The following is a 53,549-nucleotide window of genomic DNA, read 5'->3' on the forward strand; positions in this document are numbered from 1 at the left end:
GCAGGATCCCGTCCCGCATAGGCGCTGCGGCTTTTCAGGCAGATCCAAGCACAGCCAGCGTCGCCGCACCCAGCGTCGGCAGGCGGCCCATTTCGGCAGCAAGGCGACGGGCACGCGCCACCGTCTCGATGTTGTCCGCGGCGACGGTGCCGTCGGGCCGCCACAAAGAATTTTCGAACCCCACCCTGACATGGCCGCCAAGGGCCATGGCAGCCGCCGCACAGGCCGTTTCGCCGGCCCCGAAGGCACAGAGCATCCACGTCATGTCCGGAGCGCCCTTCGCCCCGTCGAGGACCTGCAGATAGGGGCGAAGCATGTGCGCATCGCTTTGCTGATCTGCGCTGTAGCGGCCGAGCACGAAGAGGACCGAGAGCCGGTCGCCCGGAATGACACCGCGCCTCGCGAGCGAGATCATGCGTTCCAGTTCGCCGGCGTCGTAAACAATATGCTGGACGCCGATGCTTTCACGCATGCACCATTCGTAGAAGGAGGCGGCCCGGGGAACCGCCCCCTCGTCCGGGACCAGTTCCTTGACCGCAATCGAAACGGCGCGTGGACGCACAGCCCTTACCACTGCCATCTGCTCGTCAGGCATATAGCGTCCGACCGCTTCGGTGGTGATCTGACAGACGAAATCCGCTGGCGCCTCGCGCGCGATCGCCCCGATCAACGTCGAATAGGCATCCGCGTCGAGCAGGTGCTGTCCCTCGCTGTTCCGCACGTGGACATGCGCCGCACTCGCGCCCGCTTCCGCACAGGCGGCCACGACCTTGGAGGTCTGCGAAATCGTGACGGGGATTGCGGGATGATCGGCCTTGGTGCGACGTGCACCGTTCGGCGCGACCATGATCGTCAAAGGCTCGGACACGGCAACCTCAACCGACAGGAAATATGTGGGCGGAACCTGAGCACGCCCACGCCGGCTCCCGCGAGCCGGCCGGTCTACTTAGTCGGATTCGGATACCGTATGGCAAGCTGGCGACGGTGCGGCCCTTATTCCGCAGCGCCGCGGCCTCCTTCGATCACTTCGAAGAGATGGGCATTCAGGCGGTTCGCCTCCGGCTTTGCTGTATAGAGCCCCTGACGCCACTGATCGATGATGAGGCGCAACGCAAGAGTATCGCGATTATGAGGCAATTGACTGAGAAAGCTCGCAAAATAACCGTTGAGAGCATCACGGTCGATGGCATTCTGGAGCACCAGGCCATTCACCAGTGCCATTGTTGCCGCTATATGCCCCTTGACGAACTCGTATTGGACGACCTCGCCTTGGTTCTGGTCATTTGTATCCATTATCCAAATGCGCCCTTCTAATCGCCTTCCGCTACGTCCATCCGACCCACCCTGCCGGTAAAGAACGCCGCTTCCAGCGCTGTCATTTATCTCAATTGCCCTTCTTGACTACAAATTGCGACATATAAGATTTGAAATTGCAACTCGTAGACTTGCCAAGGCCGCATCCGTTTCTGGCTGCCGATAAAAAACCAGTCGATATTCCGCGTGTCCGTAAAATGGGTTAGGCAATATTTCCCTCTTGCGTATGTCACGTTCGCCTAGCGAACTTTTCGATTTTTTCTCGTCCGAGCGATATAGGCTCGTCTATTCGCGTTAAGTCTTCACTATCGAATTAGGTATTTCTTCCAGTCTGAAAACATATCCGGAATTCTTCTAATCCTACCGCAGTTCGGATTGCCCGTACATCACACGATCATGTTCCGAAGCACTTTCGGCTGCACACCCGAGCACGCGTCCGAGCAACATCGAGCCATCTGCGTCACCTCGTCGCAGATACTTGGGCGGAGATGATGACGTTACGGTCGCAAACTCCCGGTCACGCGAACTGTGCGGACGCCTCTCTCGTGGGCCAACTCGGTCCATTAAAAGGCGGATTGCGGGGATTTTGCGCGCAGAAACGCATCATTCTGTCGCGAACGGGCCGTATGTGCCGCCATTTTCAGCGGGACAGGAGATAGGTGTGCGTGGTGTCAGACTTTCCTGGATACGGAGCAAAGCCACACCCTCGACAAAGCCGCTGTCCGGCTGGCCCCAATCAGAGAAACGGTCCCACCGACCGTATCCAACTCGCCGCAAAGCGCCATCAAGGCGAGGTGCGCTCGGAATGCCCGATGCGACGATCCAGCATTCTGCGATCCCGCATGCCAAGCATGCGGTTCAGGTATCGGCGCGGGAACTTTCGGAAAATCCTCAGGGGCAGTCGGAACGAGCCGGCGCTCGTTTGGAAACCCACCTAAGCCATTGAAGAGACTTGGTGAGCCCGCAGGGGCTCGAACCCTGGACCTACTGATTAAAAGTCAGTTGCTCTACCAGCTGAGCTACGGGCTCCCAGTGGCGAGGTGTGTAATCTAATCGTGGGGTTAGCGCAACCGGTCACGTCCCCGGAATTGAGCAGTTTACAGACAATTTACAGAAACTGTTCGCGATGGGTTCCAATCATTGATGCGTCACGCCTCCTCGCTGTAGATCTCTTTCCCATGCTCATCCGGTCGATGGCCGCACAAACTCGCCAGCAAGCCGAAAACGCCATCGCCGGATAAACCGACTGGTTAGTAACCCCATCTCAGGCGCCACTCTTCGCTCAGCGTCCTGAGCTCCATCGCCTTCGAGCCCAAAGCCCACCAAGTGCGCTAAGCGCTCTCCACCTAACCGGAGCAAGTCTTTCCTGAAGGCACTGGGTATTGCGCCGACGGCACTAGAATAGCCGATCGACACCTCGACCGCCTCAGGCAAGGCGTTTCTCATTATGCTCGGCACGTTTGCCAAACTCGACGCCAAACTGGGACAAGAACCGAAAACGGACAGCATCGCAAAGGCAAAGAGCACTCGGTGCCGTGAGGCCATTGACTGCGAACGCCATATCGACCCCGCCAATGTCTGTCGTCCGCTTTGCGCAAATTGATCGGGTGCCTTGCATAGGCATGAACGTCCCGCGCCTTCCTTAGGGGTAGGCACTCTTTTTTTTCACCGTACTGATATATCGACATTATCTATAGAGGTCCACCTCGCTCCACATGCCTCCTTTCGACTAAAAAATGCATTTAATATTGAAATATTTATGGACTTAGCCGGATAATACTGATCCTAATAATAACATTCAGCTTTCTCGATCCTAGAGGAACGGTTTGGAGCGCTCGCAAGGCAAAGTTATCTGGATCACAGGGCTCTCTGGGGCTGGCAAGTCGACGCTCGCCGGTCTCGTCGCCAAGCAGCTTGGGTCCTCGGGCGAGCCCACCGTCCTGCTCGACGGTGACCAGTTGCGGGATGTCTTTGGGGCAACTGCGGTCAATCACGGCAAGGAAGGCCGGATGGCGCTGGCTTTCTGCTATGCGCGTCTTTGCAAGGTTCTGGCGTCTCAGGGGCTAACCGTCATCATCGCGACAATATCGATGTTTTCCGACATCCACCGGTGGAACCGGGAAAACCTGCCGGGTTACGTCGAAGCTTACCTCAAGGTGCCCTTGGCAGAGCTGAAGCGGCGCGATCCCAAAGGCATATACCGCGACTTCGAGGCAGGGAGACTTGTCAACGTCGCAGGGCTCGATCTCGCGGTGGACGAGCCGGAAAACCCCGACTGGACCTTCGCGTTCGACGCGCCGAAGTCACCGCCTGCACTTGCCGACGAACTTCTCGCGATTGTGGAATCAAGGAACCGCCGATGAACAGGATGCTCCAAAAGGGCGACTTCACCGGTCTGGCCAGGGACTATTCGCAAAACCGGCCGGACTACTGTCCCTCTGTCCTAAATGGCCTGCTCGGCCTCCTGAACCGGCCGGCGGAGACTGTCGACTTCGTCGATGTCGGTGCGGGTACCGGCATCTGGACGCGGATGGTGAAGGCCTCGGGCGTGCGCTCGACGACCGCGATAGAGCCTAATGATGACATGCGCAAGAACGGCATCGCCGACAGCGCGGAAACCGGCATCCAATGGCTTGCCGGCAGTGCGGAGGAAACGGGTCTGCCGGACGCCAGCTGCGACTGGCTTTCCATGGCCTCAAGCTTCCATTGGGCGGATTTCGACACCGCCACCAGAGAATTTCACCGCGTTCTGCGCCCCGGCGGCCGCTTCACGGCCTTGTGGAACCCGCGCCTGATCGAAGTCAGTCCGATGCTGGTGGAAATCGAGGCGCATCTCGACACCCTGCGTCCGGACATCGAGCGCGTTTCCTCCGGGCGATCCGGGATCACCGCGACGCTCACCGAGCAGCTCTGGGCGTGTCCTTATTTCGAGGACGTGGTCTACATGGAAGGTCGGCATGTCATTCGCATGAGCCCGGAGCGCTACATTGGGGCCTGGCGCTCGGTCAACGATCTGCAGGTACAGCTCGGAGCGGAGAAGTTCGCAGCGTTCCTGACCTTCGTCGAAAACCGGATCGCCGGACTGGAGGAAATCGAGGCGACCTATCTCACCCGCGCCTGGTCGGCGAGACGAACGGGCTGATCCTCATGGGCCGTCCATTCTCCACAAAGGCCGGCACTCTGGCATCGCTGTCGAGCGTTTTGCGCTCGGCTCGCATTGCGCCTTTGCTGACGTTCACCGTCGGGGAATGGCAAGAGGCCGCGACCAGGATCCTTGCCGAAATTCCGGCAAGGCTTGGGTCGGGGCCCTGGATCGTGAGGTCGAGCTGCCGGCGCGAGGATGGGGCCGAAGCCTCCAATGCGGGCGCCTTCCTGTCCGTCGCCAACGTCAGGACCGATGGCCTTACTGACGCGATCGAGGCGGTCGTTGCCTCCTATGGCGCGGCAATTTCGATCGACGAGGTCCTCGTTCAGCCGATGCTGCAGGAGATATTGCGATCCGGCGTCGCCTTCACCCACGATCCCACCACCTGTGCGCCCTACCGGCTGGTGAGCTGGTCCGACGGCGCGGACACGGCGTCGGTGACCGGTGGCGCGGGCGGCAAGACCTGGCAGCAGGCAGCCCTCTCCCCCTTGCCGCCACCACCGCACCTGGCCGGCGTCTTCCGGCTGCTGGAAGAGCTCTTGCAGATCTTCGGCGGCGTGCCGGTCGATTGCGAGTTCGCGGTGACGCGTGACGGCGATCAGGAAGCGCTGTGGCTTCTTCAGGCGCGCCCGCTCCTGATGGCCGGAACCCCGGAAAGCGAAAAGCGTCAGGCCGAGCGCCTTCAACGCATCCATGCCAAGGTCGCCCGCGGGATGGAATCTCACCCGTTTCTGATGGGCAAGCGCACGGTCTACGGCGTGATGCCGGACTGGAACCCGGCGGAGATCATCGGCGTCAGGCCGAAACCGCTTGCCCTGGCGCTCTATCGCGAACTAGTGACGGATGCGATCTGGGCCTATCAGCGCCACAACTACGGCTACCGCAACCTGCGCAGCCATCCGCTGATGCCGCACTTCTTCGGCCTGCCCTATATCGACGTCAGGCTGTCGTTCAATTCGTTCATCCCGGCCGATCTCGAAGACCCGCTCGCAGGTCGCCTGGTCGACTATTACATCGACTGCCTGCTGAACGAGCCAACGCTGCACGACAAGGTCGAGTTCGAGATCGTCTTTTCCTGCTACACGCTCGACCTTCAACAGAGGATGTCACGGCTTGCCGATGCCGGCTTCTCGAAACGCGAGCAGGGCGAGATCGCCGACAGCCTGCGCCGCCTGACCAACCGGATCGTGGATCCGAAGAAGGGCCTGTGGCGGTCGGATGCGGGAAAGCTCGACGTCCTGAATGCCCGTCGCGAGGCCCTGTTCTCGTCCTCAACGGATCCGGTCGAGCGCGTCTACTGGCTGCTGGAAGACGCCAAGCGTTATGGCACGCTGCCCTTTGCGGGGCTCGCCCGTGCCGGCTTCATCGCCGTCCAGATGCTGCGCTCGCTCGTCGCTGTCGGCGTGTTTTCGCAGGCCGATCATGATGCCTTCCTTGCCAGCGTTTCGACAGTTGGCGGGCAACTCGCGCACGACCGTGCAGCGCTCGGAAGGGAGGCGTTCCTCTCCCGCTATGGTCACCTGCGTCCCGGGACCTACGATATCCTTTCCCCCCGCTACGACGAGGCGCCGGATCTCTATTTCGACTGGAACGAACGCCCGCCGGAGCCAAGGCACCAGCAACCCTTTTCGCTCACCCTGCCGCAGATGAGATCCATCGTTTCGCTTCTGGAAGATCACGCATTGCAGGCCGATCCCGTCGGCCTGTTCGATTTCATGCAGACCGGCATCGAGCAGCGCGAACTGGCGAAGTTCCATTTCACGCGCAATCTTTCCGATGCCCTCTCGCTGATTGCCGAGATCGGCGAGCAGCATGGCATTTCGCGCCAGGACATGGCCTACTGCGATATCGCCGCCATCAAGGAACTGCATGTGGCCGCCACGGATGCACGCGACGTCCTGAACCGCAGCATCGAGCTCGGCAAGACCCGATATGCCGAGACGCTTGCCGCATCCCTGCCGCCGGTGATCAGCCATCCCGATGACATCTGGGCCTTCGAGTGGCCGGAAACGACCCCCAATTACATCACCCAGAAGGAAGTGACGGCACCGGTCGTTCAGTGCGGCGACAGGCAGGTGCTCGCCGGAGCGGTCGTCTGCATCCCGAACGCGGATCCGGGCTTCGACTGGCTGTTTTCCTATCCGATCGCCGGGCTCATCACCGCCTGGGGCGGCGCAAATTCGCACATGGCGATCCGTGCCGGTGAAATCGGGCTTCCGGCCGTCATCGGGGCGGGCGAGGAACTTTTCCGGCGCTGGTCGAGCGCCCGTCGTCTCCACATCGATTGCGCCGGCCGCCGGGTCGAGGTTCTGCAGTGAGCATCATCGCCGTCAGTCAGCGCGTTGACGACTTTCCCGATCGCCGCGAACGCCGTGACGCCACAGACCAGCGCCTCATGGCATTTCTTGCCACCTCCGGTTTGCAACCGGTTGCAATTCCGAACGGCCTTGTTCCCGACATGGTCAGTGACGATGAAAGGCGCCGCGCGCTCGATCTCTGGATTGCAGCGATCCGGCCGAGCGCACTCGTCCTTTCCGGCGGAAACGACATCGGCAGCTGCCCGGACCGGGATCTGACGGAAAGCCATCTGCTGGATCTGGCGGCCAGGAACCCGCTCCCCGTGCTCGGCATCTGCCGCGGCATGCAGATGATGGCCGTGCATGCCGGAACTGCCCTCAAGACCGTCGACGGGCATGTGCGAACCCGGCACAGATTGAGAGAGGGCGCGGATGGCGAGGTCAACAGCTATCACACGCTTTCGCTTTCCGGCTGCCCGGACGGGTTCATGGTCACGGCGCGTGCCGGGGACGGGGAAATCGAGGCGATCCGACATCGAAACCAGCCGTGGGAGGGCTGGATGTGGCACCCGGAGCGGGAAGCGCCCTTCGCCGAAACAGACATTGCCAACCTGCGCACGCTTTTCGCCGGCTGCCATGCCTGAGCCTGTTTTGCCCTCTCTCCCTTGCCGAAAGGAGCTCTTGCGATGAAGGCCGTCATTCTCGCCGCCGGCCGCGGCAGCCGCATGGGCGGATTGACCGCAGAAAGCCCCAAGTGCCTCGTCGCGTATCGCGGCAAGTCCCTGCTCGACTGGCAGCTTGAGGCCCTTCGCGAAGCCGGCGTCGAGGAAATCGGCATCGCCACCGGCTACAGGCGCGAGATGCTGGCCGATCGCGGCCTTGCAGAATTCCACAATCCGCGCTGGGCTGAGACCAACATGGTGAGTTCGCTGGAAGCGGCGACAGACTGGTTGTCGTCGGGTCCCTGCATTGTCTCCTACTCCGACATCTTCTATGACGCCGAAGCCGTGCGCGCGTTGATCGAAACCGATGCGCCCTTGGCCATCACCTACGACACGAACTGGCTGGAGCTGTGGAAGAAGCGGTTCGGCGACCCGCTGCTCGATGCGGAAACCTTCCGGCTCAACGGAGACGGCACGCTGGCCGAAATCGGCAACAAGCCGAGCCGTGTCGAAGATATCGAGGGCCAGTACATGGGGCTCCTGCGCTTCACGCCGGAGAGCTGGACGGAAGTTCAGCGTCTTCGCCGCACGATGCCGGTCGGCGATCGCGACCGCATGCACATGACTGGAACGCTGCAGAAGATCATTCAGGCCGGCAGGATCGCAATTCACACCGTGCCCTATGACCGGGAATGGGGCGAGATCGATACCGCTGAAGATCTCGCCAGCTATTCGGACGCTCGCTAGGAGGAGACATGGAGACCGTATTGGACGCAGCATCGATCGAAGCTTGCGCCCGTCCCCTGTATCTGCAGGGAGCCTTGGACGAGGCCGTCGCCGAAGTCGACAAGATACTCTCCGACGGAAAGCTTCTTACCGCGGCAAGTCTCCTCAGTGCCGAAATCCTGCTCACGGCAGATCGCCCCGAGGAGGCGCTGTCCGCGCTGACATTCGCGTTGGCCAATACACCGGAAACACTCATTGACTATCGTCGAGCGGGGCGGGTCTATCTCGGGGCGCTTCGGCATGTGACCCCTGACGGGGCTGCCGAAATCATCCGAAGAGACCTGCTCAGGGCCAATTTCGGAGCGTCTGCCAAGCGGCACCGGCCGCTCCGCACTCCAGAAAATGGCCTAGTGAGCAAGCCCGGGCTCGCGCTGACTCTCTGGAGCCACTTTGTCAATTTCCGAACAGCCGCCAAGGCGAACGAACCTCTGCGCCCGGCAGCCGATTGTCTAGAAAGCAATCACCTCGGGCTCGCCGCGTCTCTGCTGAGACACTTCAACAATCCACGTATCCGCTACGATACGTATGGCCTCATGGCGGCGTGTTTTCCACGGCCCGGGGCCGGTAGCGCGTTCAAAAAGCGTAGTTCCATTCCCAGCCTTGAGATCGTTGCCGATTACATCGACGACACCTTGTGCCGCGAGACGATCGACGAAGATCGGTTGTCCGCCTTTGTCCGCGACAATGCAGATATGCCGGTCCTGATCCTGTTCCTGATGATGAGCGGCATCAACAGCGCGCGCCACCGGCAGCCTTCTGGTGGCGAGAAGAAAACACTGTGGCTGGAAAACACATGGCAATCGCGCTGGCTAATCGACATCGTGGCGGAACGGTTCGCGACCGCCGCAGATATCACCGTCTTCTCACGCTATCCCCTCGTTGCGGCGGCCAGTGAAGGCAAAGTCGCCTACCTCTCTGTCTGGTTCGGCGCAACGGTGCCCGGAAACGTCGATGTCGTCCTGTCCACCGACGATTTCCTCGAAGACCTCATTGAAAACACGTGCACGCAAAGAATTCTGGTACCCCACGGGCAGCTCTGGCACATCTATTCCTACGACTGGACACGTGCCGAGCAGAGTGAGGCGACAAGGGCCCACATCGCCGCCACCGGCGCGCTGCGGTTCCGCGGTCGGTGCGACTACGTCCTGATCCCGCAACCGGAGAGCTATCTCGAAGATTGCGCGCACGACCCGCGGACGACCAACAACCGGTTTATCGAAAGCGCTGAAATTCAAAGCGAAGCGGCCTGCAGAAGAAACACTCCCACCCTGCTGGCCCCCCTGGATGACAGACCTCAGGCTCCCGATGTTCGGGTTGTCAGCACAGGACACCCTCGGCTCGATAGAGTCATCACCCGATGCAGAGAACGAGAAACGTCCGAACGCATTGCACTGATCGCACCGCGCGGACTATTCACACTGCCGCCGGATCGGCGCGACTGGTACGTGTCCGCGCTCGAAACCACTATCGCACGACTTCTGCAAAGCCATCCCGAATACCGGGTCGTCTTCAGGGAGATTCCGGGAAGCCTCGGTTACGAGATGATCCGCAAGCGCTTCGCGGCCGACGTGAACTTCGAATATTCGAGCGTCCCCGACTACGTCGAGCAGTACGCCCAATCGGCCTTACTGATCACGGACGGCTCTTCGGTCTTGTATTCCTTCTCGATGTCGCGGCTCAGACCGGTGATCGTCCTCGATCCGAAAGTGGACGGGCTCAACCGCACCATCTATGGTGCGACGATCGGCGAGGCGGACCTGATCGATGATGCCGTTGCCGATTGCCTTACACGTCAGGACGCCATTCGCGAGGCACTGAGCGCCTTCCGCGAGCAGAACCTCGCCAATCCCGAAAAGAGCCTCGAAAGGATAATCGACGTCACGTCGGCAATTCTGGCCGGGCAGCCAGTAGAGGCGCTTTCTGTCCGGTTCAGGCCGGATGACAGGTCGGCATAGAGGTTCATTCGAAAAGACGCGCCCGGCGCAATGTTTAATTGTTGCCTCCGTGACCAGGTCTGATCGGGGCGGGCAGTCAAGAGGTCAGATGTCAAACGGAGTGGCAGGGCGCCCCTACTCCAAGTCCCTCAACCAGCGGCGAACTAGGCCAAAGTTGCAACTCCGAAAAACGCAGCGGCCACCGCCGCGAGTAGCGCGAGGCGGATCACAGGCCCAACTTCGCCCGGATCACATCCCAAGCCCAGATCAGGAAGGCCACCACGGACGCCCCGGCCACGCCGGCGATCGCGAGCCACGTCATTCCCGCGAATTTCCAGCGCCGCACCTCATCGATCACCGGCATTACCTCGCGCTCGATTTTCCCGTCTGCAGCGTCGGCAGCCTTCCGCGCACCGTCGGCCGCGGCAGCGGCGCGAACGGCGACGGCCCGTGTTTCCTCGATGCTGCGATACATTTCCTTTCGGCTGGCCGCGGTCTTGTCTGCCTCGCTCGCCATGTTCTGCTTGATGTCGGCGATGTCGCCATGCACGCCTTCCATCAGTCCGGTGAGACGGCCGATTTTTTCAAGGATCTCGTGCGTCGGATCGCTCATTTTCCAGATCCCCTCACGTCGCCGAACTCGGCGCGCACGTCATCGTAAAACGCCGCCCACCCTGCCCGCTTGCCCTCGCACTCCGCCAACGCCACGCGGTGGCGGAGCGCGTCCCGGCCCTTGTCGCCGCTCACGCCGGGGTCTCGGCACGGCACTGTGAGGTCAGTTTCCGGCGCCGGCAGATGCGGGCGCACGGATCCGGATGTCTCGCATCCGCCGGCGATAATCGGGATCGTCAGGACAAGCGGCAACATCGCCCGTCGCCAGCGCACGCTCGTAATCATCTATCTGGCCTCTCAGGGTTTCCGCCTCATTGGCGCGGGTGCGTGCGGCTTCCTGCGCCCGTGCCGCGATTTCTTCCGCCGCCTCGCGCTGACGCGCCTGCTCGGCGATCGTCTCCCGCAGCCGCCGCAGGTCGTCCGCCCGGTCATGATGAAGCGCGGAGAAATTCCAGATCGCGACGCACAGCAACGCCGTCGCCGCGATCGAGGATGCCCACCCGGGCACGCGCGGATCCGCACGCGCCACAAACGCGGCAGCCGCCAGCACCAGCCCGCCCCAGGCGAGCAGCGTCGTCAGGCCGATGCCGACGAGATGAAGGAATGCGGACAGCATCACCGCCCCTCCCGCACGCCCTCAAGGCAAAGCTCATGCTCGGCCGCGCGGCGGTTCTCAAGCCCCGGCACGCGTCGCCCGCCAGCCTTGTTGAACCAGGTCGCGGACTCGCAGGCCCCACGCACATCGCCAGCATTGAGCCTGCGGGCCGTTGTCGATTTGCAGAACGCCCCGACGCCGATGTTGTAGGTAAGCGAAACGAATGCGACGTAGGATTTGATCGGGATCGCGTCTGGCGCCTTAAGGCACCGGCGCATACCTGCCTCGTGCCGCTGGATAGAGGCGAGCAGCATCGCGTCGCATTGAGGCTTGGTGTGCCTGTCGCCCAGCGTGACGCCACGCGTCTCGCCGTAACAGACGGTAGGTACGCCGACGATGTCGCGATAGGCCGAGAGCCGCAGCCCCTCCCATCCACCTATCAGCGCCACAGCGACGGCCGCCGCCGCCGCGCCCTTCTTGAGGCGAGACGCCATGTCAGTCCCTCTTCTGCTTGATGAAAGTCGCGACGAGCGAGGCCGCTAGGAACAGGGCGCCGAGCACCGTCAGCGCGACGGGCGGGATCGGCAGCAGATAGCCATAGGCCTGCAGAAAGATGTTGCTGCCCTCGATCGCCAGACCGGCAACCCGGAGCCGCACGCTCCACGCGCGCCGCAGAATCCACCCGGCGTCATCGACGAGATCGAGTTCCATGTGTCTATCCTTCCGCCCAATAAAAAACCCGCCTCGAAGGGCGGGTCTCGTTCGTGGTTCCAGTCGGATCCGGGAAGCCTATTGCTTCGACTTTCCGGAAATCTCGGTTACGTAGCCTTTCGATTTGTCCAGCCGGTGCGTCGCCGTGTCGATGATCAGATCCTCGTCATCGAGGCCGGCGCGAACGCGGTCGAATTTCAGCGGGGCGCCCGCGCGGATCGAGGTATCCCCCGGCACGCTGACAGATGCGGTCAATCCGCCCCGCATCAGATCCCTTGCCTTCGCATGGGCTGCCTTGTCCGCTTCCGCAGGGCTCGCGAACGGTTCCGGGATGCGATAGGTCGCCTCCCCGTCCGGATCCGCATCCACACCGATTTCCTTGCGCTTCGCCTCGTCGCGGTCCTGATAGTAGGCGACCACCTTTCTGTACTTCGCGCGGTCCGCGAACTGGTATCGGCACGTACCGGTAATCACCCGCTCCGGCGTGATGATCACGGGCGCAAGCGCCTGGCCGGATGCCGCCGCGCCAGCCCCCTTCTCGACAAACACCAGCCGCCCTTCCTTCACCGTGAAGAGCGCGTTGTGCCGCTCGGCAAGACGCTGGAGAAAGTGCATGTCGGATTCGTCCTGCTGGCCGAGCCAGTCATAGACATGCGAGCCGATCTTTCCGCTCACGACAGGCGTCAGCCCATTCTCGCCGGCAATCTCCTCGATGATGTCGCCAAGGGTCTTGTGGTCCCAATGTCGCTCTTTCCGTTCCTTCATCTTGCCCGCGCGCAAATCGGCGGACCGGCCCGTGATCGTCATCGAATACGGCAGGCACCCGCCGGAAACCTGGTCGACGGTAAAGCCGCCCATGTCGCGAAAGTCTGCGCCCACATATCCCAGCTGCACCCGGACAAGCGCACCGCGGCGCGGCAGTGCGAGGAACGCCGGCGGGCCGTCCGCCAGCTCCATCGACACGGTGTCGGCCCGCGTGCCATCGCGATCCGTCACGGCCAGCGAGATCAGCCGTTCATAGAACGCCCCGGCGACCGGCTGGCCGTCGACCGTCACGATTGCTCTTGGTTGCATGGTATAGGCCTATTCGCACCAGCTCTGCCGGTGGCCGCCGGCACAGGGCCGAGCAAGGTGTTCCCCGATCAGGGTGGACGCGATCGCCATCCCTTTCAGTCCCACAAGGTCACGAGAGAAGCCGTCGGCTCGGAGAAGGTGATATCCGGGACAGTGAGGACCGTTCCCACCGGCAAGAACACGCCACGCGCCGCAATACCCGGGTTTGCATCGAGAAGCGTTTCTGTAGCTCCCGCCGTCCGCCCATAGGCGCGCAGTGCCACGAGGTCGACCGTGTCGCCTTCGATCGAGCGGATCGTCGTCGCCATGCCCGTCTCCTCAGGCAAAAAGGGTCACGAAGGAATTCAGCGGAGACACCGCGGGCGTCTCGGTGTAGCGCAGCAGCTTTATCCGATAGACATTCTTGCGCGGTTGCCCGAAGGCGTCGTGATAACTGCGGTCCTCGGAAATCGACTGGATCGTATGGTAACCGAATATGGTGCCGCCGAGAGAGACCATCATCAGGGCCACGCCCGTCTGGGCGGCCTGCCGCAGGCCTTCCAGGCTCACGGTCCCGCCGAACTCCTGCGGAAAGATCGCGCCCTTGATCTCGATCTCGTCTTCGCCGGGTCCGGTCCACTGCTGGGCGTCGAAGCGCTGTGCGACAGCCTGCTTCGCCCAGGGCGTGGAAAGGTTCCGTCCCACGTCTTCATAGGAAAACCCCAGCGCCTCGAACGCGAAACCTCCGAGCGCCATTCCTGTCGGTCCTGCCATTTTCTGCGGTCTCCGATTGCTGTCCGGCTTCTGCAAACTCTAGTCGGTGTAAGCTTCCCGCAATGCGTTCCCCACCGCCTCGCCGACGGCCTTACCCGCCTCCTCGCCTATTGCAGCCGGATCGACGTTCGTCGTCGCGTGTACGGTCACCGAGACGGGCACGGAGAGCGCTGGAGGCGGGTTCATCACGCGCACGTCCTGTGTTCCCTTCGGGCGCAGAAGAGCCTCGATCGATTGACCCGAAAGGCTGATATCGGCGGGCGCGGGTCGGCCGCCCGAAAGGCCGGACTGATGTGCGGACGGGAGGCCAGAGACGGCCGCCTCGCTGCGCCTGAAGGCAAGCGGGGCGTTTACGAAACCGTCCTTCGTATCCGCACCCTTGCCGGCCGCACGAAAGCCTCCGAAACTCCCGAGCGTGTAGTCTCCGCCCGGAGCGAGATGCAACCGGGATGATGCCCGGCGATTGCGCCGATGGACCTCGCCGATCAGGTCCTTGTTTTTCGATTTGTCCGTCTGGTTCGACAACGCCCAGGCCGCGGCAACTGCGCCCAGAGCGAGCGGGTGTTTTGCGATACGACCCAGACGCGCCAGCATTCCGCCCTTCGCGACTTTTCCGGCAACTCCCCCGGCAACTCCCGCAGCGCCCGCAGCCGCTTCGCCGCGCAGTATCCACTTCACCGCCCTGTATGCCTTGCCGCCTGCCTTCGCCAGGCCGATCAGTTCGCCCGTCATCATGGCGATCCCGCCGGCGGCCACGGCCCAATCCACGGCGCTCATTTCGGAACCGGCCTTGCCGAGCTGCGACAGTCCCGCCGCGATCACGGTCCAGCGTACCAGGCGGCTGCCAAGCCCGAAGGTGACCAGCGCGCCAGCCAGCTTCAGCAGTTTCCCGGCGGTCAGCCCCAGCACGATCGCCCCGCCGATCGACATGGCACTCCCCATGCCGGATATCCCCTCGCCAAGCCCAGACAAGACCTCGACCGCACCCTTGCCACCGGAAAGCGCATCGAAGGCGGCGCGGAAGTTCTCGCCGATCTCCTTCAACTTCAGAGAAATCTGCCCGAGCCGATCCGTATCGGCCTCGAAGGTGGCGACGTTCCCGAAAATACCGCGTTCCAGCCAGTCGCCCAGGCTGGACAGCATTCCCGCTCCATCCTTGAAACCGAGCCCGGCGCCCAGCCCGTCCAGCCCGGCCTTGATCTTGTCGAAGACCGTCACGCGCTGATCCAGCGTGTCGAAGATGCCGGAGAGCCGCTCGGCGCCGGCGCCCAGCGGACCGGCCATGATCGAGCCCATCTGGATGCCGATCGCCCTCAGATGGTTCCCCAGGCGCCGGATGCGCCCGATGTCGGTCGCAACCTTGTTGGCATATTCCGCCTGAACGGATCCCGCGATCTTCGCCTCGTCGCCCGCCAGCCTGAAGGCCTGGGAAAGCAGCTTCGGGTTCTTCATCAACTTGCCGAAATCGTCGGAGAAATCCTGCCCGACGAGATCCTGAATTGCCTTCGCGCCGTCCGGATCCTTGTTGAGGGCTTCAAACAGCGCCATCAACGCCGCCGGACCGTTCTCCTTCTTCAGTTTCGACCACTGTTTGAACGAGAGCCCGACCATCTTGAAGGCGCGCTCCACCTTCGGACCGCCCTTAACCATCTTGTTGGCGAACGCGTTCATGCCGCGTGCGGCCGTCTCCGGCACGATGCCGGCGGCCGTCATGGCTGCACCAACCGCCGCCATCTGGTCGGGAAGAAGGTTCAGCGTGTCAGCCGCACCGGCCGCCCGGTTGGTGAAATTCAGGATCTCGCTCGCCTTCGCCGCCATCGAGTTCGACAGATAGTTCGTCGTGTTGGCGAGGTGCTCGAGCTTTTCCTGGTTGAGCGAATAAACGTTGCCGAGTTTGGCGAAAATGTTGCCGGCATCGCTCGCGGCCATGTCGAAGGCGACCGTCGCCTTGGCCGTGAATTCCGTGAACCGGGCGAGCCGTTCGACCGCGATGCCGGCCTGCCCGGCCTCAGCCATGATTTCCGTCAGTCCGCCAGCGGAGACCCCCGAAAGCGTCGTCGACATCTTGAGGATCTGCTTGCGCAGATGATCGAGCCCGGCTGGCGTCGTGTCGATCACCTTGCGGACTTCGGCGAACTTGTCCTCGAAATCGAATGCCGCACCGAGCGTATTGCGGAACCCGATATAGGCACCGCCGAGCGCCACAAGGCGACGGGCATACCCGCCGATCGCACTCGCCGCAGCCGGCCCCGCCATACGATTGTTGAACCGGCTGCCCGCGGCCGACAGCCGGTTCAACGTGCCAAGAAGTCCCTTGCCCTTGCCGCTGAGCCGATCGTCGAGACCGATGCGCAGCGTCGATTTCAGGAGGCCCATATCATGGTTTCCATGTCAGGTTTCCTTGATGACTTGCCCGATGCGCACCGCGATCACGTGATAGGCGAGCGCGTCGTCGGCCCGCATAGCGAGGACCATCGGCAAGGGCGTGTGCAGCACATGCGCAATCAGCGCCGCCGTTTCCCGCCAGGGACGGCGGGCGATCCTGCCGCCGAAAGCGGCGGCTAGGCGTTCTGCGTAAAAAAACTTCCCACCAGCGGCTCGATCTTTTTCAGGATCACGTCGAGGTCGCTCGCCTTGATCTTGCGCGTGACCGCCTCGGTCGTGTCCGAAAGAGCAGCGATCAGAAGGATGGTCTTGCCGATACCGCCCTGGGCGGCATCGGTCGCGGCCAGGTCGCCGAGTTCCGCCTCGCGGAAGGTCAGCTTGTCGATGGTCTTGCCGTCGTGGGTCACCGGCTTCTTGAGGGTAACCTCGACGGTTTCCGTTTCACTCATGGTCGTTCCTCGATTTCAGAAAATAAAAGGATGCGGGCGGCGGCCGGCGCTCAGCCGTTCAGCAGCAGGGCGTTGCGGATATCACCGGTCTGGGAGACGCCACCGACCGAAACGTTGAAGGGGTCCACCTCCAGCAGTTCCTCGCCGTCGACCTCGAGCTTGTAGTAGCGCAGCGAGATGTTGTGGTCGTTCTCGCCCATCTCGCCCGTCTTCCAGGTTCCGGGATCGTGGCTCTTCAGGAAGCCGCGCATGTAAGCAACCGCGGGATGGACCGTGCCGTCCTCGTCGACCAGGGCGCCGGTCGCCATGAACGCCTTCTCGACACCCGGCTTCAGGCCGACAAGCTTGATCACCTGCGGGTCGAACGCCGTCATCTTGAAGCCGGGCTCCATCTTCTCGAACCCGAGCTTCACCTCGATCGGCATGACCATGCCGGCATTGCGCACCTCCTCGACCTTTTCGGAAGGAACGGGCAGCGTGATTTCCGACGCCTGCCCGATCTTCGAATACGTGTCGACGAAGATCGTGCAGTCGCGCAGGATGTAGCGGGGGAGTTCCGACATGGGAAAACCTCAACGAAAGGGCCGGTTCGATCGCCGGCGCAAGTTGCGGGAATGATCAGGCGACGGTGAGCGCGCCGCCTTCGATCTCGCTGATCACCTCGGAAATCAGCCGGTCGTAGTAGACGATGTTGCGGTAGGCGATGATGCGGATGTCCTCCATCGGCGCCGGCGGCTCGAACTCTACGGAGAAGGTGACGCGGCCCTGTGCGAGTTCGGTCGCTTCGTTGAGATCCGCCTCGATCCACATGCGCCCGCCCAGGATCGCGCCTTCCGCCTTGAGCGTGCGCAGGAAGGCGTTGCCGCTCTCGATCGCCATCTTGAGATTGGCTTTCGAGAAAGGACGGTCGACGAACTCGAGGAACGCACTTTCGATCGCCTCGTTGATGAAGTCGGCCGTGCGCACGACGGAGAAGAACTTCCACAGCGATTCCGATCCGCACCCCCGGTTGCCCCAGGTCCGGAAGCCCGTGCCATCGATGTTGACGATCGTGGCGACGTCGTTCTCGTTCAGGTAGTCGGTCTGGTCGCCGTAGGAGATCGGCCGATTGATGCCCGCGATGCCGTTGATCGGCTTGTTGGACTCCGACCACCAGAAGCCCTGTTCGCGGTCGAGCCGAGCCTGCACGCCCACGAAGTAGGGCGCGGCCGGCATCGGCAGATAGGCGTCCAGCGTTTCGTCCCAGACGAGCACGCGCGGATCCACCACCTTGATCCGGCGGGAATTGAGAAGCCCGCGATAGGCGACGGCCGCTTCGTCGGTCGTGTCGGGACCGTCGACCCACGCCACGGCCTTCAGCTTGTCGAGGACACCCGCGAGTTCCACCACGACGGGATTGGCCACCGCGCCGACGGTCGCCGTCGCGGTCGCGGTCGTGCCGGTCGCGTCGGTGATGGTCACCGTCGGCACGCCGTAACCGGAACCGTGCCGGGTCACCGCGATCGCGGTGATCACGCCGCCGGTGACGACCGCCACGGCCTGCGCTCCGGTCCCGTCGCCGTCATCGGTGATCGTGATGGTCGGATTGTCGGAGTAGCCCGTGCCGCCGGCGGTCACCTGGATCGACTGGATCCCGTCGATCGGCGACCCGCCGGTATAGCCCGGCGCGCAGATCAGCCTCGGCTTGATCCCGAGCATCGGGCGGGCTTTCAGGAAGGCGTGAACGCCGGTCATGGTCGCCGGACCGCCGACGAGGTTCGTCCACGTCTCAGGCGTATCCGCGCCCTCCTCCACGCGCACGATCACCATGTAGGTGCCGACCTGCGCGTTGACGGCGTCGACCGCGTCCTTCAGCGTCCCGGCTTCGCCAAGCTTCGCCGCCTTGGCAAACTGCGGTCCCTTGAGGAGTACCGGCGTATTGAGCGGAAAAACGCCGGCATCGGCATCGGGCGCGGTCCCGATGATGCCGACGACGGCGGACTGCGCGGTCCTGATCAGAACCGGCGTTTCCGCCGATTGCGAAACCCGCGTACCGTGATGGAAGGCGATATCCGCCATGGCAGTCTCCTTCAGTGGTGCCCTTCACGCGGGCATGAAAAAACCCGACGCGAAGGCCGGGCTGGACAAAGATTGTTTTGGGCGATCAATGTGTGGCTTGGCGCCCTGCCAAGATTTTGCCCTCAGCTGACAGAGGCGAATGCAGCATCGACGGCCGCGCGCGTCGTAACCTCGCCGGCCTCGATCGCGGCCGCGATGGTTTCTTCCGCGGTGAAGCACGCCGCGACATGGGCGAGCACAGCATCCGACATGGCGACGATCGCCGCCGCATCGAGGGCGAACCAGCCGTTCAGCGCCTTCCACGTCGTCGTGAAGTCCGGATCAGCAACCGCCTTCACGCGCGCCGCGAGGATCTTGACCTGGCTGTCCCGGTCGGTCGCGATCTCCATGGCATCGACGGTGAGGCCGCCCGTTTCCGCATCGAAGCGGACAGAGGCGAGATAAGCCTTGAGTTCGTCGTCAGAGGGTGCCGGCGCCGGTGGCGCGCTCCATGTCTCATCATCGGCCAGGACGTAGCCGGCGAAGACGTCGTCGGGGACCTCGATCCAGCCGTCCTCGATCACCCCGACGACAGCGGCGCGAGCCGGTTGCAGGATGATGGTCTCCCCGTCAGGGCCTGTGTCAGCGATCTCCTCGACCGCCTCTTGCGGCGCGATGGACCACACCGGAACCTTGCTGATCTGCCGGACTGTGTCATCAATGACCAGGGCGTATTTCATGCGATCCTCCTGATGAAGGCCTCGGCGAAAACGGTCGCTTGGCTCCACGGGTCTGCCAACCCGAGTCCTGCCGATCCTGGGTTCCGAGCGACGATCTGTTGCAGTTCCAGAGTTGCAGGCGCCGACAGGACAAAACGGCCCATGAGATGCTGATCTATTTGGTGGGAGTAGCTCTCCCGCGCATAGACCATCGGCCCCTCAACAAGGCTCGCGTTCTCCGTCACATTGTACAGTCTCAGCCTGGAGTGCTGCGTCGCCAGGACCTGTGCGCTGGCCTGAATGGTGTACGTTCCGGCCGGAAGCGTTATCTGGTCCGCATTCAGCGAGGCCCCGGCGATGTTGTTCGCCTCGATCGTCTGCAGCGTGCGCGCAAACCAGTCTTGCGTAACGGGGGGACTTCCTCCTTCACCGCTCGGCCGTTCATCGCGGACCCACAGGACCGCGTCGCGCACCGCTTTGACATAGGCCGTGTTCGCTGCTCGAAGGGAGTTGTCGCCCACCGCCTGGCCGGGAACCTGGAGCTCCGAGTAGATGCGCATGACATGGCTTGCGCGATCCACCGCAAAGATCGTTGCCGATGCCGTTCCATCGTCGCGGCGCGATGCCAGGGAGAAATTCGATCCCGCATCATTTCCCGTCTCTTCGGCTCCATTGACGTAGAGCATCCAGCGGGCGATGCCATTGGTCAGGAACAGGATCGTCCTGAGGTGCCCTTCAGCGCCGCCGATCTGGACGTTGGCGTTGTTGTCCGAGGACAAGACCCCAAGGTTGGCCGGCCCTGTGACGGGAGCAAGTTTGAACCAGTAGCCGCCCACGTTGAACTCGCCGCCGACGGACCAGTTGCCGGCAACGCCATCGATCGGGGCCTTTCCAGTCGCCAACGCCTCGAGCGCGGCCTGGACGTTGGTGCCGGCAATGCCTGCAATTGCCGCAGAGAGCGCAAGCGCTGCGGCGTTGGCCGCGATTGCAACGCCGTAGCTCACCTTGCCGTCGGATGTCGTCACCAACGGTCGGCCAACCGGCGCGCCGGTCAGATCGACATCGCTGAGCGATCTGATCGTGTGATTGTGGTTGGCCTCCGCTTTCGCAGCCAGCGTCGAGGCGAGATTGGTGATCTCGGCGATCGTATGCGTGTGGCCGGCCTCAGCCTTTGCGGCCAGATCGCTCAGGATCGCGGCGACGTCCGCATCGATCGCGTCCAGCGCGGCAATGATCCTTGCCACATCCTCGGCGGGCTCGTTACTCGGGTGCGGCTGAGGGTATTCCCGATTTGCCGTTGTCGGAGTTTCCGTCACTGATCAGCTCCTAGATGGTCACGGCCCGCAGATCCGCCAACGACGGCCGTGCCGCCGGCGTACCGGTCAGGGTCAGGCGCACCCGCGTCTCCTCGCCCCAGGTTGGCTGAGGATCCGCCTCGTCGATTTCATAGGTCCGGTCGGTCCAGCCCTCGACCTCGAGTAGCTCGGTTTCCGCGAGCGGGATCATTTGCCAGGCGCCGGCCTCGTCTTCCAGCTCGACTGTGAAGGTCGACGGAGACGGCAACAGCGCCTTCACCCGCACCGGCAAACGCATCGCACCGAACGCATCGAACGCCCTGGACACGTAGGTCGCCGTCTCGCGCAGCGAGCCCGCAATGAGCTGGGCGCCGGGATAGAGGATCGGCGAGGCCGTCTCGGTGCCGGTCAGCACGGCGCGGATGGTCACCGTTTCGGTGATCCGCTCATCCAGCTCCAGCACCTGGCCGGCGGCGAGCCGGTAAATCGTACCGTCCGGCCGCTCCACCTCGAATACAACGGAGCAATCGCCTGTCGGCAGTTCGATGGTCGCCAGCACCATCAGGTCGGTGCAGTCAACCAGCGCGGCCACGCCGAGCGGCACGGTCCGCGTCGTGACGGGGAACCGGACGGCCACCACCTGGAACGTCAGGTCTTCATCCTGGTGCGGCGTCCACGTGCTGGCGTTGGATGACGACAGCATCACGCCCACCGAATAGGGTTGCGCGGTCACATAGCGCTGCTCGGTCGCATCGAAGGTGCCGATCTGCGCCGCACTGAGCGCATGGAACTCATCGTCTGTCTTGACGACGAATGACCATTCGCGGTCGGCCGACAGCCAAACGGGAAACGGCAGGGCAACCCGGATCCAGTCTCCGACAACCACCGTCGCCATATCGACGACGGCTTGCGCGACAACCTCCGAGGTCGGAAGCCCCGTCAGCGTCGAGCGGATCTCGACGACGATCGGGTTCGCGTCGTTGCCCTTGGCACAGACCTTCAGGTCGATCGCCCCGACGTGGCGCCCGGTCCCGCGCGGCAAGGTGAATGTCTCGGCCAGCGGGTCATCGTTGCCGCCCATCGTCGTTTGGCGGCTCCAGCCGTTACTCGAGGTCGCTTCCCGCCAGCGCGTGATGGTGGTGACCTGTTGCATCACTGTAGTGGTAATCACGCCCTGGCCGACGAACAGCGCGCCCGCCCGGCTCCCGCCTGCGCCCTCGGCGTAGACCGGCTTCGAACCCGCCGGGAACGTGGCTGCGGGGATCGACAATGTCCCCGAAATCACCCCATCCGCGTCCGCCACCAGCGCCGGGTCCGGTGTCATGTCGACATCGTCGAACGTGAGAAGCGACAGAATTTCCCCTGCCCCGAAGCCTTCAATCCGAAAGGCGATTTCGATCGCGCGCAGGAACTCCGCAAGCTCTTCACGCTCGTCGACGGTCGTCGTCTCTGTCGTCGTGCGCGATCTGTTGCCGGCGCCGAGGACCCGCGTCTGGGCGCTCAGCCACTCGGTCACAGTCTCGACCCAATAGTCGGTCGCCGGATTGATCGTCATGGCCGCCGGCATCGGATCGAAATTGCGGTACGGGTTGATCAGGCGACAGTTGGTGGCAAGCGGCTGCGAGATCACCACCTCGTTTTCACCCACCAGCATCGCAGCTGATGCCAGGTCGAGCGGAAAGATCGTCACGTCGGACGCGAGCTGGCAACTCCCGTCGAAGACCGCCGCGTCCTGGGCGAACCCGCTGTCGCGGTATCGGTCGCTCGTGAACGGATCAACGAACACGCCGCGTTTGGCAACCGGCTCGCGGCTGTCGATGTCTCGGCGCAACCGCTCCAGCGCGACCAGATCGAGGGCATCGACCAGCCGGCCGAACAGGTGATGGATCGTCGTGTAGTGGTAGGCCCTGACGCCGGAGTTCTCGATCGTCGGCGTGCCGAACCACGTGTTCGTGACCTCTGCCAACGGCAGATAGGTCGAGGGCGCGGCCGGCGCGCGCGGCGTGGTGCGGGATGAAACGCCCTTGAGATAGACAGGTCGGCCGTCCGGATCGAGACATATCAGATCGCGACGCGGCAACTTGTAGTCGTAGGTCAGGATCACGTCGCCACCAGTCACGCCGCCTGCAACCGTGACAGTCCGGTCCGTCGCCGCTTCGGGCGCGACGGCGTCGCGGTACTGATAGATCACGCTGTAGCTCGACCCTGTTGCCGGCTCCGCGCCTGCCGGCGTCCAGTCGACACGGTCCGCGTTAAGGACGTAGTCGGTTCCGGCCGTGTAGGTCGTTCCGCCCTGCGTCACCGCAACGATCGCCACGACACTGTCGTTGGCAAGCGCGTCGATCGAGCCCACCGCGCCGCCATGCGTGACGGTCTCGGTCACCTGTTTGGTCACCAGCGCCGTCACCAGCGTTGCGAGCGGCGGATGGCGCAGGGTGAGTGTGACAGTGCCGGATCCGCCGTCGGCAAACGAGTGCTGTTCGCCGTCGATCCGGGAGACGTCGGGATCCTCTTCGATCTCAAGTCGGCTCGACGCCGACCTGGTCCGCTTGAAACCGTTGATGTTCGCGGTGCCGCTGTCGATCACGAAACGTTGGGCGCCCGACACGCCGCCGAGCGCGGCCACCCGGCAGCCATCGACCACATAGGAGCCGTTTGCGTCGCGGTCGTACGATGCAATCGCCTGCGTCGTCGTCGACAGTTCCACCGGTTCCGTCTGGTCGATCGCCACACCGTCAACGAGCTGGTAGACGGCGTAGAGGTCGCCCTCCGCGCCGTCGCCGTCCCAGCCCCAGACGAGGTATTCGACCTCGCGCACCGCGCCAGGCTCCCCCTCAGCCTCGGTGCCCGGAGCGAGCCCGAGCAGCTCCGGCGCGGCGTCGTTGTCGACGATCTCGGTCACCAGCCGCACGCCGACCAACGCATCTCCCGCCATCGGCACGCCGGAGAGCGTTGCCGCGGCAACCGGGCGCACATCGCCGCGAGCGTAGACTTGTCCGGCCGCGCAGGTGATCGTTCCAGTCGCAGTGTCGATCACGATTGCCGCACCTGAGATCCGATCGCCGTCACGGGCCGATAGTTCACCAGCACGCCGGATCCGGCCGCGCATGATGGACTGCAGCTCGTTGAGTTCGGCCCCCTGCAGGAACAAACCCTCGCGAAACACGAGACCTGTGTCGGCCGTTCTCGTCTGCGTCCGGTCGTAAGCGCCGGCCACGTTCGGATGTTCGTGAGCCATCTAAACCTCGATCAGGTGAAATCGGCCAACAGGGCTACGCGGTCACGGACCGTGTCGCCGAGCGGAATGGAAACGGCATGTCGCGCAACGGCGGCATAGGGTGCCGAGATCTCGGAAGGCGCGCACCAGAGCTGCCCGGGCCGGCTCGTGTCCGCCGGCGCCGCACCGAACAGGACCGCGGCCTCAACGGCGGTCTGCCCGGAGCCATCGCCCCAACCGGTGCGGGCCTCGATGTAGAGCCGGGTGCCGGCGACGTCGGGCGACCACGTGCCACCGGCGATTTCGTAGGTGTCGCCGAACGCGACCGGCCGGCACGCCCTGCACCGGCGTGCTCCGATCATTTCGCCCTCGGCGTCATAGAGCGCGATGTACGCCCCGCGAGCCGCAAGCGCTGAAGCCATCGTCGCGCGACGTGCCGTGTCCGATCCGAGGTCCGTCCAGGCCCCGACGATGTCGGTCCACGGGAATGTCAGATCCTCCCATGTGACCGGGTCCGTCCCGCCGGGGATCCAGACACCGAGGCCGGTCAACTCCGCCTCGGTCAAGGTCGCCTCTGCCTCATGGTCCCGGCCGAACGACCACTTAGGCCCGGCCGCATCCGGCCGCACGCCGCTGTCGTCGCCGATGATCGATCGCCCGAGCCGCGTCCAGGAGAGTTCGGCCGCCGGCACGTCATAAGCGGCATAGCCCCGTCGCAGACGTGAGCGCGCCGGTCGCGAAAGATCGATGACGCCGGCGATCCGGGGCAGATCAGCCTCCGCGTCACGCACCCGACCGAGCGCGATCTGGAAATCAGCCCAGGCCGTGCGCCGCGCTGGCGGATCGATGATCGTTCCATCGTAGTCGATGAACTCCAGCCCCCGCGCGACGGCGGCATGTGTCCCGCGCAACCGCTCCCAGGCCACCCCGTAGTAGACCGCGCAGGAAAGCGTCGGCAGGTAGGGCGACATTGCGCCGAGCCCATATTCCCAGATCAGCCACGGGAACAGGCTCGCCCGCGGGCAGGTCCACCGCCATCCGGCAATGGCGTCAGCCCCGGGATAGAGCGTCTCGAAACGCGCGTCGCCGGCCTCGTCGAGCGCAACTTCAAGAGGCGTTGAGTTGACCGGCAGAACGGAGGTCATCGGCCGCGCCCCCCGTCAACGATGGTGATGGTGCCGAGCGCCAGCGCCCCGGTGCCGTCGACTTCAACGTCTGCGGCCGGAGCCGTCACCTCGACGCGGGTTACGCCGGTCCGCATCGCGTGGGCGATCAGCCAGGAATGCGTGAGATCGAACCCAAGCAGGCTTTCCGCCAGCCAGTCGGCGGCGATCAGATCCGGCAACCCGGTCAGGACGGTTGCCGAAGCGGTTGGATCCAGGCGTACGGTGAGCGTGATGTCGACGGTCTGCGTGATCGCCGACGCGACCGCGAACCGGTCGGAGACGACACGGATCTCCGGCTGTTCCAGCGCTTCGCGGATTTCCGTCAGCAGCGCGGCATCGGCCTCACCGTCGCCCTCGGTCGTCAGCACCGACACCCGCACTGTCGGGTCGCGGCCCTCGCGCCAGATCGCGACATCCCGGACACGCGCCGATACGCCCTTGGCGACGGCCGCATAGCGCTCTTCTGGTCCGCCGGCTGACCGTCCAAGAATAGTGAAGCGCACCCGCTCTCTCAGCCGATCGTCCGTCTCGTCGGCCAGCCGCGTCACGTCATAGAAGGCGGCCAGGTGATCGAGATCCGCACCGGACGCGAACGCGAGCAGGTTCGCGCGCGCAGCATCGTTGATCCTGGCGCGTAGAACCGTCTCCCGGTAGGCGTACGCCTCGAGCAGGATCATGATCGGATCCGTCTCAAGCGTGTCGACATCCCACTCGATACCCGCCGCAGAAAGGCGCGTCTTGGCATCGTCAACGAGGGCCGCGAGGGTCGCCTCATAATCGAGGGGTTCAATGACTTCGGGGGCGGCAAGCGTGTCGAGAAGAGGAATGCTCATGAGCGGATCAGCACGCGCGTCCGCGCGTCCTCCTCGATCGAGAAGTCGCCAAGGTGACCGCGCGGGTAATAGGTGCCGGAGAGCGCTAGGACGATCGAACCGGACGGCCCGGAGTCCGCAATTGCCACGGACCGCAATGCGAACCTCGGCTCCCACCGGTCGATCGCAATCGCGGCCGCCACGAAGACAGCCAGCACCACGCGATCATTCATGGGTGCATCGATCAGCAAGGGGATGTCAGACCCAAAATCTCGGCGCATGACGCGCGCGCCGATCCGGGTGGTGAGGATCTTCCCGATCGACTGCTCCACATGGGACCAGCCCTTGAGGCCCTGCCCCGTGATCGCGTCGACGCCGTTGGAAGACATCGGCGCCTATTCCTTGGCGTCCGTCATCGCCGAGGCATTGGCCCCGCGAGCAGATTTGCCCTTTGCCTTGCTCTTCGACACAGGCGCGATCTTGCCCTCGATCTTCAGGTACTTCGCCTCGCGGCCGGTGAGAGCCATCGTCTCTTCCACGTCCTTCCACGTGCCTGCGAAGAAACCCGCAATCGCGACCTCGTAGGTTTCGATTTCCATTGATCTTCTCCTTCAATCAGCCGCGAAAACCCGCGATGAACCTTCAACGATCGGATGCAATCCGGCAGACGATCCGTAGGTCACGCGGACCATATCCCCTGCCCGCGCGACCTTCTTCCCGCCGCCCTCGCCGAGTTGGACGGAAGGCGATTTCACGATGACCTTCGGTGCCGTGACAGTCGCCAGATCGTCGGCGACCTCAATGCGAACGCTGCCCTTCGTCATGACCGCTTCCGGCCCGTCGTGCGGACGCGGGTTCGCCGTCGACGGGATCGACATGTCGATCTCCCCGTCGGTCAGGTCGCCGCTTTCGGAAACGACCGTGACCTGCTGCCCGACCGACGGCGGAATGTGCGTCTTGATGTCCCCGGCCGCGATCTCCTTCCACGGCATCCACGGGCCGATATACGGCGTGCCGCCCGGTTCGGAGATCCGGACCCGGGCAAGACCCTTCTTGTGATCGACTTCGCTCACAGTGCCGGTCCGCTTCCGGTTGCGGGCGCGTCGTTCCAGCTCCGCCAGGCGGCGGTAGATGTCGGCGAACTGATTGGCCAGATCCTGCAGGCTCATGCGGATGGCTCCGGCCCTGAGACCGTCACGCCATCAAAATTGGGCGATGTCGCTTCTGCTTCAGGGGGCGGCGTCAGGTTCAATGCCCTCGCTTCGTCAGCGGAAAGTCCGCGTCGCGCCTGATCGATCTGCCACTCAGGCAAATCACCGGCAACGAGCCCACGGATCACAGGCTCCAGAAACGCAAGCTCGGCATCGCCGGCAATCAGCGCCAGGGCTTTCGGCCAGATGCCGGTGAGAGCGGCACCAACAGCCGGGTCGCGCAAGGTCTTGCAGTGCACTTTCACCTGCCGTCCGGCAAACCGTGGTCCGCCGTCCGCCTTTGCTCCGCGCAGGATATCCACGGCAACAACCTTGGAAACGATCGAGCGCCAGAGATCCGCCCATTCGTTTTCCGGATCCATCAACGCCGCGAATGCCTGCCGGTGCAGGACATCCAACGTCAGTTCAAGGCCGGCATCGGTCACGGGCATGCCTTGCTCGGTGATTTCCCGTCCGTCCTCGTCCCTGACCGACATCTGCGCCGTGATGCCGAACTCCAGCACAAGCGTCATCTCCGCAACGCCTTCGAAGAGATCGCGCCCCACAGGTTGCGAGCGTCCCTCATCCACATAGACCGAAATGAATGGCTGCTTTTCTTCCGCCGCTGCCGCATCGATCGGCGCGATCTCGCTGTCGCGTACGGCCTCGCCCGCCCATGTCGCGCCCGACAGCGCCTTGACCGTCGACAGCCGGAGAAGGAGACAGACCAGGCTCATAACTTGAGGCTCATTTGCAGGACCAGACGGTTGCGCTGATCAGGATCGACACGGGCGACTTCGAAACGCGGCGCCCCCAAACGGTCCGTCGCAACAACCTGGTCGCCCTTGCGAAGCGTCAGCGCCGCCGGGTACGCATCCGGATCGACATGCAGTTCGGCCTCGCCACCGGCGACAAGCGTCGACCATGATCGGGATCCCACACCGCCAAGATCGTCCTGACCGCCGGATACTCTGAGGTGCGCCTCGTCGATATCGAAGGCTGGACGGTCGGGATCAGGCACCGTGTTGTATTGCCCGCGCCGCATCGGCTCGACCCGAACGGTTTCGCCAAGTTCGGCATCGACCACCCGGCGAAGCGCCGCCAGGTGGTCTTTCCAGGGGCCACTCACCCGGCTTTCTCGCCGGTGGCAGCCTGGGGCTCGGCGGGCTTCTCCGCGGCGCCATATGCGACCGCGAAGCGGTTTTCGATCAGGCTCCGCCCATAGCTTTCCGGCACCGAAACGGGCTTGTGCGGTTCAACCCGCAGATCCTTCTCGGTGCCGGCGATCTGCTTCGGGATGATCAGGCCCCGGGCCGACGCGATCTTGATCTTTTTCTCAGCCATGATTGTTCCCTCATGTCAGCGTCAGCTCGCGCAGCGCCTGCGGCCGCGTGCAGAGCGAAACCGCGTTCATCTGCACTTCAATATGCCGCCCCTTGCCGTTCGCCATCTTGTACTGATGCATGTAGAATGGCAGGCCGAGCGGCGGCAGCTCGTTGACTGTGTCCTCGTAATCCGGCGGCGCGAACCGGGTGATGAAGAGTTCGGGAACACCGACCGGCACGACGCGTGCCTTGTTGGGGTCGATGTAAGACGCCCCGAGGTCGGACTTCGCTTTCGCTCCGGTCTTGTAGCGCTCCCATGTCGCGCCACCGAATTCGAACACGTCCGGCACGTCCTGGCGCAGAACGACCGCACCGGCGTTGTACATGAACGTCTCGCGCACCGATTTGTGCTCCCACACCGCCTTGTGGAAGTTGCGCCCGGTGAAAACGTGCAGGCCGGAATAGGTTTCGTCGAGATCGTCCTCGATCGAATAGACGACATCCTGCCAAAGGCTCGAGACCTTGGTAGCCTCAACGTCAAGTTCCAGCGAGACCGGGGCAGGCACTGCGATTCCGAACCGGCTGTAAAGGTCCTCCAGAACCGTGCCGGACTTCGACGTGATAATGCCCTTAACAGCACCGACACGCTGATGCTCCAGCGTCATGGTCAGGTCCTGCCCATGCCGAGCCCCCTTCCGCTCGACGCGGTCCTGCAGGGTTTCGAGTTCGTCCGTGCTGCCGAAGCGAATGATGCCCTGCACTTCATCGGCCCTGACAGCATCATCACGTTGGTAGTGGGGGATGTCGAAAGGCAGTTTGCGGCGCTTCTCGTCGTCGACGGTCTCACCGGGACCGCCGCGTTCCGACGGTTCCACCAGCCCCAGCTTGCCGTCGCGCATTTCGATGGAGACGCGGGTCGAGGTTACCCCGTCTTCATCAAAAATCCCGGTCGCAGAGATCTGGCCGGGACGGTAGGGTTCGGAATTGACTGCGGCGGTAAGGCTCCGCATGGAGAAGCCATCGCCCTCCCAGATATCGACTTCATCGGGCATGATCTTCTCCTTAGCGCGTCTTGATCCCGGCCAAGCCGAGCTGTGTCTGTTTCGCCGTCACCTTGGCGGCGCTGTCGACCGAGGCGTGATAGATCAGCATCGGCGCCTTCACCTCGGCGTCGGCCGACGTCACCACGGCCTCGACGTCCGCGTCCGTTGCGTCGACGCCATAGGCGAGGATTGCCGAGGCGGTCTCCGCCCCTTCCTTGCCCGCGGTTTCGGCGTCGGGCGAAACGACATAGTTTTTCGTCGCCGTCACCTGGCCGAGGACGGTCCCTGCCTCGAGCCCGCCTTCGCCGGATGCGATCGTGACCACGTCGCGAGACCGGCTCCCGTTGGCCTCGCTCAGCAGGTACGCGAGGTTGCGCGCCTTCTCCGTTTTCATGTCCATGGTCGTCAGCCCTTCTTCTGCGCGTCGCGGCGCGCGGCGTAGATCGCACCCGGCTTCAGCGCGGTGCGCCGCCCGCTCTGACCGTCTTCGCCGGAACCCTTGACCTGCCCGGGTGCGGCCTGCCCCGCCGCAGCGAGGCGACGCCGTTCGAAGTCCGCAGGCTTCGGATCGGCAGGATCCGTCTCCGGCTCGTCGGCAGTGACATCGGACGCCGCGGTTTTCGGCGCCGCCGCCAGGATCTTGAATGTCTCCTCCGGCGGCAGCTCGGTGTCGTAGGCGAGATGTTCCGCAAGCCCTTCACGGCCCTCGGCCTCTTCGCAGGTCATGATTGCCTTGATGCGAGCCTTGGCTTCGGAAGCACCCTCCGATTTCGCCGTAGCCCGTTCGGCGGCCGTGGTGTCGTCCGCCGCAGTGTTGCCAGCCATGGATGTCTCCTTGCTCTGACGGGTGGGAGCGGCGGTCGCCGCCTTCGACCGGTCGTCATCATCGAACGACCAGCCTTTCCTCGACGCGAGCGCGACGAGTTTCTTGGGAGTGTCGGAAAAGATCCGGTAGTCGAAGGCGGTCGCGGCAAGCGAGCGGACCCTGTCCGTGCGGTCCGCGTATCCCTGCTCGACGGCCTCGTCGCCCGTCATCCAGGTCGTGTCCTTCATCGCCTGGCGCACATCCTCGACCGCCTGTCCGCTACGATCGGCGTAAATCGACGCCATCTGGTCGGCCTGCTTGTCGAGCAGAGCGCGCGACTTCTCGTGATCCTCGGCTGTTCCGAAGGCATATCCGGCCGGATCGTGGATCATCATCATTGCGCCGGATCGCATGACGATCTCGTCGCCGGCCATCGCGATGACGGAGGCCGCCGAGGCGGCGACCGCATCGACGATCATCGTGACCTGCCCCTTGTGAGCTGTCAGAGCGTTGTAGATGGCGATGCCGTCGTCGATATATCCGCCGCCGGAATTCACCCGCACGGTCACGTCGTTCGCCCATCCGTGCTCGGTCAAAGCTTCCTGGACTTCGAGAGCCGTGAACCCTTCGCCCCAATAGCTCTCGCCGACGAACCCGTAGAGCAGGAGTTCGCCGTTCGAAATCGTCACTGACATGATTGTCTCCTCAGCCAAACCGGATCCGGCGGGCATAACGCCGCCTCTTCACGCGGCCGCCATTCTTCAGGATGCAGGCGTCTTCGAACTTCGCGATCTCACGTTCCAGAAGCGCGATGTTGGCGCGGGAGTATTCGACCTCCTCCTCGCCGAAACGCACGCGCTCGGCCTGCCCGCCGGCAACGATGGCGAGCCGGATCGAGCGAAGCTTTTCAGCGACCGCACACGGATCGTCGGTATCCAGCACGTCCTTGCGGATCCTGATTGACGTCATGACGAAACCTCCGTGGACGCCGGGCCGTCGGACGGATCGATGTTGCCGGCAGCCGTTGCCCGCTCGTAGGGGCTGCGCATGCCGGCCGCGAGATAGCGCTCGTGGGTGCGGTGGCGCTCTTCGAACAACTCGTCGGGATCGACGCCCAGCTCCGCCGCCTCGATCTCGACTGACGACGTGCCGTTCGCCAGACGTTCGCTAGACGCTTTCGCGCTTTTCAGATCATCGGCGGTCGCCTTCGCCGGCCCCTGCCATTGCGCCCAGGTGATGTCGTCCCGGTTGGCCTCGAAGGCAGCGTGCCCGCCCTTGAGCGGGATGCGCCCCGTCGCGATCTCCTCCTCGAGCCACAACTCGTAGACGGTTTGCGCAACCGGTGCCGCGATCCGTTCACGTCGCCGCGTCACCACCGGCCAGATCGAGGAATTCTCCATCCGCGTCGACGAGTACGTCGCCTTCGTGTGATCCATCGTCAGCGCGCCGTAGGTGATCCCGACGGAACGCGCCATGTCCCGGCTGAGACTGGCGGAAAGCGGCTGGTACTGCGGACCCGGCGTGTTCGCCGTCTTGAACTCGAAGTCCTCACCTGGCGCCAGATGCGAAACCTGAGGATCGCTTCCCACCGTGAGCCGGCTTTCGGCCGCCCGCTCCAGACTGCCGTTCAGATAACCCACGAACTCGGAAACGTATTCCGATCCGGATGAGGAGGAATCCTCCCCGCGAATATCCTTGATCGCCTCCAGCGCCTCGAAGGCGTCGGCCGACGGTTGATCGCTCGTCAGCACTGCCGCAAAGAACGTCTGCAGGATAGACGTCTGCAGGGTCACGTCTTCCAGCGTCTCGTGCTGCAGGTGCTTCCGGATCCCCGACGCCATGACGGAGATGCCACGCACGTCCGTCGCGTCCACCGGATCAAACACGTGGAGGAATGCAGCGCGACCTTCTCCGTCACGCGCCGGATACCGCACTTTCGTCCAGAACCCGTTCCGCTTCTCCTCCAGCAGGAAGGCGGAAACGCGACCGTTGTCGTCGTGATAAACACCCTGGAACAATCCGGCGAATTCGTTCGTGTCCTGCACGAGCCGCGGCGGGGGCACGAGACAGAGTTTCGTGCCGGTCCTGATCCCGTAGCGCCGGCGCACCGATGCCGGCATGTAGTCGAGGATCCCGGTTACCTCGCCGTAGACGATATGCCAGCGCAGCGCGATATCCACCTGTTGCGGCAACGTGAACTTTCCGCGAAAGTCGCATTCAGCCGCATTCCACGCGTATTTCTTCCAGCGCTTCTTCACCAGCCGGATGAAGTCCGTCGTCTCTTTCTGGTCGTATCCCAGATGCGCGAGATCGGGCTGCGGGTTCAGTACCAGCTCGACCCCGACCGTATCGGCGAGCACCTGGTCGACCATGCCCTTGAGCCGGCCAGAATTCTGCACAATGTCGAGTGCCAGAGACGCCGCCTGCCGCCAGGACCGCCGGATATCATCGCGGCTGTCGGAGAGCGAGGCGTGGCGCGAACGGATGATCCCCGTCGGCGTGTCACGCAGATAGCGCGCGGTCGACCGAGGTCCGGCGCCACCAGCAGATTTCGCAGGCTTCTTGCCTGTCAGCCGCTGAAGGAACCTCATCGACGCTTCCACTTGTTGCGACGCGCCTCGCGCTTGCTCGACCGCTCAGCAGGCGCCAGCTGATCGTTTTCCGTACCAGACGGTGCCGAGGCCGGAGCCGGCCCCTGCCTTGCAGATGCGGCGGCCATCGCTTCCAGCCGAACACTCAACGGTGACAACAGATCGGGATTGCGCAGTTCCTCGGGAACGCCGCGCTCCTTGGCGAGCATCAGCCAGTCGGTTTCCGTCTTGCGGTGAAGGCCGAGGTGATCGGCCATCGCCATCCCGTAGATCCGGCAATCGAGCAGGTGGTTTTCCCCGCTCTCCTTCCAGACCTTGCGCCGGCGCCCCCGATGGAGTTCGTCCGTCAGGTATTCCGCCGTGATCTGTTTGAAGAAGTTGATGCCGAGAAACGCGCCGAAGTGGCAATAACCGGGCGGGTCGAACTCCTGTCCGCCGGACATCCCGACCTTGCGCAGGTTCGTGTAGAACTCAGCCTTGAGCGACCAGGTCCCGACCGGCCAGAGCGTGGCACCGCGACGCTTCTTCTTGCCACCGATCCGGATATCGACCTTTGACGGCGTGCCGATCGCCGGCGTTGTCCATCCCGGCAGTCCCTTGATCGCATAGGCGCGGGGCCGTGAGCGGACGAACGTATAGACTTGGTTCGCCCGCCCGCCGTCGCCGGCATCGATCGCCATCGCATCAAGCTGACGCTGGCCTCCGAAGGAATCGGAGAACCACTCGTCGTAGAGCGCGGCGAGCCGGAGAAACGCCCCGCCATTGGCGTCGGTCGTATCGCCTTCGAGCCAACGGGCCGTTACCGTCCAGCTCTGCTTGTCGGGCGCGAATGCGATGACCTCCGCCCAGATCCCGGTGTGCTGCACGTCGCATCCGGCGGTCAGCAGAAGTCCGCGCGGCGGGATCACCCCTTCCGCATACTCCTCGCGCCGCTCCATCAGGCGCTCGAAGTCCGGAGCATCGCCCCGCATCTCGTAGGCGAGCCCGAGCCAGATGTTCCAGAACGTCTTTTCCTTGCGCGGATCGCCCTTCGCCTGGATGAACTTCTCCGCGATCTTGTCCCAGGTCGTGAGCTGCGAGGTCAGCGCATCGACGTGAAACGACGGGTAGAGACCTTCCTCCGCATTTGTCGCGATGAATTTCGCGCTCCGCAGCATCGCCGGCTTTTCGTGCGGCTCGATAATGCAACCCGATTCCTGGCAAACGTAGTGCGCCTGGTACGGCGGCTTCGGATTGTATCGAAGGTTCTCGAACAGAAGCCGGATGCGCTCCCCGCAGTGCGGGCATTTGCAGAACAGGAACCTCTGATCGCCGGCCTCAAAATCAGCATCGATCCGGCTCGAGCCCTTGATCGTGGGCGTGGAGATCTCGAAGATCTTCCAATCGGCCGACGCGTGGAACGAAATGAACCGGCCTTCAAACAGCTCCCACGGATCGCCCTGCCCTTCCAGGTCGTCCGGCCATTCGTCGACCTCGTCAGCAACCGCATATTTCAGCGTCTTCGAGCGGAGGTCCGGCGCAGAATTCGCGTTCAGCAGATTGAGCGTGCCGCCCGGGAACTTCTTCTTCTTCGCTGTCGAGCCATCGCCGGAGCGCGAAAGCTGCTTGCGGATCTTCTTGTTGAGCGCCGACGTGTGCTCGATCGTCGGCGTCAGCTTTTCCGAGTTGAAGTCGTTGCGCGCCTCGTCGGTCGGCAGGACATAGGCCATGTTGGCCGGCGCCCCATCGATCAGGGAGCCGAGCCAGGCAAGCCCCGCAATGGACAAGCCGGTCTGTGCCGACTTGCGCACCACCACCCGATTGTGCGGGCTGTCCGGCCCAAGCAGGTCGATGATTTCGGCAACATAGGGGGTGAGCGAAGGATCCCACCGCTCGGAGGCGCGCGGCCCGTCAGGCACATACAGATGATCCTTTGCCCACGCGGACGGAACGATCGGCTCCGGCGGAGTGAGAACGGCAGCAAGAGCGCCGGCAACGATCGGAAGCGCTTTGGCAAAGGTCGTCTTCATTCCTCGTCCCCGTCGCTCTCGTCTTCGCCCAGAAGTCTCATTTTCTCTGCAAGCTTCAGCCGCAGCTCGCGTGCCTTGATCTTCAGCGCATCGCGCAGTGCCGGGACGCCGCCGCGGGACACGGCAGCGGCCAGGTCGTCAGCGCCGGCCGGCAATTGGTCGATTGCCCGCACCAGACTTTCCGCGCACCGGATCATCGCGTCCTCGACCTCCGCAATCGGCAGAAGTTGGCCACGTTGCTTCGCAAGCTCGATTTCCTTGAGGTCGGCGTCATATTCCGCCTTGCGGGCCTGCTGGAAGCTGTAGGCCTTCGTGTTCGTCCCCGTCGGCGCATCGGCGTGCGTCGCGTCCACATCCGCCGACATCTGGCGCGTCGTCTCCGCACCCGCGAGCCGAGCCGGATCCGTGACCTCATCAGCAGCCGCGTCCCACTGCGCGACATTCACCAGCGTCCGCCGTCCTTCGCGGCGCACCGTGACGAGCCCGGCCTCTTCGAACCGCCGCAGCCGCTTCGAGATTGCCGGGTGCGAAACGCCTTTCATCGCCGCCAGCTGACGCACGCCGACCCAGATGCCATCGGTAACCGGTTCGCTCATTTCGGTAACCTTGGTAACCCTTGGTAACCCGGCCCAAACGCTGAAAAACTAGCCCACTCTCGCGCGGCAGCGCGCCCGCGGGGTTGGCCGCGGGGGTACGGTCCCTAAGGGGATGGGGGGTGCTCCGACCGGGGTCCGAGCGGGTGATTTCAGGAGGCCGTGCCCTGCATCAGGCGGCGGATTTCGTGTTCGATCTTCGGCGGCAGTTCGCGGGCGGCGGTCTCGTCGAAGGCCTTGCGGCTTTCGTCCTTCACGATTTCCTTCGGGATCGCCGGCCCCCACATCTTCGCGATCGGGAAGCGATCCGCGCTGGTGCGATGGAAGACGTGCCCGCCGAGAGCGTTGATCTGAGGACCGAACGCGCTCTTGAACACCTGGCGCTTGCCCCAAGGCGCGGCCGACACACCGCGACGGACCTGACGGGCCTTGAACTCTTTCAGGCTGATGAAACGACCGCGCGAAATGATCAGGTATTCGAGCGCCTGATAGTTCGCCCGGATTTTCCGTAGCCCGCCCTTCTGGGTGACCTTGCTTTGGCTGAGACCAACCTGCTTGGCGACGACACGCCGAACGATCGTGAATGTCTTGTCGCCGGTCCGGTTGATCCCGCGCCGAAACGCAGCCCTTGCCTTGTTCGGGCCGAGCGTGTTCCTGGCTGCGGCTGCAAGGCGGACGACACCGCTGCCCTCCCACTGATAGGTGACAATCGACATCCATCCGCCCACGAAAAAACCGGCTCGGGCGCCCTGCCCGGCCGGTTCTGATCTCCAGATCTAATCTAGCCTGATGAAGCTATGTCAAATCCAAACCGCGAGTCAAGCCGTTCTGCGGTGTTCTTCATTACCCACCCTGTCACCACCCGCGACCCGTTCGGCGAACACCACGCGCACCAGCGCTTCCGCCCCGGTCCCGATCCACGGTTCGAACGGCGCGCGCGGGCCGGTTGCCTCGTGCTCGGCGAGCCGCCCTTTCAGCAACGCCTGCAAATACGCAAGCCCCATCCACCACGCCTGATATCTCGCCCAGGCCTCGCGCGTCACCTCGATCGACGGCCGCAGTTCCAACTCGCACCCGACGACATCGTCCCGCCATCCCCTCAATCCCTTCACCCGCTCGCGGATCAGCGCCGGCTTTCCGTTCGCCCCGATCACCGCCCGCAACTCCGGCCGATAGTCCCACGACGGCCGCCCACCCGTGATGCCGTAGCAAATCACCATCCCACGAGCGTCCGGCTCCATCGACCTGATCGCATCCCCCACCAGCAGGGCATCGCGATGAATATCCCCCGAGCCGAACCGGCTCCCGCCCCGGCCATCGACCAGCGTGCCCAACTGCGCCAGCCGTTCAATCGGCTCCCACGCCGAGGCCGCATACCCCGCCCCGTATGCCTCCTCCCCGAATTCACGGGCGACGCCCTGATCTCCCAGCGTCCAATGCACCAGCGCCTCGATATCGATGATCTTCCGCATTCGCCGCCCTTTTCCATGGTCAGGGATGCTGGGGACGATGGGGACGCTGGCTTTTTGCCTATCTTCCCCGAACACCGACCCCATAACCCATTGCATCAATTCAGTTACTCCACTCAACAAACCTTCTCAGGGAAGCTAGGGAAGCAATTTGAGAAGAAACGTACGTGAGAAAAGAATAGGCCTTCCCCGCACCCCTTATTGCTTCTCACGCGCGTACCCGGAATTTGCGTCCCTAGCGTCCCTAGCGCCCGAAAGCTTTGATATCCTTCGCACTTCCTCAGGGAAGCAACGGCATCGCCCACACCGCTTGCGTCCCCAGCGTCCCCGAAATCGCCGCTTTGGAGCGCTCTCCGGCTCTCCATCGGGGGGTGAGCGAGGGGCCCGACCGCGCTACCGGCCCTCGTCGGATGACCATCCGCTCCCCATGTCCGCCTTCGCGCGTATGCCGCGATAGACCGTGTTGCCGTTCGACTTGGCCTTGTGAAACCCGAGCTTCGCCGCCTTGCGCGGCAATTGCCGGTTGAAGGTCGTGGGCGTCCACACGGTGTAGGAGGCCGCCTCGCAGAAGATCTTGAACAGGGTGTAGAGGGCGCCCGGCGTCATGCAGTCATCCGGATCACGGGTCACCTCGCAGTATCCATCCAGGAACGCCCCGATAGGGTCGCTTTCCTCCCGGTAGCTGTCGGTGGCCGATCGCACCTCCTCCGGCACGTCGAGCCCGTAGGTCAGGTAATCGAGCGCCCCCTTGATCAGCCAGTTCAGCACGCCGGCGCGCTCCGCCCACAGCCTTTGCGGCAGCAACGGATCACGCTCTCCCTTGGGGATCTGAACGGACCACGGCACCAGCAGCACCCGCCGCCAGATGCCGTCATCCGTGCCGCGCACATCCGGCTTGTGGTTGCCGGATATGATCAGCTTGAACGTCGGCCGGATCTCGGTGAACTCCGCGTGCAACCGGCGTATCAGGATTGCCTCGCCGCCGGTCAGTGCCTTCACCATCGCCTCGCGGAACTTCATGCCCTGTTCCGGCTCGGAGGCCCGCACCAGCCGTGCGCCCGGCAGCTTGGCGAGGTCCGGCGTCGCCTCGCCGCCCTTTCGCCGGTCATCGCCGGCCAGCGTCTCGAAAGGCACCGTGGTCGAATAGTCGTCGAGGATCCGCGCGACCAGGTCGACCAGTGTGGATTTGCCGTTGGCGCCCTCGCCCCAGAAAAAGGCGAGCACCTGTTCCTGCGTCAGCCCCGTCAGGCAATAGCCGCAATAGCGCTGGAGAAACGACCGCATTTCCGGGTCCGGCTGCACGCGCTCCAGAAACGCATCGAAGGTCGGCGCCATCGCCTCCGGGTCGTAGTCGACGGGCGCAAGCTTGGTAATCAGGTCGGCGCGGTCGTGCGGATCACACCTGACCGACCACAGCTTTCGCGGCGCATCCGCGTCGGGGCTGTCCGGGTCGTCCTCGGAAACGAACCGCAGCGTGCCCGACCGGGTGTTGAGGGCCAGCGCATCGCCGTCCAGGTCGTTCACCACCTGCATCACGTAGGGCGCGGATTCGCGCAACATGTTGTCCAGCTTGCCGCTGGAACCGGAGGTCTTGCAGTAGCGCCGGCGGTACGACTTCCGCCCCTTCAGCGCCTTTTCCGCGTCCGCTCCATCGGCGACCACGCGTTTCAGCGCCAGAATGCGCGACTTGTCCTCGTCGCTCGCGTCCTTGCCCTTGCCTTCGAGCTGCTCAAGCTCGGCCTGAGCCTCCTTCGCTGCCTCGATCGCCTTCACTTCGTGCGGGTGGTAGTCGATCAGCCGCGCCTCCAGCGCGATCCGCTCAACCACCGTGTGCGCCAACGGGCGGATTTGCCGCCCCTCCACATCCTCTCCCCAACGCGTGCCGTCGAACACGTGCCAGCCGATCCGCGCCACATACAGAACCTCCTCGCGAAACCAGTGCAGAATCCTCCGGCCGTTGCCGATGTCGGTTTCCGGCTCCGCCGCGCAGGCCTCCAGCCGGGCCAGGTCGAACGGCCCGCCCGAATTCCCGCCGTCACCATCCCCCGGCCCATCCCCCGAAGGCGGCGCACCGTCCCCGCCGCCGGCATCTTCCGGCGCGGGATACTCCTCCACCGGGCGGTCCATGATCTCCCCGTAAACCTCGGTGCTCATGCGTTCCCCCGCGCCGGCGCAGTGCCGGTTTCCTGGCCGAGCGCGGCTTGCGCCCGCTCTTTCAGCCGGTCATTGAAATCCTCACCCGGCGGCGCCCACACGGAGCCGATCCGCCGGCCCGGCCGCGCCCATCGGGCGGCCGCGCGCGCATGCACCTGGCGCGCGGTAAACGCGTCGCTGTCGCTGTCGCCCAGCATCAGCACCTCGCGCACGCTGTCGGGCAGCACGAGTGCCCGTTCCGCGCGCGGCGTTTCCATGTCCGGCACCGGCCCCGGCACCCGGTCGGCCACTACCTTGCCCGTCTTCGTCGTGTGGGTGGCGCTCGGGTGCGCCACCGTCGTCACGGCCGGCCCGCCCATCGACTGCAGGTCGATCGAGGTGGCATAGGCGGTCGCGGCAATCCCGTCCGCTCCACGCACCACCTCTTCCGCCTGCCAGTAGGAGCGGACGGTTTCCACCCCCTCGCCGATGCGAAGCCGGCCGATGCCGATACCGACGCGGCGCGGATCGCGCAGCAAAATCCACCCGCGCGCCTTGGAACCACGGATCTTCTTGGCCGGCAGCGTCTCGCCCGTCGCCGGATCGATCAGCCGGACCTTTTCGCCCGCATGGTCCGGGTCGAACCAGGTGATATGCACGCCCTGAAACCGCAGATCATCGCCGTCCGCCGGGCCGACGATGGCCGCCAGCACCGCCGGGCCGGAATAGATCAGCCGCGGCTTTTCCCCCTCGCCCAGCGCCGGCGCGTAATAGGGCTGGTCCTCGACGTAGCGCAGCGAGGGATAGACCGCGCTGCGCTCCCCCGGCCGGCCCGGCGCCCACAGGCCCCGGCCGCGCCAGTACACCGTTTCGCCCATTGATCCGGCAAAGGTGCGCCCGCCGGTCCATATCTCCCGCGCCCGCCTCAGCTCCCGCGCGCGGTAGATGTTGTCGTCCCGTGCATCCGCCGCGGCCTTCGCCGCCCGCTCCGCCTCCAGCGCGGCTTTCTGCTCCGGGCTCAACTCCGGCGCATCCCGCTTGCCGCCCAGGCTCTCCACGGCTTCCACGAACGTCAGCCCGTGCCGCTCCATCAGATAGCCTATGCCGTCGCCGGCCGCCCCGCAGCCGAAGCACTTGTAGGTGCCGCGCCGGTCGTCGGCGTGAAAGCTCGGCGTCTTCTCGGCATGAAACGGACAGCACGCCCAGAAATCCCCGGTATGCGCGTTCGTCTTGGCCCGGTCCCAGGTCACATCGCGGCCAATGACCTCCGAAATCCGAATGGCTTTCACGCGGTCGAGTTCGTGGTCGGGGAAGGTCATGCGGGGACTCCCCGCACGACACCCGCAGTGCTAGCGTGCTCTCCATGAAAGACGCATGGAAATACTTCGCCGCATGTCTTCTGGGCTTCGCAATCGCCGGCTGGGCCGGTCAGATTGCGGCCGTCGGAGTAGTTGGCTTTCTGGCGAAGTGGCAGACACTTATCGCGGGTATCCTGGCATTTTGCGGAGCAGCATGGACCGTCTACTGGATCAAGAGGCAGGTCGACGAGGCAGGGAGGATTGCAAGAGCAGTTGCCGACGAGACAAAGACGATCTTCGATGCTGAGCTGGGAGAAATTCTGAAGCTCATCAATGTCACCTGGGAACTCCTCGAAATATCCACAAACCAGAATGAGAGTCTGGACCGAAGAAACAAAGCGCACGGCCGCTCGATCGGGAAACTCCATGAACTTCGCCGCCGCATATCGATCAGCGATCTTCGCCTCGAAACTGCGGAGATGTCGCCCGTGGCGCGCGCCGGCGCGCGATCTGTATTGGCAGCACTTGAGAGAACCAAGGCAGAAATAGGAGGGATGCTCGCAGCAAGGTTTACAGATGAACAGCAAAGAACCGATCGCCAAACAATGATGCTCATTGAGTTTTCTCATATCGCCGAATACGTCGAACGATATGATCCTGCGCTCAGCCGCATTTTCGATAAGCGCGAGCGCTTGCCCGTTGACCATCGTTCGATGTCCGAGCTGTCGGCGGACGCATTGAGGCGCGGTCTCTAGTAGCTGGATGAATAGGCCCATCACGCCCTCCCATCCGTGCGCGACATCAGGTTCCAGATCTCGCTCTCAGAACATCCGATCCACTCGGCGAGGTCCTGTGTCGTCATCCTCTGCTCTTGCATGACCTGACGCAGGAAAACCCGCGTCAGCCCACCGGAAAGCAGGTCCAGCCCGCCGCGCGGCGCGGTCGATGCCGCCATGGTGCCGTTGTCGTTCATGCCACCCTCTCCACCTGCCCGCGTCTCTGGACAGCCGCCACCAGCTCCGCAATCCGGCACCGCTGCCAGTGCCCTTCGGCTTCAAGAAACGCGATGTAGTCGGCATCGCTTTCCGTGCGTTCCCAGCGCATCCGCGCGCGTTCCATCGCGCATGCCGCCGCAGCCAGATCCCGCGAACTCATGCCTGCCCTCCGTATTCCTTCCGGGATTGCCGTTCGCCCCGGCCTAGCGCTAATTCATATGAGAACATAACGGAAACAATTGAGGCATTACCCCCATGCGAAACAAGCGCAGCGCGACGCTGTCTGCCGAAGAAGTGAGAGAGGCCATAGACGCGCTGAACGCCTGCCGCGCCGTGCTCAACCGGCTTTCCACCAACCTCGCCCCGACAGGTGAGGACTACCTGACCCTCTCGGCACCCGTTGAAGCCTGCTACGCCGCGTCCGAGCGGCTTTGCCGCCGTCATGGCATCGATCGGTATCGCCATGTCGGCTTTCTGGGCCGGAAGTGAATCCGTCATCCCGCGTCCTCCGCCAGGATCTGGAAAAGCCGGCCGATCGCCGTTTCCGGCCGGCCCTGCCCGTCACGCGAGAAGGCGCGCGCCAGCAGCTCGGCCGGGCAGCCGAATTGCAGGGCAAGCGAGGCGGCAATCGCGCTGTCGCGCATCAACGCCTGCAGCTCGGTGCCGGTCTTGCCGGTGGAGAGAAAAACCTCGCCGGGCCGGTCGCCCGGCCGCCCATCGGAGCCATCGTAAAATCCCACGGTCGCGTAGTAGCTGCGCGGCCCGTGACCGAATTTGATGGTGTCGGAAGCCCGGCGCCCGGGCAGGATTTCCCGGGTCATGCGGCCGCCCTCGTCAATTCGCGCGAGGGCCACTGGCAAAGGCGCGCGGCTTCTGCTCTTTTAGCGTTCTTGCCGCAACGTCTTATGGTCGGAACATGAGCAAGCCGGAAGAAGCGCCGCCACCGCCGCAAAAAGATGAGTTTCACACCGGCGCCGCTATGATCTTCGGCGGCTTTCTGACGGCTGCCGCCCTCGGAGTCGTCGCTCTGCTGCTGTCCGATATTGAATGGACATGGGAGTATTGGGGGACGAGCGACGGCGTCTTTGACCGTTCGGCCATCTTCCGAAATTTTGGCCTGACCATCCTCGGCCTGCTTGCCCTCGGCCTTGGCGCCTGGCGCTCGTGGACCGCCCAATTGCAGGCACAGTCGTCTCTCCGTCAGGCAGGCTATGCGGCCCAACAGGTCGACAACGCTATCGAGCAGCGTCGGATCGCAGTTCGGGGACAACAGGTTGAGCGGTACCAGAAAGGTGCGCTGATGCTCGAAAGCCAGCATCCGACTGTTCGCATAGCGGGCATCCTTACGCTTCGCGAACTTGCGGTATCTGATCCAGAAGACACATATGCCCTGGTGACAACATTGCTTAGTAACTTCATTTCCGGTGTATTGAACACCCGACCGCTCGCGGCCCCAGCCTTCCCCGGCGCACTTCCGCAAGATGCTGAGAAAGCCCTTGACGCACTCTCTTTCATCAAACGAACCGAGCATTTGGAAGAAATTGCGAGGTCCATTGCCATTCAGTTCGACGACACAGACTTCTCTAGAATTAGTCTTCTTGGGAGAGATCTGTCTCGAATGAAATTTATCCGATGTAACTTCAACGAAACAGCAATCCATAATGCGGACATTTCGGAATGCTCTTTTTTCGCAGCAAAATTTAATGACGCTTATATAATCGATTGCAATGCCAGTCTCGCCGATTTTACTCTCGCTGATTTCAATAGTACGAATTTTCGAATGGTGAATATTTCCGGCGCAGTGTTCTGGGATGTCAAAAACATCAATCCAGACAATATCGATGTGTGGTGTTGGTCTGACAACGAGCCAATCGGCTTGCCCTCCACGATCCCGATCAAGCGATATGATGCAGGCCCTGACGGCAAGAATCGTGAACGGTTTGAAAGGCAGTTGCCTAACCTCTTCGTGCGAAGTCGCACGCCCAGTGATGAGTATTTGCTGCCGTAGCGGCGATCCTCTTACCATCACCCCCTCCCATAAAACCGGGGCGCGCCCAGCGGCGCGAGGCCGAAGAGGTACCAGGCGCAATTGTCCTTGCCGGTGTGCTTAGAACCGGGAAACCATTTCAGCCGCCCAACGCTCACCACCTTCCGGCAGCGCTTCATCAGCTCCCCCGCCTGGCGGGTATGCGCCCAGTCCGCATCGAACAGCAGCCACGTCGGCAGCAGTGCGGAAAGGTGCGCGATCAGCGCGTGCAGCAGTTGGCGCGTCCACGGCGGATTGGTGATGAAATGCGTCGCCCCGCGCGCGTCCTCACGCCCAAGCGTCAGCGCGCAGCACCGCTCCACGCCTTCAAGGCGCGGCTCGATGTCATAGCCCGCGGTGCAGATGTGCCCGGCCGCGCCCAGCTGCGTGACCAGATCTCCCGCCCCGGCGCAGGGCTCGCAAAAGCGCGTCTCTGGCGCCAGATGCGGCAGCAGCGGCGGCACCGCCCGCGAGTCGATCGTGCGGTAGAAATCCTTGTCGATGCGTGCGAAGGCCGAGCGCTTACCCATGCGCCACCACCCGGCCCGCTTGGGCATGTTTCCCGTAGAATTCACGTGAAGCGCAGCGCGCTTTCGCGGGCGTCTCCGGCCCCACCAGAATGTCGGAAAGCTCCAGCCCGGCCCCGCTCATCACCGCGACGAGGCTTTCATCGTCCAGCGCCTGCGCATTGGCCACCTTGCGCACCACCGTACGCGAAACCTTGATGCGCCCTGCCGCCTGCACCTGGTTCAGCCCTTCGCGCTCCGCCCAGGCCGCGAACAGAAAGGCGAGCTTCGCCCGGTCGATCCGCCGTGGCCGCCCCTTGCCCATCAGGTCTTCAAGGCGGGCCACCGGCTGGCCGATCTCGCGCGCATGGGTCAGCACCGCATGCCGCAGGCCCGAACGGTCGGCAAAGCCAAGTGCGGTCGCGAGATCGCTCACGCTGCCCGCCCCGGCCTTCACCAGCGCATAGGCCGCCCGGTTGCGCGCCCGCCGCTCGCGCCGGCTGGCCGGCGAGCGGATCGCCGCCGGCGAAACGTCGCAAACCCGCGCCACATCCTCGATTGTCCGGCGCACGATGGTGACAAGGCTCGTCATGCCGCCCTCCGCGCAAGGTCCGGCGCCCGCCCGGCGGCGGCGCAAAGCTCCGCCCGCTCCAGCCCGGCGAAGGCAAGCAGACGCCCCGTCGCCTCCACGGATACAGGCAGATAGCTCTCAGCCCGGCTTACCTGCCGCTCGCTCACGCCGGCAAGCCTTGCAGCCGCAGCCTGTGTCTGCCCTGCGTGAAGGCGCCGGGCGAAGACGAACAATGCCAGCACCTGGCGGGAGGCAAGCGGGAGAGTCATCGCGCCGCCTCCAAGTCTTTCGGCGCTTTTTCGCGTCCTATTGATGTGGCATGATAAGATTTCTCTCTGTTTCTACATTTTGCGCGTCCGGTGTCGGAGGCATACAGATGTTTAAAATCTTGCTCGAAAAAAGGTTCTTCTTGATCGCGAGTATTGTGGTTGCGCTGGCGGTAGCCGGCCAACTCTTTCTGTTTCAAGATGAAACAGCGCCTCCCCCCGAACCGGGCGCGCACGCGCCGGATAACGGTGGCTCCGCGATCCGCGACAAGGACAACAAGCCAAGCTTCGAAGTCATCACAGTCCAGAACGCTTCGCGGCCTGCGCGCACAGAGACCGTGGTCTCCCTCTCCGGCGAGGGCACGAGCGTCATGGTGACCGAAGCAGGCCCGCCCCCCTCTTTCGAGACAATGAGCAACATGGAGCTGGCCCGGCACTTCAAGGAAGCGAGCGGGGAAGACCAGGCGACCATCATCAAGGTCATGAAGGCAAGGGATCAGCGCGCGACCGCCGTCGCCGGCGAGTTCTTTCCCGAAATGGTGCTCGCCAACGAGCACAACGCCTATATCCGCGTGGCGCGCGCGCTCGCGGGCCAGGCCGAAGCGGTCCCCTCCGATGTCATGCGCTCCGAAATGGCCGTTACAGCCGAGCCGACCACCTTCGCCGTGGAGAACACGGAAACCACCAACAGGGTTGGCGCCCGCCTCTTCGGCGCGAACTTCGCTTTCGAGCCGCAGGAAACCCAGTGGGCCTATATCCCCGATGGGGAAGAACACACCTTCACGTGGAAAGTCACGCCCAAGAGCGAGGGGAACCAGCAGATCACCGTCATCCTCGAAAACAAGCTGATTTTCGGCGATCAGGAAGTCACCCTCCCTGTCCGCCAGTTTCCGAAGACGATCACGGTCACCGTCGATATCTGGACCTGGATCGGCCGCGTTGCGGCGGGTGCCGATACGGCCGCCTCGACCGCCAAGAATATCGGGATCGTCATTGCATCGTTGAGCGGCCTGCTCGCCGCACTGGGCATCGGCGGCAGCGGCCTCGCCTTTGCTCGATGGCGCAAGACGCGCGCCTAGAACACCACTGACGCCTGCACCGGAGGAATTGCGCTCTCGCGCGGTGGCACAGTCCGGCTTCCGCGCCGCCTGACGATCCGCTTTCACCGCCACGCTCTCCCCGCCGCACCGCTCCGCCGGAAGCGACAGCGCCAGAATGTTGATCACGCAGAACGCCACGACGGCAGCGACGATAGCCAGGCGCGTCCGGTCTTCCGGTTCCATCCCATCCTCCTCAGATCTCCACCGGCACCACGTGCCGGCCGCTGTCGTCGGGCAGTGTGTCGAGCTGCGCTTCCGCCGCATCGAGCAGGGAGCGCAGCCGGGCGATCTCCTCGCGCGGCAGCAAGGGCCCGTGTGCATCGCGCGGCAGGCACAGGCGCACGAACTGCGCACCCGTCTCCATTCGCACCGCTGCCGCGCCCACGTAGCGCGCCGCGCCCAGCGGATCGGTCGGCCGCGCGCGGGTCATGGCGTAATCTCCCAGCCATCCGCCCCGCGCCGCAGCACGCCTTTCAGCGCCAGCCGCGTGACGAGCGAGCCCGCAGCCCGCCCCACGCCGGCCGCTTCAGCCGCCGCTTCCACCAGGTCCTCGCCCGTCAGCCGGTCGCGCGCCGAAATCGCCGCCAGCGCCAGGAAAAGCCGGCGCTCGGCCGGCGTCATCGGCGGCACCCCGCCGGCAAGCCAGATGTGCTGCAGGTAGCCGTCGCGCACCGAAAAGGCGCAGCGCCGGGAAAACACCAGCTCGTGCATGGCGGCGGAGGCACGCATCGTCGAAATCCCGAGCCCGGCCATCACCGCCAGCGTGTCGACACCCTCCGGGTGTGCTTCAACGAGATCGGGCAGCGCGGCGGCAAGCGCCGCCGCATCGCGCATCAGTCGGGTGCTCCGGTCGATCAGGATGCACGTCATGCCGCAGCCCCTTCACGCTCAGTGCGCGGCTTGCGCCGCCGCCGGCGCGGGCGGGCGGACGACACCGGCCGCGCGCCCAGGTCCTCCAGCGCCCGGTTGATTTCGCGCAAGCTCCGCGCCCGGTGGGCGATGATCAGCCGCGTCAGCGCCGCGTCGCATCCGTCCCGGTCGCGCATCCGGCGGCGCGTCTCGATTCCGTACCCGCCTTCTTCCGGCGCGGACCCGCTTTCGCAACGCCGCGCCGCCAGCCACGCATCCACGCTCGCCAGCGCCGCATCCATGTCCGCTTCTCGCACCCGGGAGGCTTTGCTCATGACCGCTTCGAAGCCTCCTCGATGCCCGCTAGATGATGATCGATGGTCACCAGCGCCTCGATCGCCTCCCTCACCTCGCGGCGCAGCTCAAGCGACCGCACTTCCTCGGCCGTGATGGTGCCGCCGGAAGAAAGCGCCTCGCACAGGCGCGCGACGGCTTCGCCGCCCTCGCGCGCCACATCGGCAATCTCGCGTGCCCAGTCCGAAGCCGTGCCCGCACCGGGAAGCGGCACGAACACGCCGCCGGCAATGCGGCACAGCTCCACCAGCCCCGCCGCACCGCCATCGAGCGTCAGGTCGAGAAACACGTCGAGCGGGCAATGCGTGTCGCGGTGGCGGTCGCTCAGGGCGTTGCCATAGTCGGAAAGCGTCTGCGGCCCGACGCGCGTGATCGATGAGGCCGATTCCTGTCCGCCGCAGGCCTTCACCTGGCGCCGCACGGCCAGTTTCAGCCGGGCGCGATCCTTGTCGGAGGAAGCGCGGGAAAGGCTCATGCCGCGTCTCCCGGGATTTTTGCGACATCGCGGGATGACTTGGCTGCCGACAAACGCAATGATCGCGTCGTTCCGACGCTTGCAGGCGCCCGTTGCAGATCCTCGGCACTACCGCTCTCTGCAACGTAGGCTTCATGAGCAAGCATCTCGTAGAGCTTTTGGAGCGGACCTTGTAGCGCTTGGTGGCCGTTCTCAATCCGAGAGACGTGCCCACGATCTCTAAGCCCGAGCCGACTGGCCATCTCACATTGAGTGAGACCTAGGCGTTTTCGGATGTCCAAGGGCGTCATGTCGAAGCTGGGAGGTTCCACGCGAGTGATCCCATTGCAAGTAGCAGAACGCTACAAAAACAACACCACTTCGCTACAAGGTCAACCCCAAAAGCGCGGGCGAACGTGGCATGATGCCACCATGGACCCGAACGAACGCCTGACCAGAGCAAGATTAGCCAAAGGCATCCGGTACGCATCGCGCGCCGCGAAAGCACTTGGAATTCCCCCATCGACCTATAATGCACACGAAAACGGCACTCGTAATTTCGACGAAAAGGCCGAGACTTACGCTAAATTCTTCGGGGTCGACGCAGAATGGCTGCTAACTGGCCGCGGGCGCGGCCCCGAAGAGCAGCGAATAGACGAGAAGCTCATCGCTGGCGCTAGCAGCAATGATGTGGATTTATGGCGCCAGGCTTGGGCGCTGGCCAAGGACGCAGAGGCGAATCACATCAAAGCAAAACTGGGTATGCATGACCTGATGCGGCTCGCAGGCGACTTTTTTGACGAGCTAAAGCAAAATTCCAAATAGCTCTTCAAGAGTCGTATTTACATATCGCCCATAAGAAATAAGACTAAGGGCGCATATTTTGCCGCTACGGGAGAGCGAGATGGATGATTTTATTTCAGATTTAGGGCGCTATAAATTTAGACTAGGGAGGAGTACAGGCGATCGATTTGAAGAATTTATCGCCCTCGCAATTCACTATGATCTGTTTATGTGCCTTAGATTTGAAGCCCTCGCCAATTACAGCCAGCTCCAGCTCGAACTTTTGACAGAGTGCCAAAAAGAGGAGATCATTCGACTGTTCGAAGAGCGCCTATCGATTGCTATGGCTACACCCAGGATCCTAAGGCAATGACTGATTTTGTGGAACCACAAAGTCTTGTTTCGGTAGCGGCGGGTAACGTCGGCGAAATTGCCCAGCGCCTCTTAAGGTTGTGGCGGCATGGCGACCTGACGTTCGACAACTTGGCACCGATTAGTGACCGTCTTATCGTTCTTTCCGGTACGGTCGGTGCCGACGCCACGCCACCTATTTTATTTGTTGGACCAGCTAGCTACGCCAGTGGCGTCATGGGCCCGCAATGGCATACCGAACCGGAGCTAGCCGGCAATCGGCTTGCGTCGGATTATAAACGCCTGATATCCGAGTCGTATCAAATCATCCCGCAAACTTGCGAACCGACCTGTGATCGCATTTCCAGTCGTCTTTTCGATCTCGATGGACGACAGGTTCGCGTTCTCTACGACCGCCTGCTATTGCCTATTGTGCAGCCTAAAGGCGCGCTGCAGATCATTTGCTACTCTCGCGGCCTCGATACAGAGCGGCAAGACGCGCTATCATTTCCTTGGCGCCTTCGGCTGGTAAGCCGACAAAATATAAGGCTTCAAGGTCACCTTCCACCGGAGGCGCGTCGAACCGAATTGCCTCGGGATAACACTCTGTAAAGCCCCATTTGATTGCAGTCCCCCTTAAGGCATGCCTCGGCCGCATCCACCCATAGAGGTAGCTGGGCCTCCACAATTGGCACGCCAGGACCGATGCCATCTGTACGAACAGCACAGATAGCGCGTGCCCTGCCCAGTCGTGCCCTACCCATCCTTCGCCAATATATGCAACGTCCCCGCCGATCCGGTCAGCAAAGCCCGTTTGGTTTCGTGCGAGTTCCACGGGCCCCCCTGACGAGGATTTGTAGGCGCGCGGAAAATACTCATTCCAGTATCGCCGAAGCGACCATCCACCCGTTCGCTGGAGCCTCGCGGCAACCATCGCCACCAACGAACCATCCTTGTCGAGGCCCGCAATCCAAAACCCATCTTCGGGCGGAGTTGTATTAATTGCCCTCCTAAAGTGCTCTCCTATGTATTTTTTTTCTGTTTCGCTTGCCAGCAATTCAATTTCCTCCCAATCCGTGCCGACTTTTAGATCATATATTTTTTCTTCTACAATCTTGTCTCTTAAGTATTGTAGAGCTTGAGACGCTTCGATTGCATTTTCCGCGTTGTACATATTCCATCTCCGTAGTTGCTTCAGCAACCAACCCTTAGGTTCTCCCTCTTTCGCTCACAAGGACCCGCCCTCCCCGGCAAATAGGCTTGACGGCGGGAAGCTTCGTGTTCATTTTGTAGCGATCTTGTAGCTTTTTGCTACATGCAATGCGGTTTGTGTATCTGGCTCGCTTATGTGCTCAGCGCACAGCGCCACAAAGTAGACCGTCCAACGTTGACGGCAATCTCTACAGAGACGTTTTCGAGGGATAGCGATGCAACCGTGGCGACATCCTAATCGAGAGATTGCAATAGCGAGAGCTCCCGCATTCATATCTTTCATCTCCGCGGCGGAGGTAGCCACATGACCACCCTCTCCTACATCTCCGGCGTCATAGCTGTGCTCGTCTGCTTCCTCGTTGTGGCATATGCGCAGTTATCAACCTTCCATCGCCACCGCTCACTTCCCGGTTGGCGCGCTATTGATGCGCGGTCGTTGCCGCAATCCAAAATGGAGATCTGACCCATGACCGGCACCAACGGCAGCGCGGCGGATCACCTGCGCAGCTTCGTCGATCGCATTGCGCGGCTCGAAGAAGAGAAAAAGGCCATCGCCACCGACATCAAGGATGTCTACGCCGAAGCCATCGCGATGGGCTTCGACCGGAAGGCGCTGCGCACCGTCGTCAAGGAATCGATGGAGACGGCAGACCAGCGCAGCCAGCGCGAGGAAATCGAGGCGATTACCGATCTCTACCGCGGCTCGCTTGGCATGCTCGATGGAACGCCGCTCGGCCAGGCCGCGCGCAAGCGTGTCTCGCGGCCCGCGTCCGACGATGACGACGACAGCGGCAAAGAGGCCGGCGAAGGTGCCGACGGGCCGGAACCAGAGGCCAGCGATGATCCGGACATCGACGCCGATGGCACGTTGTCTCCCGAGGCGATCGAGGCCGCCCGCACCGAGGGCGAGACGGCAGCGCATGCCGGCAGGCGCGTCACGGAAAACCCCTTCCTTGCTGACGATCCCCGCCGCGCCGCTTGGGATGAAGGCTGGTGCCGCGCCGCCGGTTCCGACGGCATGGACATTCCCGCCGCCTGGCGCCGGAAGAAGTCAGCGAAGCGCAAGCCCAGCCAGATGCCCGGCAGCGGCGCCGGTAGTGAGGCCGGGGGTGAGGCCGGAGGTCAGAAATGAGAAACGTGCAGGAAATCACCCCGACCGAGATCCGCCGCAAGGGGAGCAACCGCAAGGCGGCCGCCGGTGCGGCGGCGGCAACCGAGCGCCTGCGCAACATACTCGGCAACCGGGCGGAGGTGCTGGCTCCCGACGATGCAGAAGAGCCGATTCTGCACCCGTCCGTGCGCGGCGCCGTCTATGAATGGCTGAGCGAGATCAACGCCCAAAAGGAACTGGCCGCCGTCGGCATCAAGCCCCGCTCGACCGGGCTTCTGTCCGGCCCTCCCGGCTGCGGAAAGACGACGCTCGCCCACCATCTGGCCGCTCGCCTCGGCGTTCCGCTGGTCAATGTCGGTTCGGAGAACCTGTTCGAGTCCTATCTTGGCGCCAGCGAGCAGAACGTTGCCACGCTGTTCGATCGTCTGAGGCGCTCGGAGGATCGCTGCATCGTGTTCCTCGACGAACTCGACGCGATCGGCGCTAAGCGCGAGAACAACAACACCGGCGGTGCCGACAATGCCCGTACGTCGATGCTGACGGTGCTTCTGCGGCGCATCGAGAACTTTGACGGCATCCTGATCGGTGCGACGAACCGTGCCGACAGCCTCGACCCCGCGCTCTGGCGGCGCTTCGGCATGCAGATCGAGGTTGCCCTGCCCGACGAGGATGCCCGCTTCGCGATCCTGAAGCGCTACGGCATGCCCTTCGCTTTCGACGAGGATCTGCTCGATCTCCTCGCCGCACTGACCGAGGGCGCCGCCCCCTCGCTGCTGCGCCAGCTCATGGAAGGCGTCAAGCGCCGTCTGGTGCTGGGCGCACGCATGCGCCGGCCGGCGACGAGCGCGACAGATGCCTTTCTTGGCGTCGTCGGCCAGACGGCGCCGCACCCGGACTATGAGCCGCCGGCGCTCTGGCGCACCCCGGGCGCACACGACCTCGATATCGGTCCGTGGCCGCCGGCGCGCGAGGCGACCGCAGAAGGCGGATAGAGCACCACAACAGCCGGCACGTGTCCCCATCGACCAGCCGGCAGGCGCCCCGGTTCTCTCCCCGCCGATCGGGGCGCCAACAAACACAAGCGAGCAACCGGCGCGACCTCCTCCCACGCGCCGGCAGCGAGGCCCCGGCGGCGCGCTCCTCCCCGCCGCCGGGGTTTGCGATCACAAGGCAGAGAGCGGAGACAACGATGGCTGAAATCACCCCCTTCCCAGTTCCGCACCGCCGCCAGTCCGCGCGCTGGCGCGCGACGATCGACTACCGCACCAAGGCGGGAACGACGCCGGCCGAGCACCTGATCGAGGAGATTGCCGACCTCGACCCGATCGTCGAGCGCGGCCCCCATTGGGACACGATCGAACGCATCACGATCGAGCGGATCAATCATGTCGACGGTACCGACCTGACCGTCGAGCGCGCGGCGGAGTTGTGAGCATGACCGAACCCCGCCTCCTGCCGAAAGACGATGCCGCCGCCTATTGCAGCGTCAGCACCGCGACGTTCGACAATTGGGTAAGCCGCGGTCTCATTCCGAAAAAGGTGCCCGGCACCACCCGGTGGGACCGCAAGGCGCTGGATCTCGCGCTGGACAGGCTGTCCGGTCTGGATGTTCAATCATCGGCCGCCAGCGATTTCGATGCGTGGGAACAGGAGACACGTGCCAGTGCTCATGGACGCTAAGGGCATACATCGCGTCCGCTCAAAGCTCGCAGGTGGCCGCGCGCGATATCGCTATTATGCGTGGCGCGGCGGCCCCTGCTTCTGGACATGCGACAATACCCCCGTGCGAGAGCCCGTCCCCGCCGCCTTCAAGGCCGCCTATGAACAGGCCATCCAGTCCCGCCCGAAAGGCAGCACCGAAACCGGCACGCTGCGGGCCCTGATCCGGCTTTATGAGAGCGATGCCGCTTTCAGGCGCAGAAAACCGATCACGCAACGCGATTACCGGCGCTCCATGACCGTGATCGAGAAAACCTTCGGCACGGCCCGACTCGGCGCCTTTGCCGATCGGCGGATGATCCGCCGCGTGATGGAGTGGCACCAGGGCTTCGCCGCCACCCCGCGCCAGGCAGACATGCACCTGGGCATGCTGGTGCGCCTGCTCAACTATGCGGTGGCCTCGGGCGATCTCGCCTGCCACGTCATCCACAACATCCCCCGGCTGCACGATGCCGACCGGTCGGCAATCGTCTGGGAGGCGCACGAGATCGAGCGGATCATTTCCGCCGCAGGCCCGCCCCTCTCCTTCGCATTGCGCATTGCCGCCTATTCCGGCGCGCGGCGAACGGACCTGGTGTTGATGCCCGTCAGCGCCGACGAAGGCGACCGCCTGTTCTTCCAGACGAGCAAGAGCAACCGCCGCACGGATGTCCTTTTCCCGGTCACGCCAGAGTTGCGCTCCGCGCTCGACGACATGACCGCCTATCGCAAGGCCGCGGCTGAGCGCACGGGCGCGGAGTGCGCGACGATCCTGTGCAACTCGCGCGGCCTGCCGTGGACGCCCGATGGTTTCTCGACAAGCTTCAACAAGGCACGCGCGGCCGCCGGCATCG

The 53,549-nt window shown here is 63.6% G+C and carries 64 protein-coding genes, 1 tRNA gene and 1 pseudogene (2 of these 66 only partly in view); 19 read left to right on the plus strand and 47 right to left on the minus strand.

Annotated elements, in window-relative coordinates:
- Positions 1-21 carry the end of a metalloregulator ArsR/SmtB family transcription factor gene (locus V2L18_RS12485; protein WP_336178585.1) on the plus strand. The gene continues 327 nt to the left of window position 1, outside the view, so the window shows 21 of its 348 coding nt (coding positions 328-348); its start codon lies beyond the left edge, outside the window; it ends in the stop codon at positions 19-21.
- Between the two features lie 13 nt (positions 22-34).
- Here V2L18_RS12485 and V2L18_RS12490 read toward each other — a convergent pair whose 3' ends face one another.
- The 3 genes from V2L18_RS12490 to V2L18_RS12500 form a co-directional block, all read right to left on the minus strand.
- Positions 35-868, minus strand: a complete 834-nt coding sequence (locus V2L18_RS12490; protein WP_336178586.1) for a 3-keto-5-aminohexanoate cleavage protein — start codon at positions 866-868, stop codon at positions 35-37.
- Between the two features lie 125 nt (positions 869-993).
- Entirely contained in the window at positions 994-1,293 is a 300-nt protein-coding gene (locus V2L18_RS12495) for a hypothetical protein (RefSeq protein ID WP_336178587.1), read from the minus strand.
- Between the two features lie 974 nt (positions 1,294-2,267).
- A tRNA-Lys gene (locus tag V2L18_RS12500) sits at positions 2,268-2,343 on the minus strand.
- Positions 2,344-3,140: 797 nt separating this feature from the next.
- Between V2L18_RS12500 and V2L18_RS12505 the strand changes: the two genes are divergently transcribed.
- Genes V2L18_RS12505 through V2L18_RS12530 form a run of 6 tightly spaced genes read left to right on the plus strand, consistent with a single transcriptional unit; the run spans position 3,141 to position 10,159 of the window.
- Positions 3,141-3,677: an adenylyl-sulfate kinase gene (locus V2L18_RS12505; protein WP_336178588.1), complete on the plus strand. Its 537-nt coding sequence runs from the start codon at positions 3,141-3,143 to the stop codon at positions 3,675-3,677.
- Complete coding sequence (locus V2L18_RS12510; RefSeq protein ID WP_336178589.1) at positions 3,674-4,456, plus strand: class I SAM-dependent methyltransferase; 783 nt, start codon at positions 3,674-3,676, stop codon at positions 4,454-4,456. The genes V2L18_RS12505 and V2L18_RS12510 overlap by 4 nt, the downstream gene beginning before the upstream one ends.
- Before the next feature lie 5 nt (positions 4,457-4,461).
- Positions 4,462-6,777, plus strand: a complete 2,316-nt coding sequence (locus tag V2L18_RS12515; RefSeq protein ID WP_336178590.1) for a PEP-utilizing enzyme — start codon at positions 4,462-4,464, stop codon at positions 6,775-6,777.
- Complete coding sequence (locus tag V2L18_RS12520) at positions 6,774-7,400, plus strand: gamma-glutamyl-gamma-aminobutyrate hydrolase family protein (protein ID WP_336178591.1); 627 nt, start codon at positions 6,774-6,776, stop codon at positions 7,398-7,400. Before V2L18_RS12515 ends, V2L18_RS12520 begins: the two co-directional genes overlap by 4 nt.
- Before the next feature lie 42 nt (positions 7,401-7,442).
- Positions 7,443-8,165 (plus strand): phosphocholine cytidylyltransferase family protein, encoded by a 723-nt coding sequence (locus V2L18_RS12525; protein ID WP_336178592.1) that lies wholly within the window; start codon positions 7,443-7,445, stop codon positions 8,163-8,165.
- A gap of 8 nt (positions 8,166-8,173) precedes the next feature.
- Entirely contained in the window at positions 8,174-10,159 is a 1,986-nt protein-coding gene (locus V2L18_RS12530; protein WP_336178593.1) for a hypothetical protein, read from the plus strand.
- Positions 10,160-10,364: 205 nt separating this feature from the next.
- Here V2L18_RS12530 and V2L18_RS12535 read toward each other — a convergent pair whose 3' ends face one another.
- The 33 genes from V2L18_RS12535 to V2L18_RS12695 all read right to left on the minus strand — a co-directional run bounded on the left by V2L18_RS12535 (position 10,365) and on the right by V2L18_RS12695 (position 40,440).
- Positions 10,365-10,751, minus strand: coding sequence for a DUF1515 family protein (locus V2L18_RS12535; protein WP_336178594.1), 387 nt, complete (start codon positions 10,749-10,751; stop codon positions 10,365-10,367).
- A 162-nt stretch (positions 10,752-10,913) separates the two neighbouring features.
- On the minus strand, positions 10,914-11,366 hold the full coding sequence (locus tag V2L18_RS12540) for a hypothetical protein (RefSeq protein ID WP_336178595.1): 453 nt from the start codon (positions 11,364-11,366) through the stop codon (positions 10,914-10,916).
- Entirely contained in the window at positions 11,366-11,839 is a 474-nt protein-coding gene (locus V2L18_RS12545) for a lysozyme (protein WP_336178596.1), read from the minus strand. Before V2L18_RS12545 ends, V2L18_RS12540 begins: the two co-directional genes overlap by 1 nt.
- Position 11,840: 1 nt before the next feature.
- Complete coding sequence (locus V2L18_RS12550; protein WP_336178597.1) at positions 11,841-12,056, minus strand: hypothetical protein; 216 nt, start codon at positions 12,054-12,056, stop codon at positions 11,841-11,843.
- Between the two features lie 78 nt (positions 12,057-12,134).
- The gene (locus V2L18_RS12555) at positions 12,135-13,130 is read right to left on the minus strand and encodes a contractile injection system protein, VgrG/Pvc8 family (protein ID WP_336178598.1); all 996 of its coding nucleotides are present in this window, start codon (positions 13,128-13,130) and stop codon (positions 12,135-12,137) included.
- Between the two features lie 95 nt (positions 13,131-13,225).
- Positions 13,226-13,438, minus strand: a complete 213-nt coding sequence (locus V2L18_RS12560; protein WP_336178599.1) for a tail protein X — start codon at positions 13,436-13,438, stop codon at positions 13,226-13,228.
- Positions 13,439-13,448: 10 nt separating this feature from the next.
- Positions 13,449-13,883 carry a phage tail protein gene (locus tag V2L18_RS12565; protein WP_336178600.1) on the minus strand — a complete coding sequence of 145 codons (435 nt, stop codon included), beginning with the start codon at positions 13,881-13,883 and terminating at the stop codon, positions 13,449-13,451.
- A gap of 39 nt (positions 13,884-13,922) precedes the next feature.
- Entirely contained in the window at positions 13,923-16,259 is a 2,337-nt protein-coding gene (locus tag V2L18_RS12570; RefSeq protein WP_336178601.1) for a phage tail tape measure protein, read from the minus strand.
- A 185-nt stretch (positions 16,260-16,444) separates the two neighbouring features.
- Complete coding sequence (locus V2L18_RS12575; RefSeq protein WP_336178602.1) at positions 16,445-16,717, minus strand: phage tail assembly protein; 273 nt, start codon at positions 16,715-16,717, stop codon at positions 16,445-16,447.
- A 50-nt stretch (positions 16,718-16,767) separates the two neighbouring features.
- Positions 16,768-17,280, minus strand: a complete 513-nt coding sequence (locus tag V2L18_RS12580; RefSeq protein ID WP_336178603.1) for a phage major tail tube protein — start codon at positions 17,278-17,280, stop codon at positions 16,768-16,770.
- Positions 17,281-17,335: 55 nt separating this feature from the next.
- Positions 17,336-18,775: a phage tail sheath subtilisin-like domain-containing protein gene (locus V2L18_RS12585; protein WP_336178604.1), complete on the minus strand. Its 1,440-nt coding sequence runs from the start codon at positions 18,773-18,775 to the stop codon at positions 17,336-17,338.
- A 122-nt stretch (positions 18,776-18,897) separates the two neighbouring features.
- Complete coding sequence (locus V2L18_RS12590; RefSeq protein ID WP_336178605.1) at positions 18,898-19,494, minus strand: DUF4376 domain-containing protein; 597 nt, start codon at positions 19,492-19,494, stop codon at positions 18,898-18,900.
- A complete protein-coding gene (locus tag V2L18_RS12595; RefSeq protein WP_336178606.1) occupies positions 19,491-20,789 on the minus strand; it encodes a hypothetical protein in 1,299 nt (432 codons plus the stop codon). The genes V2L18_RS12590 and V2L18_RS12595 overlap by 4 nt, the downstream gene beginning before the upstream one ends.
- A 10-nt stretch (positions 20,790-20,799) precedes the next feature.
- A complete protein-coding gene (locus tag V2L18_RS12600; RefSeq protein WP_336178607.1) occupies positions 20,800-24,006 on the minus strand; it encodes a DUF4815 domain-containing protein in 3,207 nt (1,068 codons plus the stop codon).
- Positions 24,007-24,017: 11 nt separating this feature from the next.
- Positions 24,018-25,130 (minus strand): phage tail protein, encoded by a 1,113-nt coding sequence (locus V2L18_RS12605; RefSeq protein ID WP_336178608.1) that lies wholly within the window; start codon positions 25,128-25,130, stop codon positions 24,018-24,020.
- Positions 25,127-25,984, minus strand: coding sequence for a baseplate J/gp47 family protein (locus V2L18_RS12610; protein WP_336178609.1), 858 nt, complete (start codon positions 25,982-25,984; stop codon positions 25,127-25,129). The genes V2L18_RS12605 and V2L18_RS12610 overlap by 4 nt, the downstream gene beginning before the upstream one ends.
- Positions 25,981-26,352, minus strand: a complete 372-nt coding sequence (locus V2L18_RS12615) for a GPW/gp25 family protein (RefSeq protein ID WP_336178610.1) — start codon at positions 26,350-26,352, stop codon at positions 25,981-25,983. Before V2L18_RS12615 ends, V2L18_RS12610 begins: the two co-directional genes overlap by 4 nt.
- A 6-nt stretch (positions 26,353-26,358) precedes the next feature.
- Complete coding sequence (locus V2L18_RS12620) at positions 26,359-26,562, minus strand: hypothetical protein (protein ID WP_336178611.1); 204 nt, start codon at positions 26,560-26,562, stop codon at positions 26,359-26,361.
- Positions 26,563-26,574: 12 nt separating this feature from the next.
- Positions 26,575-27,132: a phage baseplate assembly protein V gene (locus V2L18_RS12625; RefSeq protein ID WP_336178612.1), complete on the minus strand. Its 558-nt coding sequence runs from the start codon at positions 27,130-27,132 to the stop codon at positions 26,575-26,577.
- Complete coding sequence (locus tag V2L18_RS12630; protein ID WP_336178613.1) at positions 27,129-27,890, minus strand: hypothetical protein; 762 nt, start codon at positions 27,888-27,890, stop codon at positions 27,129-27,131. Before V2L18_RS12630 ends, V2L18_RS12625 begins: the two co-directional genes overlap by 4 nt.
- Positions 27,887-28,282 carry a hypothetical protein gene (locus tag V2L18_RS12635; RefSeq protein WP_336178614.1) on the minus strand — a complete coding sequence of 132 codons (396 nt, stop codon included), beginning with the start codon at positions 28,280-28,282 and terminating at the stop codon, positions 27,887-27,889. The genes V2L18_RS12630 and V2L18_RS12635 overlap by 4 nt, the downstream gene beginning before the upstream one ends.
- Positions 28,279-28,497 (minus strand): hypothetical protein, encoded by a 219-nt coding sequence (locus V2L18_RS12640; RefSeq protein ID WP_336178615.1) that lies wholly within the window; start codon positions 28,495-28,497, stop codon positions 28,279-28,281. Before V2L18_RS12640 ends, V2L18_RS12635 begins: the two co-directional genes overlap by 4 nt.
- 10 nt (positions 28,498-28,507) lie before the next feature.
- Positions 28,508-29,530 carry a major capsid protein gene (locus V2L18_RS12645; protein WP_336178616.1) on the minus strand — a complete coding sequence of 341 codons (1,023 nt, stop codon included), beginning with the start codon at positions 29,528-29,530 and terminating at the stop codon, positions 28,508-28,510.
- A gap of 10 nt (positions 29,531-29,540) precedes the next feature.
- A complete protein-coding gene (locus tag V2L18_RS12650; RefSeq protein WP_336178617.1) occupies positions 29,541-29,921 on the minus strand; it encodes a head decoration protein in 381 nt (126 codons plus the stop codon).
- Between the two features lie 5 nt (positions 29,922-29,926).
- Entirely contained in the window at positions 29,927-31,021 is a 1,095-nt protein-coding gene (locus V2L18_RS12655; RefSeq protein WP_336178618.1) for a head maturation protease, ClpP-related, read from the minus strand.
- A gap of 10 nt (positions 31,022-31,031) precedes the next feature.
- Positions 31,032-31,295, minus strand: a complete 264-nt coding sequence (locus V2L18_RS12660) for a hypothetical protein (protein ID WP_336178619.1) — start codon at positions 31,293-31,295, stop codon at positions 31,032-31,034.
- Positions 31,292-32,917 (minus strand): phage portal protein, encoded by a 1,626-nt coding sequence (locus V2L18_RS12665; RefSeq protein ID WP_336178620.1) that lies wholly within the window; start codon positions 32,915-32,917, stop codon positions 31,292-31,294. The genes V2L18_RS12660 and V2L18_RS12665 overlap by 4 nt, the downstream gene beginning before the upstream one ends.
- Positions 32,914-34,926: a terminase gpA endonuclease subunit gene (locus tag V2L18_RS12670; RefSeq protein WP_336178621.1), complete on the minus strand. Its 2,013-nt coding sequence runs from the start codon at positions 34,924-34,926 to the stop codon at positions 32,914-32,916. Before V2L18_RS12670 ends, V2L18_RS12665 begins: the two co-directional genes overlap by 4 nt.
- Positions 34,923-35,522 (minus strand): hypothetical protein, encoded by a 600-nt coding sequence (locus V2L18_RS12675; protein WP_336178622.1) that lies wholly within the window; start codon positions 35,520-35,522, stop codon positions 34,923-34,925. The genes V2L18_RS12670 and V2L18_RS12675 overlap by 4 nt, the downstream gene beginning before the upstream one ends.
- 149 nt (positions 35,523-35,671) lie before the next feature.
- The gene (locus V2L18_RS12680) at positions 35,672-36,235 is read right to left on the minus strand and encodes a phage tail protein (RefSeq protein ID WP_336178623.1); all 564 of its coding nucleotides are present in this window, start codon (positions 36,233-36,235) and stop codon (positions 35,672-35,674) included.
- 102 nt (positions 36,236-36,337) lie between these two features.
- Positions 36,338-36,991: a hypothetical protein gene (locus V2L18_RS12685; RefSeq protein ID WP_336178624.1), complete on the minus strand. Its 654-nt coding sequence runs from the start codon at positions 36,989-36,991 to the stop codon at positions 36,338-36,340.
- 390 nt (positions 36,992-37,381) lie between these two features.
- Positions 37,382-39,142 carry a phage/plasmid primase, P4 family gene (locus V2L18_RS12690; RefSeq protein ID WP_336178625.1) on the minus strand — a complete coding sequence of 587 codons (1,761 nt, stop codon included), beginning with the start codon at positions 39,140-39,142 and terminating at the stop codon, positions 37,382-37,384.
- Complete coding sequence (locus tag V2L18_RS12695; protein ID WP_336178626.1) at positions 39,139-40,440, minus strand: CHC2 zinc finger domain-containing protein; 1,302 nt, start codon at positions 40,438-40,440, stop codon at positions 39,139-39,141. Before V2L18_RS12695 ends, V2L18_RS12690 begins: the two co-directional genes overlap by 4 nt.
- A gap of 44 nt (positions 40,441-40,484) precedes the next feature.
- Between V2L18_RS12695 and V2L18_RS12700 the strand changes: the two genes are divergently transcribed.
- Positions 40,485-41,174: a hypothetical protein gene (locus V2L18_RS12700; RefSeq protein WP_336178627.1), complete on the plus strand. Its 690-nt coding sequence runs from the start codon at positions 40,485-40,487 to the stop codon at positions 41,172-41,174.
- A 20-nt stretch (positions 41,175-41,194) separates the two neighbouring features.
- Here V2L18_RS12700 and V2L18_RS12705 read toward each other — a convergent pair whose 3' ends face one another.
- Entirely contained in the window at positions 41,195-41,392 is a 198-nt protein-coding gene (locus V2L18_RS12705) for a hypothetical protein (RefSeq protein WP_336178628.1), read from the minus strand.
- A complete protein-coding gene (locus V2L18_RS12710) occupies positions 41,389-41,574 on the minus strand; it encodes a hypothetical protein (RefSeq protein WP_336178629.1) in 186 nt (61 codons plus the stop codon). The genes V2L18_RS12705 and V2L18_RS12710 overlap by 4 nt, the downstream gene beginning before the upstream one ends.
- A gap of 95 nt (positions 41,575-41,669) precedes the next feature.
- On the opposite strand from V2L18_RS12710, the gene V2L18_RS12715 reads away from it, so the two are divergent.
- Entirely contained in the window at positions 41,670-41,903 is a 234-nt protein-coding gene (locus V2L18_RS12715) for a hypothetical protein (RefSeq protein ID WP_336178630.1), read from the plus strand.
- A gap of 5 nt (positions 41,904-41,908) precedes the next feature.
- Here the strand turns inward: V2L18_RS12715 and V2L18_RS12720 are convergent, their stop codons facing one another.
- A complete protein-coding gene (locus V2L18_RS12720) occupies positions 41,909-42,235 on the minus strand; it encodes a hypothetical protein (RefSeq protein WP_336178631.1) in 327 nt (108 codons plus the stop codon).
- Positions 42,236-42,330: 95 nt separating this feature from the next.
- Between V2L18_RS12720 and V2L18_RS12725 the strand changes: the two genes are divergently transcribed.
- Positions 42,331-43,422: a pentapeptide repeat-containing protein gene (locus tag V2L18_RS12725; RefSeq protein WP_336178632.1), complete on the plus strand. Its 1,092-nt coding sequence runs from the start codon at positions 42,331-42,333 to the stop codon at positions 43,420-43,422.
- Positions 43,423-43,439: 17 nt separating this feature from the next.
- Here V2L18_RS12725 and V2L18_RS12730 read toward each other — a convergent pair whose 3' ends face one another.
- The 3 genes from V2L18_RS12730 to V2L18_RS12740 are packed head-to-tail and all read right to left on the minus strand — an operon-like array spanning position 43,440 to position 44,786.
- The gene (locus V2L18_RS12730) at positions 43,440-43,970 is read right to left on the minus strand and encodes a hypothetical protein (protein ID WP_336178633.1); all 531 of its coding nucleotides are present in this window, start codon (positions 43,968-43,970) and stop codon (positions 43,440-43,442) included.
- Entirely contained in the window at positions 43,963-44,538 is a 576-nt protein-coding gene (locus tag V2L18_RS12735) for a hypothetical protein (protein ID WP_336178634.1), read from the minus strand. Before V2L18_RS12735 ends, V2L18_RS12730 begins: the two co-directional genes overlap by 8 nt.
- Complete coding sequence (locus V2L18_RS12740) at positions 44,535-44,786, minus strand: hypothetical protein (RefSeq protein WP_336178635.1); 252 nt, start codon at positions 44,784-44,786, stop codon at positions 44,535-44,537. Before V2L18_RS12740 ends, V2L18_RS12735 begins: the two co-directional genes overlap by 4 nt.
- A gap of 50 nt (positions 44,787-44,836) precedes the next feature.
- Between V2L18_RS12740 and V2L18_RS12745 the strand changes: the two genes are divergently transcribed.
- Entirely contained in the window at positions 44,837-45,862 is a 1,026-nt protein-coding gene (locus V2L18_RS12745; protein WP_336178636.1) for a hypothetical protein, read from the plus strand.
- A gap of 214 nt (positions 45,863-46,076) precedes the next feature.
- Here V2L18_RS12745 and V2L18_RS12750 read toward each other — a convergent pair whose 3' ends face one another.
- The 4 genes from V2L18_RS12750 to V2L18_RS12765 are packed head-to-tail and all read right to left on the minus strand — an operon-like array spanning position 46,077 to position 47,561.
- Positions 46,077-46,313: a hypothetical protein gene (locus V2L18_RS12750; protein WP_336178637.1), complete on the minus strand. Its 237-nt coding sequence runs from the start codon at positions 46,311-46,313 to the stop codon at positions 46,077-46,079.
- Positions 46,310-46,753, minus strand: coding sequence for a hypothetical protein (locus V2L18_RS12755; RefSeq protein WP_336178638.1), 444 nt, complete (start codon positions 46,751-46,753; stop codon positions 46,310-46,312). The genes V2L18_RS12750 and V2L18_RS12755 overlap by 4 nt, the downstream gene beginning before the upstream one ends.
- Positions 46,750-47,067 (minus strand): hypothetical protein, encoded by a 318-nt coding sequence (locus tag V2L18_RS12760; protein WP_336178639.1) that lies wholly within the window; start codon positions 47,065-47,067, stop codon positions 46,750-46,752. The genes V2L18_RS12755 and V2L18_RS12760 overlap by 4 nt, the downstream gene beginning before the upstream one ends.
- The gene (locus V2L18_RS12765) at positions 47,064-47,561 is read right to left on the minus strand and encodes a hypothetical protein (RefSeq protein WP_336178640.1); all 498 of its coding nucleotides are present in this window, start codon (positions 47,559-47,561) and stop codon (positions 47,064-47,066) included. Before V2L18_RS12765 ends, V2L18_RS12760 begins: the two co-directional genes overlap by 4 nt.
- 273 nt (positions 47,562-47,834) lie before the next feature.
- Between V2L18_RS12765 and V2L18_RS12770 the strand changes: the two genes are divergently transcribed.
- Both V2L18_RS12770 and V2L18_RS12775 read left to right on the plus strand, forming a co-directional pair.
- The gene (locus V2L18_RS12770) at positions 47,835-48,365 is read left to right on the plus strand and encodes a helix-turn-helix transcriptional regulator (protein ID WP_336178641.1); all 531 of its coding nucleotides are present in this window, start codon (positions 47,835-47,837) and stop codon (positions 48,363-48,365) included.
- A gap of 79 nt (positions 48,366-48,444) precedes the next feature.
- Positions 48,445-48,696, plus strand: coding sequence for a hypothetical protein (locus tag V2L18_RS12775; RefSeq protein WP_336178642.1), 252 nt, complete (start codon positions 48,445-48,447; stop codon positions 48,694-48,696).
- Between the two features lie 435 nt (positions 48,697-49,131).
- On the opposite strand, the gene V2L18_RS12780 is transcribed toward V2L18_RS12775, so the two are convergent.
- The gene (locus V2L18_RS12780) at positions 49,132-49,848 is read right to left on the minus strand and encodes a hypothetical protein (protein ID WP_336178643.1); all 717 of its coding nucleotides are present in this window, start codon (positions 49,846-49,848) and stop codon (positions 49,132-49,134) included.
- Between the two features lie 342 nt (positions 49,849-50,190).
- Here V2L18_RS12780 and V2L18_RS12785 point away from each other — a divergent pair, with 342 nt between their 5' ends.
- From V2L18_RS12785 to V2L18_RS12810, 6 genes and pseudogenes are all read left to right on the plus strand, one after another.
- On the plus strand, positions 50,191-50,349 hold the full coding sequence (locus V2L18_RS12785) for a hypothetical protein (protein ID WP_336178644.1): 159 nt from the start codon (positions 50,191-50,193) through the stop codon (positions 50,347-50,349).
- A 3-nt stretch (positions 50,350-50,352) separates the two neighbouring features.
- A pseudogene (locus V2L18_RS12790) lies at positions 50,353-50,613 on the plus strand (GapR family DNA-binding domain-containing protein); the annotation flags it as partial.
- Positions 50,614-51,014: 401 nt separating this feature from the next.
- Positions 51,015-51,989, plus strand: a complete 975-nt coding sequence (locus V2L18_RS12795) for an ATP-binding protein (protein ID WP_336178645.1) — start codon at positions 51,015-51,017, stop codon at positions 51,987-51,989.
- A gap of 197 nt (positions 51,990-52,186) precedes the next feature.
- Entirely contained in the window at positions 52,187-52,429 is a 243-nt protein-coding gene (locus V2L18_RS12800; RefSeq protein WP_336178646.1) for a hypothetical protein, read from the plus strand.
- Between the two features lie 2 nt (positions 52,430-52,431).
- Positions 52,432-52,677 (plus strand): hypothetical protein, encoded by a 246-nt coding sequence (locus V2L18_RS12805; RefSeq protein WP_336178647.1) that lies wholly within the window; start codon positions 52,432-52,434, stop codon positions 52,675-52,677.
- A gap of 103 nt (positions 52,678-52,780) precedes the next feature.
- Positions 52,781-53,549, plus strand: the 5' portion of a protein-coding gene (locus V2L18_RS12810; RefSeq protein ID WP_336178648.1) for a tyrosine-type recombinase/integrase. It continues 188 nt past the right edge of the window; only the first 769 of its 957 coding nucleotides appear in the window; its start codon is at positions 52,781-52,783; its stop codon lies beyond the right edge, outside the window.

Source organism: Breoghania sp. JC706 (genome assembly GCF_037026715.1).
GTDB lineage: Bacteria > Pseudomonadota > Alphaproteobacteria > Rhizobiales > Stappiaceae > Breoghania.

Bases quoted from the DNA above. Each gene is read 5' to 3' on its own strand.
- V2L18_RS12495 (WP_336178587.1), bottom strand. From the start codon at position 1,293: ATGGATACAAATGACCAGAACCAAGGCGAGGTCGTCCAATACGAGTTC.
- V2L18_RS12510 (WP_336178589.1), top strand. From the start codon at position 3,674: ATGAACAGGATGCTCCAAAAGGGCGACTTCACCGGTCTGGCCAGGGAC.
- V2L18_RS12515 (WP_336178590.1), top strand. From the start codon at position 4,462: ATGGGCCGTCCATTCTCCACAAAGGCCGGCACTCTGGCATCGCTGTCG.
- V2L18_RS12525 (WP_336178592.1), top strand. From the start codon at position 7,443: ATGAAGGCCGTCATTCTCGCCGCCGGCCGCGGCAGCCGCATGGGCGGA.
- V2L18_RS12530 (WP_336178593.1), top strand. From the start codon at position 8,174: ATGGAGACCGTATTGGACGCAGCATCGATCGAAGCTTGCGCCCGTCCC.
- V2L18_RS12535 (WP_336178594.1), bottom strand. From the start codon at position 10,751: ATGAGCGATCCGACGCACGAGATCCTTGAAAAAATCGGCCGTCTCACC.
- V2L18_RS12540 (WP_336178595.1), bottom strand. From the start codon at position 11,366: ATGCTGTCCGCATTCCTTCATCTCGTCGGCATCGGCCTGACGACGCTG.
- V2L18_RS12545 (WP_336178596.1), bottom strand. From the start codon at position 11,839: ATGGCGTCTCGCCTCAAGAAGGGCGCGGCGGCGGCGGCCGTCGCTGTG.
- V2L18_RS12550 (WP_336178597.1), bottom strand. From the start codon at position 12,056: ATGGAACTCGATCTCGTCGATGACGCCGGGTGGATTCTGCGGCGCGCG.
- V2L18_RS12555 (WP_336178598.1), bottom strand. From the start codon at position 13,130: ATGCAACCAAGAGCAATCGTGACGGTCGACGGCCAGCCGGTCGCCGGG.
- V2L18_RS12560 (WP_336178599.1), bottom strand. From the start codon at position 13,438: ATGGCGACGACGATCCGCTCGATCGAAGGCGACACGGTCGACCTCGTG.
- V2L18_RS12565 (WP_336178600.1), bottom strand. From the start codon at position 13,883: ATGGCAGGACCGACAGGAATGGCGCTCGGAGGTTTCGCGTTCGAGGCG.
- V2L18_RS12570 (WP_336178601.1), bottom strand. From the start codon at position 16,259: ATGGGCCTCCTGAAATCGACGCTGCGCATCGGTCTCGACGATCGGCTC.
- V2L18_RS12575 (WP_336178602.1), bottom strand. From the start codon at position 16,717: ATGAGTGAAACGGAAACCGTCGAGGTTACCCTCAAGAAGCCGGTGACC.
- V2L18_RS12580 (WP_336178603.1), bottom strand. From the start codon at position 17,280: ATGTCGGAACTCCCCCGCTACATCCTGCGCGACTGCACGATCTTCGTC.
- V2L18_RS12585 (WP_336178604.1), bottom strand. From the start codon at position 18,775: ATGGCGGATATCGCCTTCCATCACGGTACGCGGGTTTCGCAATCGGCG.
- V2L18_RS12590 (WP_336178605.1), bottom strand. From the start codon at position 19,494: ATGAAATACGCCCTGGTCATTGATGACACAGTCCGGCAGATCAGCAAG.
- V2L18_RS12600 (WP_336178607.1), bottom strand. From the start codon at position 24,006: ATGGCTCACGAACATCCGAACGTGGCCGGCGCTTACGACCGGACGCAG.
- V2L18_RS12605 (WP_336178608.1), bottom strand. From the start codon at position 25,130: ATGACCTCCGTTCTGCCGGTCAACTCAACGCCTCTTGAAGTTGCGCTC.
- V2L18_RS12610 (WP_336178609.1), bottom strand. From the start codon at position 25,984: ATGAGCATTCCTCTTCTCGACACGCTTGCCGCCCCCGAAGTCATTGAA.
- V2L18_RS12615 (WP_336178610.1), bottom strand. From the start codon at position 26,352: ATGTCTTCCAACGGCGTCGACGCGATCACGGGGCAGGGCCTCAAGGGC.
- V2L18_RS12620 (WP_336178611.1), bottom strand. From the start codon at position 26,562: ATGGAAATCGAAACCTACGAGGTCGCGATTGCGGGTTTCTTCGCAGGC.
- V2L18_RS12625 (WP_336178612.1), bottom strand. From the start codon at position 27,132: ATGAGCCTGCAGGATCTGGCCAATCAGTTCGCCGACATCTACCGCCGC.
- V2L18_RS12630 (WP_336178613.1), bottom strand. From the start codon at position 27,890: ATGAGCCTGGTCTGTCTCCTTCTCCGGCTGTCGACGGTCAAGGCGCTG.
- V2L18_RS12640 (WP_336178615.1), bottom strand. From the start codon at position 28,497: ATGGCTGAGAAAAAGATCAAGATCGCGTCGGCCCGGGGCCTGATCATC.
- V2L18_RS12645 (WP_336178616.1), bottom strand. From the start codon at position 29,530: ATGCCCGATGAAGTCGATATCTGGGAGGGCGATGGCTTCTCCATGCGG.
- V2L18_RS12650 (WP_336178617.1), bottom strand. From the start codon at position 29,921: ATGGACATGAAAACGGAGAAGGCGCGCAACCTCGCGTACCTGCTGAGC.
- V2L18_RS12655 (WP_336178618.1), bottom strand. From the start codon at position 31,021: ATGTCAGTGACGATTTCGAACGGCGAACTCCTGCTCTACGGGTTCGTC.
- V2L18_RS12660 (WP_336178619.1), bottom strand. From the start codon at position 31,295: ATGACGTCAATCAGGATCCGCAAGGACGTGCTGGATACCGACGATCCG.
- V2L18_RS12665 (WP_336178620.1), bottom strand. From the start codon at position 32,917: ATGAGGTTCCTTCAGCGGCTGACAGGCAAGAAGCCTGCGAAATCTGCT.
- V2L18_RS12670 (WP_336178621.1), bottom strand. From the start codon at position 34,926: ATGAAGACGACCTTTGCCAAAGCGCTTCCGATCGTTGCCGGCGCTCTT.
- V2L18_RS12675 (WP_336178622.1), bottom strand. From the start codon at position 35,522: ATGAGCGAACCGGTTACCGATGGCATCTGGGTCGGCGTGCGTCAGCTG.
- V2L18_RS12680 (WP_336178623.1), bottom strand. From the start codon at position 36,235: ATGTCGATTGTCACCTATCAGTGGGAGGGCAGCGGTGTCGTCCGCCTT.
- V2L18_RS12685 (WP_336178624.1), bottom strand. From the start codon at position 36,991: ATGCGGAAGATCATCGATATCGAGGCGCTGGTGCATTGGACGCTGGGA.
- V2L18_RS12690 (WP_336178625.1), bottom strand. From the start codon at position 39,142: ATGAGCACCGAGGTTTACGGGGAGATCATGGACCGCCCGGTGGAGGAG.
- V2L18_RS12695 (WP_336178626.1), bottom strand. From the start codon at position 40,440: ATGACCTTCCCCGACCACGAACTCGACCGCGTGAAAGCCATTCGGATT.
- V2L18_RS12700 (WP_336178627.1), top strand. From the start codon at position 40,485: ATGAAAGACGCATGGAAATACTTCGCCGCATGTCTTCTGGGCTTCGCA.
- V2L18_RS12705 (WP_336178628.1), bottom strand. From the start codon at position 41,392: ATGAACGACAACGGCACCATGGCGGCATCGACCGCGCCGCGCGGCGGG.
- V2L18_RS12710 (WP_336178629.1), bottom strand. From the start codon at position 41,574: ATGAGTTCGCGGGATCTGGCTGCGGCGGCATGCGCGATGGAACGCGCG.
- V2L18_RS12715 (WP_336178630.1), top strand. From the start codon at position 41,670: ATGCGAAACAAGCGCAGCGCGACGCTGTCTGCCGAAGAAGTGAGAGAG.
- V2L18_RS12720 (WP_336178631.1), bottom strand. From the start codon at position 42,235: ATGACCCGGGAAATCCTGCCCGGGCGCCGGGCTTCCGACACCATCAAA.
- V2L18_RS12725 (WP_336178632.1), top strand. From the start codon at position 42,331: ATGAGCAAGCCGGAAGAAGCGCCGCCACCGCCGCAAAAAGATGAGTTT.
- V2L18_RS12730 (WP_336178633.1), bottom strand. From the start codon at position 43,970: ATGGGTAAGCGCTCGGCCTTCGCACGCATCGACAAGGATTTCTACCGC.
- V2L18_RS12735 (WP_336178634.1), bottom strand. From the start codon at position 44,538: ATGACGAGCCTTGTCACCATCGTGCGCCGGACAATCGAGGATGTGGCG.
- V2L18_RS12740 (WP_336178635.1), bottom strand. From the start codon at position 44,786: ATGACTCTCCCGCTTGCCTCCCGCCAGGTGCTGGCATTGTTCGTCTTC.
- V2L18_RS12745 (WP_336178636.1), top strand. From the start codon at position 44,837: ATGATAAGATTTCTCTCTGTTTCTACATTTTGCGCGTCCGGTGTCGGA.
- V2L18_RS12750 (WP_336178637.1), bottom strand. From the start codon at position 46,313: ATGACCCGCGCGCGGCCGACCGATCCGCTGGGCGCGGCGCGCTACGTG.
- V2L18_RS12755 (WP_336178638.1), bottom strand. From the start codon at position 46,753: ATGACGTGCATCCTGATCGACCGGAGCACCCGACTGATGCGCGATGCG.
- V2L18_RS12760 (WP_336178639.1), bottom strand. From the start codon at position 47,067: ATGAGCAAAGCCTCCCGGGTGCGAGAAGCGGACATGGATGCGGCGCTG.
- V2L18_RS12765 (WP_336178640.1), bottom strand. From the start codon at position 47,561: ATGAGCCTTTCCCGCGCTTCCTCCGACAAGGATCGCGCCCGGCTGAAA.
- V2L18_RS12770 (WP_336178641.1), top strand. From the start codon at position 47,835: ATGTCCAAGGGCGTCATGTCGAAGCTGGGAGGTTCCACGCGAGTGATC.
- V2L18_RS12775 (WP_336178642.1), top strand. From the start codon at position 48,445: ATGGATGATTTTATTTCAGATTTAGGGCGCTATAAATTTAGACTAGGG.
- V2L18_RS12780 (WP_336178643.1), bottom strand. From the start codon at position 49,848: ATGTACAACGCGGAAAATGCAATCGAAGCGTCTCAAGCTCTACAATAC.
- V2L18_RS12785 (WP_336178644.1), top strand. From the start codon at position 50,191: ATGACCACCCTCTCCTACATCTCCGGCGTCATAGCTGTGCTCGTCTGC.
- V2L18_RS12795 (WP_336178645.1), top strand. From the start codon at position 51,015: ATGAGAAACGTGCAGGAAATCACCCCGACCGAGATCCGCCGCAAGGGG.
- V2L18_RS12800 (WP_336178646.1), top strand. From the start codon at position 52,187: ATGGCTGAAATCACCCCCTTCCCAGTTCCGCACCGCCGCCAGTCCGCG.
- V2L18_RS12805 (WP_336178647.1), top strand. From the start codon at position 52,432: ATGACCGAACCCCGCCTCCTGCCGAAAGACGATGCCGCCGCCTATTGC.